The organism is Butyrivibrio sp. AE2032 (assembly GCF_000702965.1).
Genome location: NZ_JNLF01000003.1, coordinates 1,443,700 through 1,501,370 on the forward strand (window position 1 = coordinate 1,443,700; position 57,671 = coordinate 1,501,370).

Sequence of the window (57,671 nt, forward strand, 5' to 3'; positions counted from 1 at the left end):
ACAAGGCAAGAGGTGTATTCTTCGGACTTTCAGGAATCCATACAAGAAAGCACCTGCTCCGCGCAGTAATGGAGGGTGTTTCATATTCACTTTGCGATTGCAACGATATTCTGAACGAGATGGGCATCAAGGTTCAGGAGATGATGGCTTGCGGAGGCGGCGGAAAGAGCAAGATCTGGAGACAGATGCTCTCAGACCTCTATGAGTGCAAGGTTGCAACTATCAACCAGGAACAGGGACCGGCTCTTGGCGTGGCTATCCTTGCTGGTGTTGGAAGCGGAGTATATTCAAGCGTTCAGGAAGCATGCGACAAGCTTATCACAAAGGCTAAGGAGACTTCTCCAGTTGCTGAGGATGCCAAGAAGTACGCTGAGTATCATGCGCTTTACAAAAAGCTCTATGCAGACCTTAAGGGAGACTTCCAGGATCTGGCTAAGCTTTAATTATCGGTACATTAGGGGCGTGGCCCCTGTATATAACAATTAAGATTCAAATGAGTAAGAAAGGGGATTTTTTATGATCAACATTCCAGAAATGAAAATCGGACTGGTAGCTGTAAGCCGTGACTGCTTCCCGGCTTCACTGGCTGTAAACAGAAGAAAGGCGCTTGTAGAAGCTTACAAGAAGAACTTCAACGACAAGGACGTTTATGAGTGTCCTGTATGTATCATCGAGAGCGAGACACAGGCTATGGAAGCTCTTGAGGATATCAAGAAGGCAGGCTGCAACGCTCTTTGCGTATACCTCGGAAACTTTGGACCTGAGATTTCAGAGACACTTATTGCTGAGAAGTTCGACGGACCTGTTATGTTCTGTGCAGCTGCAGAGGAGTCACAGGGCGACCTTATTGATGGCAGAGGAGATGCTTACTGCGGAATGCTCAATGCAAGCTACAACCTCCACCTTCGCGGCGTAAAGGCTTATATTCCTGAGTACCCTGTAGGAACAGCTGATGAGTGCGCTAAGATGATCAACGAGTTCGTGCCTATTGCAAGAGCTATCTATGGTCTTTCAAACCTTAAGGTTATCGCATTCGGACCTCGTCCTATGAACTTCCTTGCATGCAACGCACCTATCCAGCAGATTTACAACATCGGTGCAGAGATCGAAGAGAACTCAGAGCTTGATCTTTTCGAGAGCTTCAACAAGCATGCTGGTGATCCTAGAATCGCTGATGTAGTTAAGGATATGGAGAATGACCTTGGTGCCGGCAACAAGAAGCCTGAGATCCTTGAGAAGCTTGCTCAGTACGAGCTTACACTTCTTGACTGGGTTGAGGCTCATAGGGGCAGCAAGAAGTTTGTCTGCATCGCTGGTAAGTGCTGGCCTGCATTCCAGACACAGTTTGGATTTGTTCCTTGCTACGTTAACTCAAGACTTACAGGACGCGGAATTCCTGTATCCTGCGAGGTAGATATCTACGGCGCAATCAGTGAATTCATCGGAACATGCATCTCTGATGACGCTGTTACACTTCTTGATATCAACAACTCTGTACCTGCTGATATGTACAACGAGTCCATCAAGGGCAAGTTCGACTACAAGCACACAGATACATTCATGGGATTCCACTGCGGAAATACATGCACAAGCAAGCTTGCTAGCTGCGAGATGAAGTTCCAGAGAATCATGGCTCGTAACCTTCCTGAGGAAGTTACACAGGGAACTCTTGAGGGAGACATCAAGCCTGGTGATATCACATTCTACAGACTGCAGAGCACTTCTGACAACCACCTTCGTGCTTATGTTGCACAGGGCGAGGTTCTCAATGTTCCTACAAGATCATTTGGTGGTATCGGTGTATTCGCTATTCCTGAGATGGGAAGATTCTACAGACACGTTCTTATCCAGAACAACTTCCCTCACCACGGAGCAGTTGCTTTCGGTCACTTTGGAAAGGCTCTTTTCGAAGTATTTAAGTATGTTGGCGCAGAGACAATCGGCTACAACCAGCCTGCATCTCTTCCTTATCCAACAGAGAATCCTTTCTGCTGCTGATTGCATGACGGATTGCCACACATGGCAGGATATATTTGAAGATGACAAGGGCCCCTTCGCAAGAAGGGGCTCTTATATTTGGCAGAAATGGTGTGAGTCATTGGGGACGGTTCTATTTGACTCATAATAAAACAGCCCTAGAAACGCTATCCCAATAAAGCTTAAAACTGTAGATTCCACGGTGTTCCTCCCGGGACACCGCCGTTTTTATTATGTTAGTTCACTATGTTTCTTGGAGTTCCGTTCATCCAAGCCTGAATGTTCTTCTTGACTCCGTAGCCGGTTATTGTTACATACCAGTACATTCCAAAGGGCCGAAGCAGGTCAAGGTACTTAAGCATTGGCCTTGGATTCTTGGAACAAAAGCTGATAAGGTTCACCACAGAAGGATGAAGTATGTACTTGGTCACATAGGTCATATTGTAGGGATTGCGCACATAGACATAGCCTTCTTTCAGTCTTTGGGCAAACCAGTCGGCGTAAAAGGCCGGAATGTCAGTGCGGGAGCCGGTCTGAATGATCATTATGGTTCACCGATACCTTACTAAAATAAAATGAAAAACAATTCCGATATCACAACAAATCCACATCTTTGCTGTAAATATAATGTTATAATACCATGACAGGACAATTCACACTAAGGAGAAGCAAATGAAAATAGTTATTGCAGACAGAGACAGCGTCGGAACAGATATGGACTACAGCATCTACGATGAGCTGGGAGAAGTTACATACTACGACGATAAGGTAAATGAAGATAATGCAAAAGAAAGACTGGCAGGAGCAAAGGTTCTTGTCATAAATAAAAGCCAGATCACTGATAAGCTTTTGGATGATGCGCCTGAGCTTGAGCTTATATGTGAGTTTGCAACAGGTTATGACAATGCCAATATTCCTGCCTGCGACAGACATGGCGTTAAGGTTGCCAATGTGGTCAACTACTCGACAGATTCAGTTGCACAGCACACCTTTGCAATGCTTTTTTATCTCATGGAGAATCTTCGCCACTATGATGAGTTTGTTAAGTCTGGTGATTATGCAAACCAGGAGCATTTCTGTTGTCTGGACATTCCTTACGAGGAGCTTGCAGGCAAGACCTATGGAATTGTCGGTATGGGTAATATCGGAAGGAAGGTAGCTCAGATTGCAACAGCCTTTGGAGCACATGTGATCTTCTATGCATCATCAGGCCACAGCGACTGTACAGACTATGAGCAGGTAAGCTTTGATGAACTGCTGACAAGATCAGATATTATTTCTCTTCACTGCCCACTTAGCGACAGGACAAGAGATCTCTTTAACAAAGAGGCTTTTTCGAAAATGAAACAAACAGCCATCCTTATAAATGTAGCAAGAGGAGCAGTGGTGGTAGAAGATGACCTCTATGAAGCCCTTGCAAATGACACCATCAGGGCTGCAGGACTTGATGTACTAAATCCTGAGCCTATGGCTAAAGACTCTAAACTTCTTAAGATCCAGGATAGTGGGCGCCTCATCGTCACACCTCATCTTGCCTGGGCCAGCACAGAGGCAAGAAAAAGATGCCTTGATGAAGTTAAGAAAAACATTCAAGGCTGGATGAACGGAACTCCAAGAAATATCGTTAATTAAGAATTAAAATGTTCACCTTAAAACAGGTCGTATTAACCCGACCGCCAACATTTTAAGTTTAGTGACTCTTAATATTTTTAGCATAAAGGGGTATGTTATAATATACGGTAGGTTCGTGAACGGAAAGACGTTCTGCATATGAGGGGAATAAAATAAAAACAAAAAGCAGACAAAACGATATCATGAACGGGCTTTTCAGGCAGATGGTCGTGGTGAATATTGTCATCAACCTGATCATGCCCTGTAATCAGCTGATCGATACGATCATGACAGGACAGGCTTACGGCGCAGAGGCGTTGCAGGTCTATGCCCTGTTTCTTCCGGTCAGCTCTTTTTTGATTGCAGCAAGCTGCCTGTTTTCCAAGGGAACCCAGATCACATGCTCTCATTTCATGGGAAGGGGCAAGATCAGGGAGGCTGAGCAGGTCCTTTGCACCGCAGCCTGCATGGCCGCAGTTACATCCATAGCTATCGGCGTCTTGGTGTTTGTATTTGCGGGACAATTATCACTTCTTCTTGGAGCAAGCGCTGAAGTCCCCGGTCAGATCCGGGATATGTCGGGATACTTAAGAGGCTACGCCCCCGGTATACCGGAAATCTTTCTTCTTGATGTTCTCATGTGTGTTTTGATGCTAGAGGGCGATGAAAACGTACTAATTTATGCTTCCGTCAGCATGCTCATAACCAATGCCCTGGGAAATGTGGCAAATATCTTCGTCTTTAAGATGGGTATCACGGGAATGGCGCTTGCCACCTCGTTTTCAAACATCGTCGCATTTATTTACATGCTGATCTATTTTCTGAATAAATCTAAAATGTTCCATCTTTCAATTAAGAGCTTCAGGCCTTACTACGTCTTCGAGATAATAAAAAACGGAACCCCAAGCCTTACATATTTTGGAAGCCTTGTTATAAGGTCGGCCATTATGAATGCCCTGGTACTTAGCGGAATGGACAGAGGGGTACTTGTCAGCATTCTGGTAGCCAACAACTTTGCTGTTGTTACGGACGTGCTCATAAGCGGCTGGGGAGAAGCAATTCTTTTGCTGGAAGGCGTCCTCTTCGGTGAAAAAGACGAAAGCGGTGCAAAATCTCTTTTGACCGGTGCTGCAATTTCCGGAGCAGTGGTCATGTGCCTTATAACGGTGCTCACATTCTTTTTCCGGGTACCGATCTCAAGGCTTTTCATCAAGGCAGATGAGGCTGTATATATCACTATGGCCGCAAGAGCCCTGTCGATCACAGCCCTTTGCCTTGTCCCTGACATTCTTCAGTGTATCCTGAAAAAAAATGTACAGGCAATCGGCTGTCCCAGGTATACATCCGTCACCAATATCCTTACAAATGTGGTCTACTGCTGCGGCTTTGCCTGGATCCTTACAAGGATCATGGGATCTGACGGGCTCTTCGTATCATACACGGTTTGCTATACCATGGCCCTTGTTTCGAATTTCGTGTTTATGATGCTTGTTTCTCCGAAAAAATATGATATCAGTAAGGATGATTTTATAACATTTAATATAAACAGCCTTGAAGAGGGCATGGAAGCTTCCGAAAAGGTCTACCGTTATTGCATGGATAAGGGCATGGAAAAAAGAAAAAGCACATATCTTTCTCTTTTCGTCGAGGAGATGGTCAAAAATACCGTAGTGCACGGCTTTGTCCCGGGGCATCGCAATAGCATGATAGTCAAGCTCATCCGCTCGGGAGAGACCACCAAAATTAGCATCAAGGATAACTGCAGGCACTTTGACCCTTCCCGCTACTACGAGAAGGTCTGCGAAGGTACCGCCCCGGATAGCGGGTTTGGTATCAAAATGATAATGAAGCTTTCAAAAAATGTTGTATATACCAGCAGTTTTAATCTAAACAATCTCTTCGTGGAAGTGTAAGGGGAAAAATATGAGACTTACTTCAGCAACATTTTCAAAATAGAGATGGATTAAACAAACGCTGCTAAGCCATTACTTATTATCAGCTTTTCGAAGCGCATCAAGATCAAGCAGGCCAAAATGGTCTGCTTCTTCTATTACATCCATATGTATAAGAACGGATTTTGATGCGGTCATGATAAAGTCAAATAAAAGAGAAAGCGTTGCTGCCAGAACAAGAGCTGATCTGGGTATACCAAACAGATCCATGATGATGCCGACACAGACAAGCGGTCCCCCTGAAATCGGTGGTATTGCCGGTTCTATAAGGACAGCGATGATCCAGACGTTTATGAACCAGAAAGGACTTATGGGAATACCGCTGTATTCTGTAAGATAATATATTATAACGATGAGAGATACCTGTATCGTCAGGCCATACATGAGATTTTTTAATGGTGTGGCAAAATTGTTGTAGCTTTTATCAATGCCCAGCTTGGTTTCATTGACTTCAAGGGATGTACTGAATGCTGACATGGAAGATGCTGTGGTAAGTGCGATGATGAAAGTGGGGTAAATTTTCTTAAAGAGAACAGGCAGGCTTATCTTGTATTTGAAGCTTACCATTAACATCCTGATAAGTGCCAGAGCTGCGTTTATTCCGATGCACACGGCGATGGGCTTCCACAGGGTAAGGATCATCCCGATGCCGTTTTGGACGAACAGTATAGTAAGGCTTGCGTAAATGTATATGGGCAGCAACTTACATACGGCTTCAACAATACTGAGGAATAAAGAACTGCACTGGGAAGCAAAGATCGTTACCTGATCGACTCTGTTTCCGAGGATGATCATAACAGTTCCAGTAATCATGGCTATTATGCATACCTGTAGCATATTCCCTTCAATGAAAGGAGTAATGGGATTTGATGGGATGATGGCGGTGATCAGTGAGTAGATTTCCTGGGGGCCGCCTCCGCTTCCGGACTCTCCATATGTAAATTTATAGAAGGGTATAAGGACAAAGGTGCACACAAAGGATGCAGCTGCAGATTCCAGCATAGTCCGGGACATCATATATTTTCCTTTAGTATTAAGATCAGAGACGCTTCCCATTCCGCATATTCCTGACAGGATTGAGAAGAAGATGAGCAGTCCTGCAAAGACAAAGAGCAGGTTCATGAACACATCTGCAAGAGTCTGAAGTATATACTGAGAGATGAATGATACTATGTCCCCAGGCAGCAGGGGCAAAAGGATCCCTGAGATGATGGCAGCAATGGCAGCCAATATCAGAAGGCTCTCATCTTTCATGGGATTTTTAGGGACCTCAAGAGAAATCTCGTTGAGATCTTTTTTGTAGCTCCAGGATGGAACAAGTCCCAGGTTTTCAAGGTAGAACCTTGTCTGAGGGCTTACGTCATCATTGGAAGGATTGAAAGATTCCCCACTATATAAGACTTTGATAGTGAAGCGGCCAAATCTTTTGACCAAAAGGACAGTTATATCATGCTCATCTTCAAAATGGGTATTCAGGTCAAGGAGAATAGATTCAAGCATAAAGATGGTGCGGTTTTTGCTCTTTACCTTTTTCTCTGCCAGCCATGTTCCGAGAGATTCTGTTATCTCAACTATAGCTTCTTCGTTTAATTTGCGTTCGAACCGTTTTATCTCAGACATGGCTGATCTCCCATAATTTGTTGATATTATTTCTCATCAAGAGCTTTCTTGATCTCTTCTATAACAATCTTCAGAGCTTTTATGCGGGCGTACTTTTTGTCAACTGACTCAAGGACATGCCATGGAGCAAAAGAGGTACTGGTCTTTTCTATCATCTCGTCGATGGCTGTCTCGTAAAGATCCCATTTTTCGCGGTTTCTCCAGTCCTCGTCGGTGATCTTCCACTGCTTTTCGGGAGTGTTTTGTCTGTCCGTGAAGCGCTGGAGCTGGGTATCTTTGTCAATCTGAACCCAGAACTTGATGATAACTGCGCCCCACTCACTTAGCTCTTTTTCAAATTCATTGATCTCGTTGTAGGCTCTCTGCCAGTCGTTTTCGGAGCAGAACCCCTCAAGGCGCTCTACCATAACACGGCCGTACCAGGAGCGGTCAAAGATAGTGATGTGACCAGTCTTAGGAAGCCTTGTCCAAAATCTCCATAGGTAATGCCTTGCTTTTTCGTGGGGCTCAGGGCTTGCGATAGGCTCAACTACATAGTCTCTTGGGTCAAGGGCCTCTGTGATCCGCTTGATGTTTCCGCCCTTTCCTGCTGCATCCCATCCCTCGTAAGCGATGATAACAGGAATCTTTTTGCGGTAAACCTTGTTTCCAAGGTCTTTAAGTTCCTTCTGAAGGCGGTCAAGTTCAGCGTCATATTCCTCATTGGTCATCACCTTGTCATCCAGGGAAATCTCAGAGAGCTTGCCAATCTTCTCCATAGGGAAGGTGTTCTGGAGAATAGGAACATTCATCTTCTGGTTCTTTAGCGCGATATCAATTCCCTGATTGAGGAACTGAAGCACCTGAAGTTCCGCCCACTTCTTGTCGGTGGCATCTATTATGTACCAGGGTGTTCTGGACTGATTTGTATCAGTAAGGTAACGATCGAAGACCTCAAGGCACTTGTCGTAGTGCTTGTTCTGAAGAAGGTCTTCCTTGTCTACGCGCCAGCTGGTGTCTTTGCTGTCCTGGAGAGCTTCAAGTCTCTTTTTCTGTTCTTTTTTTGATATATGGAAAAAGAACTTTATGACAAGGTATCCGTTATCGCAGAGCTGACGCTCAATAACGTTGATAGAGTGAACTCTCTTTTCATAAAGGTCATCGGTAAGTTTCTTGTCGATAACTCCGTCGACGATCTCTTCCATCCAGCAGGTATCGAAGAACCTGAACTTACCAGCTTCAGGGATTTCTTTTATATATCTGTACAGGAAAGGATAACGCTTCTCTTCCTGGCTTGGTTCACGGTCCATGGTTGCGACTTTGAAAAATCTGGGGTCGATGTTGCGGATCACTTTGCCGATAACAGCGCCCTTTCCCGCCGCATTCCAACCTTCGAAAAGGACCATGACAGGAAGACCTGCTTCCTTGATCTTCATCTGGGACGCAGAAAGGTGAGCTCGTTCCTCTTTGAGCTTGGACTTCAGTTCCTCTTCATCCGGTAAATCAGCCTTGATAAAATCCTTAAGCATAAGCGTTCCTCCTTATGAAAAATGCACGTTTTTATAATAATATATTACCACAAAACCATAGATAAATAGCGGGTTTTTTCATTGCCAGGAAGAAGTATTTCCTATATAATAAATGTTAAGTATTTTGTAAAAAATGAGGGGAGAGGTATGAAAAAAAGTATACGAGGGTTCTTTTTGTCTACAGGCGTTTTGCTTGGTCTTATTTTCGCGTTGTTGTTTTTTCCCGGTGCGAGCATCAGGTCACAGGCCGTCGGCCCAGAAGTTGCAGTAGGTGTCGATGTTTCCAAGTATCAGGGAGGAATAAACTGGCAGCAGGTTAAGTCCCAGGGCATCAGATTTGCCATGATAAGGGTTGGTACAACCAAGAAGGGACTTGATGAACAGTTTATCAACAACATCAATGGAGCTAATGCAGCAGGTATCCGTACAGGTATTTACATTTATTCCTATGCTACTACTCCGGAAGCTGCAGCAGCTGAGGCGAATCAGGTTCTTGCCTGGATCGCTCCATACACAGTAACATTCCCAATCGCTATCGATATAGAGGATTCTTGCCAGAAGGGACTTAACGCAGCTCAGCTTCAGGCTATAGCAGATACCTTCTGTGGCATTATCAATGCAAACGGATACGAGCCTATGGTTTATGCCAGCAGGAACTGGTTTATGGGAAGAATGCCCAATATTTCTTCTGCAAAATGGGTGGCTCAGTACAACTCAGCTTGTGATTATCCCGGAGATTATGCTATGTGGCAGTCAAGTTCCCATGCTACATATGCCGGAATTCCTACAAGAGTAGATGTAAACCACCTGTATGTTGATTACTTCTCAAGGATCATTCCTGAGGGCTTCAACAGCTGGGGCGGACATGTTTACTACTACCACAACTACCGTAAACAGTATGGCTGGATCAACTTAAGCGGTCAGAAGTACCATGCTGATGGGAACGGATTTATCCAGACCGGATGGTTCCAGGATGAGAGCGGAATCTATTACCTGAATCCTGAGGCAGGTGGACTTGCAGCTGTGGGCTTTGCAGATATAGATGGAGCACATTATTACTTTGATGAGAATGGTGTGAGAAGAACAGGTCTTTTGAACCTGGGCGGAACTGTTTATTACGCAAATGCAGATGGTGTGTGCCAGAGAGGCTTCTTGCAGCTTGAGGATGGTATCCGCTACTTTGATGATCAGTACGTGATGCGCACAGGACTCACCCAGATCGGAGATAAGCTTTACTACTTTGACGCCAACGGAATCATGCAGACAGGTATGATCGCTCTGGAGACAGGCAAGTACATGTTTGGTGCAGACGGAATAGCTGTCAGCGGATGGTATTCAAATGAGCAGGGACAGAGATTCTACTTTGGACCTGGAAATGCAGCAGTAGTAGGACTTCAGACAATAGAGAAGGCTGCATACCTCTTTGGAGAAGACGGCGTTATGTTTACCGGATGGTCAGGAGATGTGGCAGCAAGATATTACTTCGGACCTGATGGAAAGATGGTTACAGGCTGGAATGCAATTGAAGGAAAGAACTTCTATTTTGCTGAGGATGGCAAGATGGTTGTTGGAATGGCATCTCTTAAGGACGGTGTATACTACCTTGATCCTACAGACGGACATCAGGTTGTTGGCTGGGTACAGCAGCCAGACGGATGGAGATTCTTCGATGGCAACAATGGAAAGATGCTTGTGAAGGTTACGGTTCCTCTGGAAGGTGTTAACTGCACATTTGACAAGAACGGACTTCTTGTAGATCCTGCAGGCTGGACTCCAGGAACTCCCGCTCCGGCACCTGCTCCTGAGGCAGCACCGGCAGCAGATCCTGCAGCAGCTGCACCTGCGACAGGCGGCTGATAACTTCAGAACAAATAAGTGAATTAAAGCCCATGTTGGTTGGCGAATAATAGCTAATCAACATGGGTTTTTTGCCGATATTATGGCGATTTTTACTCTTTTTTGATAGAGTGGTATGTGGTATTATATTGAAGCAGTAAAGGAAACTTAATATAAAGAGGAGTATAACTATATATGAACTTAGAAGAAGCTAAGAAGAAACTTGAACAGTTTGGACAGTTACATGTACTTAAATATTTTGATGAAATTAGCGAGGCTGAGAAGGCTGAGCTTTTACAGCAGATCGATGAGACTGATTTCGCAGTCCTTGAGAACTGCAAGAACCTTGGAAAGAGCGAAGGAAGAGGAGAGTTTAAGCCTCTTGCAGCCCTTCAGGTATCTGAGATAGAGCAGAAAAAAGAGGAGTTTACCAAGATTGGTGTAAAGGCTCTGAAGGAAGGAAAGGTTGCTGCCTGCCTTCTTGCAGGAGGAATGGGCACAAGACTTGGCTCAGATAACCCAAAGGGAATGTATGATATCGGTCTTACAAAGCCTGTTTTCATCTTCCAGAGAATCATCGAAAACCTTCTTGATACAGTTAAGCAGGCTGACGGAGCATATATCCGCCTGTTCATCATGACAAGTGAAAAGAACAATGATGCTACAATTTCTTTCCTTAAGGAGCACAATTTCTTTGGCTATCCAGAGGAGAAGATCACATTCTTCAAGCAGGACATGGCTCCAGCTTCAGACTATGACGGAAAGGTATACATGGAGGGTAAGGGAAGGATCTCTACATCTCCTAACGGAAATGCCGGCTGGTATTCTTCAATGCTTAAGGCAGGTCTTCGTGATCTTATTCTCAAGGAAGGTATCGAGTGGATTGATATCTTTGCAGTAGATAACGTGCTTCAGAGAATCGCTGATCCTTGCTTTGTTGGTGCTACTCTTGATGCAGGCGTAGACTGTGGCGCTAAGGTTGTTAGAAAGAACGCCCCAGATGAGAAGGTTGGTGTAATGTGTCTTGAGGATGGCAGACCTTCAATTGTTGAGTACTACGAGCTTTCACAGGAAATGATGGATGCTAAGGATGAGAATGGTGATCCTGCTTATAACTACGGTGTAATTCTTAACTACCTGTTCAATGAGAAGGCTCTTAACGAGATCGCAAAGAATACACTTCCTCTCCACGTTGTTGAGAAGAAGATTCCATATATTGATGAGAATGCTAACCTTGTAAAGCCTGAGTCTCCAAACGGTTGCAAGTTTGAGCAGCTGGTTCTTGATATGATCCATGAGCTTGATACCTGCCTTCCTTACGAAGTAGTAAGAGAGCATGAGTTTGCTCCTATCAAGAATAAAGAGGGTATTGATTCAGTTGAGTCAGCAAGAGAGCTCTGCAAAATGAACGGAATTGAGCTGTAAAAAGGCTCAGTTAACAAAATGACAGCTTGTTGTAACAAAAGTAAGTTGAAATGACTGGCGAATTTCTTTAGAATTCCAATAAAGAAAACATTACAACCAGTAATGAGAAAAGAGGTAGATATGGCAATTCTTGTAACAGGTGGAGCAGGCTATATTGGCTCCCATACAGTAGTAGAGCTTCAGAATGCAGGACACGATGTTGTAGTTATGGACAATCTGGCAAACTCCAGCAAGAAATGTCTTGAGAGAGTAGAGGCCCTTACAGGCAAAAAGGTTCCTTTTTATGAGGCAGATATCAGAGACAGAGATGCCCTTGAGAAGATTTTCGCTGCAGAGAAGATTGACAGCGTTATCCACTTCGCAGGACTTAAGGCTGTTGGTGAGTCTGTACAGAAACCATGGGAATACTATGATAACAACATCACAGGAACTCTTACATTAGTAGATGTGATGAGAAAGCATGGTTGCAAAAACATTATCTTTTCATCATCAGCAACTGTTTACGGAAACCCTGCACAGATCCCGATTACAGAGGAGTGCCCAAAGGGTCAGTGCACAAATCCTTACGGATGGACTAAGTCCATGCTTGAGCAGATTCTTTCTGATATCCAGAAAGCTGATCCGGAGTGGAATGTAGTTCTTCTTAGATACTTCAATCCTATCGGAGCTCACAAGAGTGGAACAATTGGTGAGAATCCTAATGGAATTCCTAACAACCTTATGCCTTATATCACACAGGTTGCAGTTGGAAAGCTTCCTAAGCTCAATGTATTCGGCAACGACTATGATACACATGATGGAACAGGTGTCCGCGATTACATTCATGTAGTTGACCTTGCGATCGGTCATGTAAAGGCTCTTGCAAAGCTTGCTCCAGGAAGCGGACTTAATATCTACAACCTTGGTACAGGCGTTGGCTACAGCGTGCTTGATATTGTAAAGAACTTCGAAGATGCAACAGGTGTTAAGATTCCTTATGAGATCAAGGAAAGACGTGCCGGAGATATAGCAACCTGCTACTCAAAGGCAGATAAGGCTGAGAGAGAGCTTGGCTGGAAAGCACAGAACGGAATCAAAGAAATGTGCGAAGATTCCTGGAGATGGCAGAGCCAGAACCCTAACGGTTACGATGCTTGATCTGATTAAGTTATAAAGACATTTTGTGGGACAGAGGTAGGTTCTCTGTCCCATTTTTTGAAGGAGAAAAACATGTTTAGACTATGGGTGAAGCTCATACAGGACAACCACCTTTTGAAGGATATGGTGGTCTGTGATGAGACCTTTGACACCAGGACACACAAGGTGATGAATTCCATAGAAAAGGCCTGTTATGAGATGGATCTTCCAAAGCCCATCTGGCTTGATAATACTGTGAAAGACTTCCAGATCCATGCTAAGTGCAGGTTTACGAAGGACGCTTTTATCGAGGATGTCTCTTTTGACTATATGGAGATACAGGTCATCGAGGAAGACGAATATTAATTATTATTAATTTTTATATAAGATTTAAAACACAATTTAGTCACAGTTGAAAACTATACTAAAGCCATAAAAGCGAAAGGAAGGACATTATCATGTACGAAGATGATAAAAATGTTTCAAGTTCTTTTAATGGCGGAAGTTATAGTGGCCAGAGTAATTTATATAATCAGGGCGGATACAACTCCCAGGGGCCACAGACCTCTTATAACAACACAGGTTATACCCCGAGTTATTCCTACAGCCAGTCCAGCTACAATTACAACCAGAACGGACAGCCAACCTATGGTACATATCAGTACAATGCAAATGCTGCCGGAGGAATGGTACCACCGGAAGCTCCTGTAAAAAAGAAGCATACGGTAGCCAAGGTTATCGCAGCCATCTGCATTTTATCTCTTATCGTAGGTGGTGTGGGATTTGCATATACTACAATAACCAGAAGATCAGGCAGTGCTGCTGAGGTGGCAGTTGAGGATAGTAATGCTCAGGCAGAAGCTATTGGGGAAAAGGCTGAGGCAACAGAAACTACAGTTGAAAAGGCAGATTCTGATATAAAGACTACCACTGTGACAGGTGAGACCAAGGCAGTGGTTACAGATGTAACTGCAGTTGTTGAAGAAGTTATGCCTGCCATGGTAATAATCCACAATAATTATACGGCTTCTGCAAATTACTTCGGTTATGTTCAGAAGGAAGAGGCGACAGCTTCAGGAAGTGGAATCATAGTTGGAGAAAATGATACAGAGCTTCTCATAGCTACAAACTACCATGTTGTGGAAGGTGCAGATTCTCTTGAGGTTATCTTTGCTGATGAAAGCACTGTTGAGGCGGCAGTTAAAGGAACAGATTCCACTATGGATCTGGCAGTTATAGCAGTTATGCTTGATGACATTTCAGCTGATACAAAAGATGCCATCAAGATCGCAACACTTGGTGACAGCGATTCTCTTAAACTTGGAGAGCCTGCTATAGCAATTGGTAATGCTCTTGGTTATGGACAGTCTGTTACTACAGGTGTTATCTCTGCCATAAATCGTGAGGTGGAGATGTCGGAAGGCGTGACACAGACCTTTATTCAGACAGATGCAGCCATCAACCCCGGTAACTCGGGTGGAGCTCTTCTTAACCTTCAGGGTGAGGTAATTGGAATTAACTCCAACAAGATCGGTGGCGAAACCATCGAAGGTATGGGATATGCCATTCCTATCTCACTTGCTCAGCCTATCATTGATAAGCTCATGAATGAAAAGACACTTCTCAAGGTGTCAGATGAAGATAGAGGATACATTGGAATTTCAGGGGTAAGCGTAACTTCAGATGTTTCTTCTTACTATGGAATCCCTCAGGGCGTATATGTTGCAGAGGTTTCACAGGGTGGTGGAGCTCAGGCAGCAGGAATCCAGAAGGGCGATGTTATAACAGAGTTTGATGGTATGGAGATCACTTCAATGGATGATCTTCAGACTAGGCTCCAGTACTATGAGGCAGGAACTGATGTAACAGTTAAGGTCATGAGACAGAACGGAAGTGACTACGCAGAGCAGACGTTTAACGTAACTCTTGGAAGTGCATCAACACTATCAAATAGTGGTGATACAAATGCCGGAACAGAGGACTCTAAGGATCAGTATGATGGATCACAGCAGCCTGCAATGCCCGGAAACAAAGGTGGTCAGCCACAGCAGGGACAGGAAGGCAACGGAGGTCACTGATAACAAACAAATATGTTATATTTACCGCGGATAAGCAGTAGCTTATCCGCGGTTTTTTGATTGTGGGGAGATAGTCGGGGATGATATAATCAGATAAACGTATATTTATTCTTTTTACTGATCAAAAAGGAGACTGGTTTATGGAAGAAATGATGATGAAAGTAGGAAGGGCAATGTCTATAAGAATGGGTATTGCCATGAGTTTTTGTCTGTCACTTGTGGGAACTCTCACCTCGGGGCATTTTACCCCCATAGGCTTTGTAATCAGCTTTGTGATCAGTTCTATCATAAGCCTCCTGATTGGATTTATCATCCCCATGGGAAAAGTATCCGAGGGTGCACGTGCCAAGGCTAAACTGGAAAGAGGCAGTATAAAGGCAAGGCTCCTGGAAACCTTTATTTCTGACCTGATCTATACCCCTGTTATAACTCTCGCTATGGTATTCTTTGCATATAAAATGGCCATGAAGCAAAGTGGAGGAGCTGCTCAGCTGAACTTCTGGGGCATGTTTCTTTCATCCCTTGCTATTTGTTTTGTGGCAGGCTTTATCCTTATATTCCTGGTACAGCCTATTTTTATGAAAGGGGTTATGAAAAAATATGGCATGAATGGAATGGGAAATGGTGGAGCTCCCGGCCCCCAAGGACCTAGGAAAGAGTAATGTTTGAGAAAAGAATTGGAGGACTACAAGATGAATGATGTAGTTTTTAAGAGGAATGAACTTCTGGCACAGACAGTGATAAAAGGGCTGGAGTCCAGAAATATGAAGGGGTACTACGCTGCAACAAAGGCTGAGGCCATGCAAAAGGCTATGGAGCTGATCCCTGAAAAGAGTTCTGTGACCATGGGAGGTGCTATGAGCGCCCATGAGATTGGCCTTGTGGAAGTTCTTAAAAATGGAGACTACAACTTTATTGACAGGGATGCTTACGAGGATAAGAGAGCAGCTATGCTGGCAGCCTATGATGCTGATTTCTTTATAGCAAGCACCAACGCCATGACTGATGATGGCATTCTGGTGAATATTGATGGTAATTCCAACAGAGTTTCTGCCATAGCCCAGGGACCAAAGAAGGTTATTTTCATTGTGGGAATGAACAAGGTATGTGGAGATCTGGACAGCGCCATGAAGAGAGCAAGAAATGTGGCAGCTCCAATAAACGCTCAGCGCTTCGGCCTTTCAACACCCTGTGCAAAGACCGGAAAGTGCATGGACTGCAAGTCCCCGGACACCATCTGCTGTCAGTTCCTTATTACAAGATATTCAAGACATGCAGACAGGATTCATGTTATCCTTGTGAATGATAATCTTGGATTCTAAGAAGGCGGATATGGATATTAAAGCAGTTATTTTTGACCTTGACGGAACATTAACAGATACAGAAAAATTTTACCAGACTGCCTGGCCAAAGGCTCTTGCGCACTTTGGCTATGAGATGGAGCCTTGGATGCCCCTGGAGCTTAGATCATTAGGCCGTCCCTTTGCACCACAGCGTTTTAAGGAGTGGTTCGGAGAAGACTTTGATTACAACGAAGTGAGAGAGTACAGAAAAAAGCTTGTGGCTGATATTCTTGCAGAGAATGGGATACCACTTAAGCCAGGAGCAAAAGAGATATTGACCTGGCTTCGTGAACATGGCATCTTGACCTGCATTGCCACAGCAAACGACTACGAGCGCACCAAGGGTTACCTGTTAAAACTGGGCCTCTTCGATCACTTCGACAGAATAATCTGCTCCGACATGGTCAAACTCGGGAAACCTGCCCCCGACATCTATGCCTATGCTTGTAAGCAGCTTGGCCTTGATCCCAAGGAAACCTTCGCAGTAGAAGACTCCCCTAACGGAGTCACCAGTGCCTACCTCGCTGGTTGCAACGTAATCATGGTCCCGGATCTTACAGAGCCTGACGAGGAAGTGCAGAGAAAGCTTTATGCAAGAGTAGATAAGCTATTAGATATTAGAGGATTATTATAAAAAAGGCTGTCACATAAGTGACAGCCTTAAATTCTTTATGCCTTCTTCTCGGCCTCCATGGAAGCCTTGAGTTCTCCGCTCTTGTAGCGCTCAATGATATTGTTGATACGTTCTACAGGATTTAACAGATCACTGATAGAAGCATCGTGGTTAAGTGTGTCGATGAGGTAAGCAATGTACTTACTCATATCACAGCTGATATACCAGTCTCTTGAAAGAAGCTCAGGAGTCTGATAGATAAGGTTTGTAGTGAGAACCTTGTCGATGAGTCCCTGCTTGTGAGCCTCATCAAATACTTCCAAACCACCGGTAAAGAGACCGAAGGTTGAAAATGCGTATATTCTTGCAGCCTTGCGCTCCTTAAGAGCTTTAGCTACATCGATCATGCTCTCGCCGGAAGAGATCATGTCATCAACGATGATAACTGACTTTCCTTCAACGCTGCTACCAAGGAATTCATGGGAAACAATAGGGTTTCTTCCATCAACAACCTGTGTGTAGTCGCGTCTTTTGTAGAACATTCCTACGTCCAGTCCAAGAACTGAAGCAAGGTATATTGCTCGGCTCATTCCGCCTTCATCAGGGGAAATAACCATCATGTGCTCTGAATCGATCTGGAGATCGTCTACGTTACGGAGCAGAGCCTTAATAAACTGATATGTGGTGCGTACAGTCTCAAAACCATTGAGAGGAATTGCGTTCTGTACACGGGCATCGTGAGCATCAAAGGTGATGATGTTGTCAACGCCCATATTAACAAGCTCCTGAAGAGCAATTGCGCAGTCCAAAGACTCGCGGGAACTTCTCTTGTGCTGTCTGGATTCATAGAGGAAAGGCATGATAACAGTTATTCTTCTTGCCTTACCACCAACAGCAGCAATGATTCTCTTAAGATCCTGATAGTGATCATCAGGAGACATGTGATTGATCTGACCGAATAATGAATAGGTCTCTGAATAGTTACATACATCTACCAGAAGGAAGAGGTCATCTCCTCTGACAGAAGTCTTGATTACGCCTTTTGCTTCGCCTGTTCCAAATCTTGGAATCTCAGCATCAAGAATATAAGTGGGGCGCTCGTAGCCTGTAAATGCAAGGCTGCCCTTGTGTTCGTTCTCTCTTTCAGCTCTCCACTTAACGAGATAGTAATCAACCTTCTCTGCAAGAGGCCTTGTGCCCTTTAATGGGATCATGCCCAGGGACCCTACAGGAATGGTCTCCAGATTACGCTTCTCTTCTCTCTTTGACATTATCAAAAATCCTCGCTTTCTTTTTTGGCGATCTTCTTCTTGTTTCGGATGTCCGGTCCGGAAAGTTTAAGCACTCTGAAGTTGCTTGTAATCCGTGAAAAGATACGATCCGAATATGTTTGTTGTAATCCCTCAAGCGAAAAGTTAGTGGTAATTATCGTAGATTTTTTGCGATTATCCCTCTCATTAAGTAGTGAGAACAGCTCTGAAGTAACCAGATTTGTTATTCTCTCTGAACCAAGGTCATCAATGATAAGCAGCTCACAGTTATAGATATCTTCATAGAGAGCTCTTAGTTCTTCCTTGGCTTTATAGTCAAATGTGCTTTCTGCGATCATTTCAAATAATCCAATAGAACTGAAATAAATCACGGAATGGCCCTTTTTAAGCAATTCGTCGGCCACACAGATTGACAGGAAGGATTTACCAGTCCCTACTGTACCATAAATAAATAGATTTTGGTAGTCAGTGTTGAAATTATTTATAAAATCTTCAGCAGCCTTTCTGGCTCCGATGAATCTCTTAAGGTCTTCTCCAGAGTAATACTCATCGGACATTTTTCTGAAATTGTTGGATTTTGTAAGGGCTCTGAGATTGGACTTGTCATAAAGAGTTTCGATTATTTTTTGCTTAAAGCAATGGCACTTTTCGTTGCCTACATAACCGGTATCCTTGCAGTCCTGACAGGTGTAACCCATATCAAGATAGTCAGAGGAGTATCCTGCCTCTGATAAAAGAAGAGCCTTGCGCTTGGCCAGTTCTGTCAGTTGTGCTCTAAGAAGGCTTCGGTCAAGCCTTTCTCCGGATAGGAGTCTTTTTCCAAACTCAACGCTGGCTGAAGCTGTCTCGTCGTCCAGCTCCTTGTAGCCGGTCACGTTGTCGTAGACGCTTTGAAGCCTCTCCTCCAGCTCCTGCCTGTGGAGAGAGCGCCTTTCTTCGTATTCATGCATTATGCTGTCGTACTGAGCGTTTGTAAGAGCCATGGTGTCTCCTTAATGGTTGAGGTAACTTGGCTACTATACAGAGCCAAGCAGAAACATATACAAATGCAGATATCGAGCTTGCTCAGATAGATGCATTTGAAGATGTTTCTATTTGGCGGATATCCGCCAACGAGGAAATGCAACGCATTTTCGAGTCTCGGCTCTGTATAGTAGCCAAAGTATGGCCCTGTACGTGTTTCAGGGAAGGTTAATAACCGCCGCTAAACCAAAGCACAGGGCCGAACTTGTGATTTCCATGCTATCTGATTCCCCAATCAGACAGTAGGTTTAATTGTCCAGAAGCTGCTTCTCAAGTTCAACAAAATCATATGTATTTTGCTGGAACTGACTAAAGCGGTTCTGGGTTCCGTCAGAGCGAATAGATGATCCGCCCAGGCGAAGTTTGGAATCGATGGATGATACGGAAGCCGTTTTTTTCTTCTTTGCGAGATCCGCAGTAAAATTGGCATCTAATCTGGCAATATCCTCCCTGGAATTCACTCCTTCACTATGCCAGGAACGAAGAATACTGTCGCAATATTTGAGACGGTTCTTCTGTGTCGCCATAACAGTACGGTCGCAGGCTTCCATAATAATATCCATCGAGAATCCCAACTCCTTGCGCCACTTGTTAATGAAGGTACATTCCTTCTCAGTGGGGCTGTTTTCCATACCGAGTGCCTTCATGATAGTGATGAGATCACTGTCATGTTTGTAGATCTCTGTGCGAGCCTGTTTTGGCGTTTTGATGCCCTGTTGATTCCAGTTAATGGCCACCTTCTCCATGTATCTGAAATCTTTCTTATGATTATCGACGCAATACTGCATCAGATAGTCCAAGAGGTCGTCTGAGAATGACAGCTCATCCTGAATGTAGTAGATGGTAGTCATCTCACTTGTATTAAGTGGTCTTCCAAAATACTGCTCAGCAACGAACAGTATGTTTGAACCACTGGATTCTTTAAAGGCCTTGAGCTGAGCAGCAGAATAGTTAGGCTTTTCTGGAACTACTGCCATAGGAGTCTTTGGCTGCTCTGGCTGTACAGGAGCAAGCACAGGTCTTGCTACAGAGTCGCTCCTTCTTCTTCCATAATTAAGCTTAGATCTTGCTACGATGTCCTCCATATGAATCCCAGTCAGATTCTGTGAAGCATCATACTCAAGGCTTATAAGTCCTTTTTTCTCCCAATATTTAAGTGAACGTACAACGTCCGATTCTGTATGATTGAATTTATCTGCCAAAGCGGGAACACTGGTAGGTAAATTCGCACTCATCATACGCAGTAAAAAGAGGTAGATCTTAATCTGCGCATCGTTTGCGTCCTGCATGTATTCGTCAATAAAGATGTTGGAAACATAAGTAGAATCCTCCCCACAATTAGAACTGATTGTAACTCGCCCCATCATAAACACTTTCACCTACTTTACTAGATATCCTACTCCGAAATCAAATTGCCTTTCGTTTCGGAACAATTCAGATTATAGCATGGGGATTTTTGAAAAGATATGGGAAAAGTGACGAAGAAATGCAGTAAATATCAAGGGTTTCCAAATTGAATATATTTTGTGGACAATGTGGATAACGTGGATTATTTATAATTATTTTATAAAATAAGTCTGACTACAACGATTTCGTAGTCAGACCTTTATCCACCAAACTTGGTTTACATAATTTAAAAAATGGAGTGGAAATGTGGATAAGTTTTACTTACCCAGGAGCTCATCCCCGATTTTAACTACATCTCCGGCTCCCATGGTTATCAACAAATCTCCTTTAGTGCAATTTTGCAAAAGGAATTTTTCAATTTCACTAAAGTTTTCTGTGGTAGGAAAATAATTACATTCATGTCCCAGTTCCACGATCTTATCCCTAAGTGTTCTTGAGCTGATACCAAGGGTGTCCTTCTCTCTTGCAGCGTAGATGTCAGCAAGGACAACGTGATCTGCCAGTGAAAGGGCCTGGGCAAACTCGTTTAAAAGAGCTTTCGTTCTGGTGTAAGTGTGTGGCTGGAATACACACCAGATCTTGTTATGTGGGTAATTCTGGGCAGCTGTGAGAGTTGCCTTTATCTCAGTGGGATGATGAGCATAGTCATCAATGATGGTGACTCCTCCGATCTCACCCTTGTGCTCAAAACGTCTGCTGGTTCCACCAAACTGGGAAAGGGCAGAAACGATATGAGCTTCTTCTATATTAAGAAGGTTTGCAACTGCAATGGCTGCAAGAGCATTGTAAACGTTGTGTATGCCGGGAACTGCAAGAGTAACCTTTAGCTCTTTTCCCAGAGGAAGGTGAGCTGTAAATGAAGGGTTACCGTTTCCATCATAGGTAATATCTGTCGGATAATAATCGAAATCACTCTTTGAACCATAGGTAATGATCTTGCAAGGAAGCCCCTCGGTGATCTCGGACAGATTTTCAATGTCTCCGCTTATTACAAGAGCGCCGTCTGCAGGAAGAAGCTGAGCAAACTTTCTGAAGGAATGTCTGATATCATCAAGGTCTTTAAAGAAGTCCAGATGGTCCGCATCAATATTGGAGATAACACTGATCTTAGGGAAAAAGCTAAGGAAGCTGTTGGTGTACTCACAGGCCTCGGTGACAAAATACTCGGACTTGCCGACTCTGATATTGCCTCCGATATCCTTGAACACGCCACCTATAGAAAGTGTAGGATCTGTATCTGCCTCTAAAAGAATCTTTGACAGCATTGAAGTTGTTGTTGTCTTACCGTGAGTTCCGCTTATGGCAACAGGAATTTCGTACTCCTTCATGATCTGGCCAAGGAGCTCTGCTCTTGTGAGCATTGGAAGGCCGGCCTCTTTAGCTGCCATGAATTCAGGATTGTCGGGGTGTACAGCTGCAGTATAAACAACTACGTCAATCTTGTCTGCAGATGTGATGTTCTCTGCCTTCTGACCATAGTGGATGGTAATACCCTTTCCCTCAAGAGCCTTTGTTATTGCGGATTCCTTATTGTCTGATCCGGAGATCTTAAAGCCCTCTTCAATAAGGATCTGTGCAAGACCGCTCATAGAAATGCCGCCAATACCTATAAAATACACATGTATTGGGTTTTTAAAATCGATTTTATACATATTAAATGCCTCTTATTTTTTTACTTGAAACTATTTTATTCTAACACTTATAAATCATAAGTCAAAAATCAGAAAATTCTAAAACGTTTAAGTGAATTATATATCATATTTAGCTTTTTTCGTGTTTTTTTCAGTGATACCTTGTGATATACTTAAATGTAAGAAAAAAGGCATATTTGGTGAATCTATTACTACTATTGCAACGAGGTGGAACATGATAAAAAAAGAAATGATCGCCATGCTTTTAGCAGGGGGACAGGGCAGCAGACTTGGTGTCCTCACATCCAAGATGGCTAAGCCCGCAGTTTCTTTCGGGGGAAAGTATAGAATTATCGATTTTCCTTTAAGTAACTGCATTAATTCGGGAGTGGACACTGTGGGCGTTCTTACACAGTATCGTCCGCTGAGACTCAATTCACATATCGGAATTGGTATTCCGTGGGATCTGGACAGAAATTTCGGAGGAGTAACAGTTCTTCCGCCATATGAAAAGAGCGCAAACAGTGAGTGGTACACAGGTACTGCCAATGCGATCTATCAGAATATGGAGTACATGGAGAACTACAATCCTGACTACGTACTTATTCTTTCCGGAGACCATATCTATAAAATGGACTATGAGACGATGCTTGATTTCCACAAATCAAGTAACGCTGATGTCACTATCGCCGTAATGCCTGTTCCAATGGAAGAGGCCAGCAGATTCGGCATAATGATCACCGATGAGAATAAACGAATAGTAGATTTCGAGGAGAAACCCGAACATCCTCGCAGCAATCTGGCTTCAATGGGAATCTATATCTTCTCATGGAAGTCCCTTAAGGATGCTCTTATCAAGAACAAGGATCAGGCAGGTCTTGATTTTGGTAAACATATCATTCCTTACTGCAAGGATCAGGGCCAGTCTCTTTACGCTTATGAATTTGACGGCTACTGGAAGGATGTAGGAACACTTACATCATACTGGGAAGCCAACATGGAGCTTATCGATATCGTTCCTGAGTTCAACCTCTATGAGGAGTACTGGAAGATATACACAGCAAGTGAAGTACAACCGCCACAGTTCCTTGGTGCTGACAGCGCCATTGAAAGGAGTATTGTCGGCGAGGGCTGTGAGATTGACGGAAAGGTCTATAACTCAGTAATCGGACCCGGTGTTAAGATCGGAAAGGACACAGTTGTAAGTCATTCCATCATCATGAATCAGACAGAGATCGGCGAAAACTGCAACATTGAGAAAGCCATCATTGCCGAGAAGGTAAAGATCGGTTCCGGTGTTACACTTGGTGCTTTTGAAGAAAAAGAAAATGAGACCAAGCCCGGCATTTACTGCGAGGGCCTGTGCACTATCGGTGAGAGGTCAGTTATTCCTAACAATGTGAAGATTGGTAAGAATACAATGATTTCAGGTCATACTACCGCTGAAGATTATCCGGATGGAGTCCTTGACAGCGGAAGAACACTAGATAAGGCAGGTGATTGAGCATGAGGGCGATTGGTATTATTTTAGCAGGCGGCAGTAGCAGCAGGATGCAGGAACTCTCTAAGAGAAGAGCGGTTTGCGCAATGCCTGTGGCAGGTTTTTACAGAAGTATCGACTTTGCCCTGAGCAACATGACCAACTCTCACATTCAGACAGTTGCCGTATTCACACAGTATAATGCAGGAAGTCTTAATACTCACTTAAGTTCATCCAAGTGGTGGGACTTCGGACGTAAGCAGGGCGGACTTTATGTTTTCACCCCTGCAGTAAAGGCATCAGGAAATCTGTGGTACAGAGGAACAGCCGATGCCATTGCACAGAATCTTGAATTCCTTCGCAGCTGCCACGAGCCATACGTTATCATCACTTCCGGCGACTGCGTATACAAGATGGATTATGGTAAGCTCCTCGAATATCATATCCAGAAGCAGGCAGATATCACAGTTGTATGCAAGGATATGCCGGCAACTATCGATACTGAAAGGTTCGGAACCATCCGAATGAACGAAGAGAGCAGGATCGAGGAGTTTGAGGAGAAGCCGGTAGTATCAAGATCCAACACCATCTCCTGTGGAATATATGTCATCCGAAGAAGACAGCTCATTGAACTGATCGAGAGAGCGGAAGAGGAAGAGAGATACGACTTCGTTAGAGATATCCTTGTAAGATATAAGGATATGAAGAGGATCTACGGATATAAGATCAAGGAATACTGGAGCAACATAGCCTCTGTGGAGGACTATTACAGAACTAACATGGATTTCTTAAAGCCTGAGATCCGTCAGTATTTCTTCCGTGAATATCCCGGTATATACACCAAGGTTGTAGATCTTCCGCCGGCTAAGTACAACGTGGGGGTAAGCGTTAAGAACAGCCTGATCTCAAGTGGATGTATCGTTAACGGAAGCGTTGAAGACTCAGTTATTTTCAAAGGAGCATTCATCGGAAACAACTGCTACATCAAGAACTCTATTATCCTGAATGATGTTTACATCGGAGATAATTCACATATTGAGAACTGTATAGTAGAGAGCCACGGAACTATACAGGCCAACTCCTTCTATAAGGAAGAAAACGGCATCAAAGTGGTAGTTGAGAACAACGAAAGATATGTCATTTGATGATACGGGGATTCAAAGTTACAAAAATGCATGCTTGCAGGATTTCAAGAGCGTAGCGGAGAAATCCGGGTAGCATCAGTTACTGTAATAATTCAAGAGGGGGTTACATCATGAAGATTACAGATATTCGAGTAAGAAAAGTTGCTAAGCAGGGAAAGATGCGCGCAGTAGTTTCGGTTACCTTTGACAATGAGTTTGTTGTTCATGACATCAAGGTTATCGAAGGCGACAGAGGCTTGTTCATCGCAATGCCAAGCAAGAAGTCAGCAGATGGAGAATACAGGGATATTGCACATCCTATCAACTCCGATATGCGCGGACTTCTTCAGACCCAGATCCTGGAGGCCTATGACAAGGCATCTCTGGAAGAGGGTGACGAGGCAGCGCAGGCGCCAGCAGAGGCTTGACAAGCAACAAAGCAAAGTTAATAATCTAATAAAAACTACAGGGGACTTAGAATTACTAGGCCCCCTGTTTAACTGTGAAGATATGGGGAGTGGTATTGCATGTTGGGGTTTTTGAAAGCTCTTTTAACCGGGAAAAGAAATGAGGAAGAAGGCAGGATGTTTGTAATAGTCGGGCTTGGAAACCCTGAGAAAAAATACTTTGGCACACGTCACAATGTGGGCTTTGCCACCATTGATGCACTGTCTGATAAGTACAATATAGGACTTACAGAGACTAAGTTTAAGGCAGTTTATGGCAAGGGCAGGATTGGCAGCGAGAGAGTGATCCTCGTAAAGCCTCTGACCTATATGAATCTTAGCGGAGAAGCTGTGGCGCCGATCTGTAACTATTTTAAGGTGGACACAAAATCAGATCTTATAGTGATCTCAGATGATGTTGAACTGGACGCTGGAAGGATCAGAGTAAGGCCCAAGGGAAGCGCCGGAGGCCACAATGGACTCAAGAACATAATAGCCCAATTGGGACACGATGAGTTTTCCAGAGTCAGAGTTGGCGTTGGTAAAAAGCCAAAGGAATGGGATATGGTAGATTGGGTCCTGGGCCATTTTGAAGGCGAGGATGCCACGGCCATAAAAGAAGGAATTGAAGATGCCACTGAAGCTGTGCTGGATATTATAGAGAACGGACCAGACAGCGCCATGAACAAGTTTAATGGAAAGAAATAAATGAGAGCGATCACAACACCTTTAAGTGAGCTTGAAGAATTTAATGAGATCAACAAATACCTGGATAAGCCCTTTGCCTGTGCAGAAGTGACCGGCTGCGTGGATTCGCAAAAGCTCCACTTCATAGACAGTCTTGGGGCTGACTTTAAATACAGGATAATTGTCACTTATTCGGATCTTCGGGCAAAAGAAATCTATGAAGACTATAAGTTCTATGACAGGAATGTCACTGTTTATCCTGCCAAGGACCTTATCTTTTATCAGGCGGATGTCCACAGCAATGAGATTGTAAGACAGCGTATCCGCTGTATGAGGAGGCTTCTTGAGGGAAGACCGGTTACTGTTGTTACCACCTTCTCTGCACTTATGGCCCCTCAAATAAAGCCTGAAGTAATAAAGGAGCATATCCTTTCTCTGGATAAACACAGGCCAATTGATGAGATTGAGATTGGGAAAAAGCTGGTGACCATGGGGTATACCAGAAATTATCAGGTTGAAGCTCCGGGAGAGTTTTCAATCAGGGGAGACATTGTGGATGTATTTGATCTCACAGAGGAGAACCCTTTCAGAATTGAGCTTTGGGGAGACGAGATCCAGTCCATCAGAAGCTTTGACATCCTTTCTCAGAGGTCACTGGAAAAACTTGAGTCCATCGACATTTATCCCGCCTCTGAGATCATCCTTGAGGAAGACCAGCTAGAGCGAGGCATGGAGAAGATCGAGGCTGACACCGAGAGGATCGTAAAGGCCCTTAGGGATCAGTTTAAGACCAAGGAAGCTCATCAGCTGAAGGTGCAGACGGAGGAACTTAAGGAACAGCTCTTTGAGCTTAAGTCCGCCGTGAACCTGGAGAGCTACATCCGATATTTTTATGATGAGACCGTAACAATACAGGAGATGTTCCCCAAGGGGAAGAGCTGCATTTTCATTGATGAGCCACAAAGAGTAATCGAACATGCCATGGCTGTGGAGATGGAGTTTAGGGAGAGCATGAGCCACAGAGCCGAGAAGGGTTATGTTCTTCCCGGCCAGATGGAGCTTCTTTACTCCATAGACAACTGTATAGCAAGAATGGGAAACGGCAGAAGAGTCCTTGTGTCGGTCCTTGCCATGCCCAAATCCCAGAACCTGTTCCAGCCGGAAAAGAGCTTTGAGATAAAGGCCAGAAGTATCGCAGCTTATAACAACAGCTTTGATGCACTTGTAAGTGACCTTAAGAACTATGCGAAAAGAGGCTACAGAGTCCTTATACTGTCTGGCTCCAGAACCAGGGCAAAGAGGATTGTTGAGGACCTTAGGGACAATCTGGTCACAGCCTTTTACAGTGAGGATCCGGGAAGAGTTCTAAAGCCTGGCGAGATCATGACTTATTACGGAAGGATACTAAAGGGCTTTGAGTATCCTGACATCAAGTTTGCTGTCATTGCCGAGAGTGATATTTTCACTGAGCATGCCAGAAAGAAGAAAAAGAAAAAGAGCAAATACCAGGGTGAGAAGATCTCAGATTTCGCGGATCTTAAAATAGGAGACTACGTGGTTCATGAGGACCATGGTCTTGGAATCTACCGTGGTATTGAGAAGATAGAAACTGACCATGTGGTAAAGGACTACATTAAGGTTGAGTACGGCGGAGGCGGAAATCTGTACGTTCTTGCTACAGGTCTTTCAGTCATCCAGAAATATGCCTCTGGAGGAGATGGAGAAAATGCCCACAAGCCAAAGCTAAATAAACTTGGAAGCGGAGACTGGAGCCACACCAAGAGCAAGGTAAAGGCTGCAGTTGAAGAGGTTGCCCAGGATCTGGTAGAGCTGTACTCAAAGAGGCAGCAGGCTCATGGGTATGAGTTTAGCTCAGACACAGTGTGGCAGCAGGAGTTTGAGGATGCCTTCCCCTACCAGGAGACAGAAGATCAGCTTACTGCCATTGAGGATACCAAGAAGGATATGGAGTCCTCAGGTATCATGGACAGGCTTATCTGCGGAGACGTGGGATTTGGAAAGACGGAGATAGCTATCCGTGCAGCCTTCAAGGCGGTTCAGGACGGAAAGCAGGTTGCTGTTCTTGTTCCCACCACTATCCTTGCGCAGCAGCATTACAACACCTTCTCAGAGCGTATGAGGAACTTCCCTGTCAGGGTGGATCTGATGTCCAGGTTCAGGACCGCTGCGGAACAGAAAAAGACTGTTACAGACCTGAAGAAAGGCCTGGTTGATATAGTTATAGGAACTCACAGGCTCCTTTCCAAGGACGTAGCCTATAAGGATCTTGGACTTCTCATAGTTGATGAGGAGCAGCGCTTTGGCGTAACCCACAAAGAAAAGATAAAGGTAATGAAGGAGAACGTGGATGTTCTGACCCTTACAGCTACTCCTATTCCCAGGACCCTGCATATGTCGCTGGTTGGCATCAGGGATATGAGTGTACTGGAAGAAGCTCCTAACGACAGGCTTCCTATTCAGACCTATGTCATGGAATATAATGATGAGCTGGTCCGTGAGGCCATTGTCAGGGAGCTCTCAAGAAACGGACAGGTCTATTACGTTTACAACAGAGTAAATACCATAGCTGATACTGCGGCTCAGATCCAGAAGCTTGTGCCTGAGGCGAACGTGGCTTTTGCCCATGGACAGATGAAAGAAGCAGAGCTGGAGCGTATCATGTACGACTTTATCGACGGCACAATAGATGTTCTGGTATCAACAACCATTATCGAGACTGGACTTGATATTCCGAATGTCAACACCATGATAATCCACGACTCAGATAAGATGGGGCTTTCACAGCTTTATCAGCTCAGGGGCCGTGTCGGAAGATCCAACAAGACTGCCTATGCCTTCCTTATGTACAAGAGGGATAAGATGCTCAAGGAGGTGGCTGAAAAGAGACTTGCAGCCATCAAGGAATTTACCGACCTTGGAAGCGGCTTTAAGATCGCCATGAGGGATCTGGAGATAAGAGGAGCCGGAAGCCTTCTTGGAAAGAAACAGAGCGGACACATGCAGGCAGTAGGCTATGATATGTACTGCAAGATGCTTGGAGAGGCGGTTAAGATAAAGAAAGGCGAGGAGCCAATAGACATAAGGGATGACATCAACACCAGCATTGATCTTGATGTGGATGCCTTTATTCCGGCTGAGTACATTCTTAATGAGGAACAGAAGCTTGAGATCTACAAGAGGATAGCAAGCCTTGAGAATCAGGGTGAATGTGAGGATATGAAGGATGAGCTTTTGGACAGGTTCGGAGAGATTCCCGAGCCGGTAGAGAATCTTCTCAGGATATCTCTTTTGCGCACAAAGGCTCATGGTATGTACATACTGGAGATAAATGGAGGTGGCGGAGAGATCGAGATCAAGATAAGTCCAAACGCCAGGATCAATCCGGGAAAGATCCCCGGCTTTATCGCCTCCTACAAGGGAAACATGGCGTTCCATCAGGTGGCAACACCTGTATTTGTCTACAAATATAAGAAGGATTCCAATCCTGCCAAGGCGGGAAAGGCTCTTTTGAAGGATACCGAAGACATAATCGAGAAGATGAATGAACTTCGGGATTAGGAATGCAAAAAGCATCAACCTGTGGTATTGTAGTTACTATGGATTGATGCTTTAATGATTTGCAGTAATGGTGTCAGGAGGATGGACATGATCAACGAACAATATAAGAGTATGTTGGGGGCCAAGTCAGTTATAAGGGAGCTGTCTGAGTACGCCACTGCCAGGGGGAAAGAGATCGGCTATGAGAATGTTTTTGATTTCAGTCTTGGAAACCCAAGCGTGGAGGTTCCGAAAGAGTTTACCGAGGAGATGATACGTCTTTTGCAGACAGAGGATACCATGACTCTCCACGGCTATACTCCCAGTCTTGGAAACCCTTTGTATAAAGAGGCGATTGCAAAATCCCTCAATGAGCGCTTTGGAATGAATTATGGACCGGAGCACATCTTCCCTACAACAGGGGCAGCAGGCGCTATTTCTCATGCTGTTCGTGCAGTGACTACTCCAGGGGATGAGCTCATTGCTTTTGCACCTTACTTTCCTGAGTATGGTCCATATATCACGGGGGCAGGCGTTAAGCTTACAGTAGTTCCTGCAGATACCGAAACCTTCCAGATAAACTTTGATAAGTTCCTGGAGCTGATAAATGAAAAAGTCGCAGCAGTGCTTGTGAACACACCAAACAATCCTTCAGGAGTTGCTTATTCTACCGCAACTTTGGAGAGGCTGTCTTCTATATTAAAAGAGAAGTCAAAAGAATACGGACATACTATCTTCCTTCTTTCGGATGAGCCCTACAGGGAGATCGTATTCAAAGGAGCAGATGCTCCTTACGTTTCAAAATTCTATGATCACACACTTAGCTGCTATTCCTTCTCCAAGTCACTTTCACTTCCGGGAGAGAGAATCGGATATGTGGCTGTAAATCCTGCCTGCGAAGGTGCGGATGTGATCGTTCCAATGTGCGGACAGATCTCACGAGGCACAGGACACAACTGTCCACCGTCAATCATCCAGCAGGCTGTAGCAAAGGTTTGTGGACTTACTGCTGATCTGTCAGTTTATGAGACCAATATGAACATAATCTACGATACATTGGTAGATCTTGGATTTACTGTGGTTAAGCCTGGCGGAACCTTCTATATCATGCCAAAGGCACTTGAAGAGAGCTCCATCGAATTCTGCAAAAAAGCTAAGGACTATGATCTTATATTTGTTCCAACAGATGGCTTTGGTGCTCCCGGGTTTTTCAGAATGGCATATTGCATAGACACTGAAAAGGTGGAGCGTGCAATGGTGCAGCTTAGAAAATTTGTAAGCGAGGTATATAGGTAAAATGGAAACAAAGAATGGAAACAAGTTAACAAGAGCATTTATGCTTCTTGGAGTAACAGTTATTTTCTCACTGCTGACTTTTTTCGTTGACAGACAGCCGGTGGGACTTGAAGGTACTTCTGTTGGATTTGCAAATCTTAACAGCACCTTCGCAGGAAGATTCGGCTATAACGCAGCTATGGGTAAGATATCCGATGTGGCAATGATCTTTGCTTTCCTGGTGGTGGCTTTTTTTGCAGCTATGGGACTTAAGATGCTGATCAAGGAAAAGAGCCTTTCCAAGGTGGATAAGGTTATCATAGGCCTCGGGGTTCTTTATGTGGTGGTAGCAGTTTTGTACGTTGTCTTTAGCAAGGTGCCGATTAACTATAGGCCAGTGATGAAGCCCGGAGAGACTGAGCTTGAGACATCATTCCCATCAACCCATACACTGATAATTGGAACAGTTCTTGGAAGTGGAATATTGGCAGTAAAGAGACTTTTTAAGGATGAAAAGATCACAAAGACTGTAACCATAGTATTTTCAGTTATCATAGTTGTGGGAATTGCAGCAAGGCTCTTTTCCGGAGTGCATTGGGTTACCGACATACTGGCAGGAATACTGTTTTCCATGACACTGGTGTCCTTTTATGCCGCATGGTGCTTGGATTAATTGAAAATAATTTCCCGGGAATGCGTTGACAATGCGTATTATTGAGTGTAAACTCTATTTCGTAATCACTTTATTGATTTAACGAGATGGATAAATCATTAATGATTTTTGAGGAGGAAAACGAAAAATGGCAGAGATCAAGAAGACTGAGGCAGCTGTTAAGCCTGTTGCTACAATTAAGACACCAGCAGCTCCAGAAGTAAAGGCACCTGAAGCTAAGGCTGCTCCTGTAGTTAAGGCTGAGGAGAAGAAGGCTGAAGTTAAGAAGGCAGCTCCTGTAAAGAAAGCAGCAGCTAAGAAGGCACCTGCAAAGAAGGCAGCTCCTGCAAAGAAGGCTGAGCCTAAGAAGGAGACAGCTAAGGAAGCTCCTGTAAAGAAGGCAGCAGCTAAGAAGACTACTACAGCTAAGAAGGCTACAACAGCTAAGAAGGCTCCTGCAAAGAAGGCAGCAGCAACTAAGGCTGAGACAGTTAAGACAAACATCGTTCTTCAGTATGGTGATCTTAACGTAACATATGATACAATCGTTCAGAACTCAAAGAACAACTTTGTTGCAGATATGGGCGGAAATGCTGACGAGATCAAGAAGCTCAGCATTTATGTAAAGCCTGAAGAGAATGCAGCATACTATGTTGTTAACGATAAGGTACAGGGCAGAATCGGGCTGTAAGCACTTGCAGAGGTTTTTCACGATGCCAGTGCGAACGTGTTCCGGCGAGCGCATGCGCGAGAGTGGAACTTCCTTGTGAAAACGTATAGAGAAGAAGGCAGATTTTATCTGCTTTCTTTTTTTTTTATAATTGCGACTGTTGACATTGGGTCTTGCGAGTGATATTTTATGATACAGGAAGATGTTAGCACTCAAATGAGGTGAGTGCTAACACCCGATAATAACACCATTTCCGATGCAATAAACCGGTTAAACAGAGGAAGAGGTACATTTTGGAACTTGATGAGAGAAAGAGAATCATACTTCATGCAATAGTTAAGAACTATCTGGAGACGGGGGAACCTGTAGGAAGCCGTACCATCTCCAAGTATACGGATCTTAACTTGAGCTCAGCCACCATTAGAAATGAAATGGCTGACCTGGAGGAGATGGGACTTATTTTACAGCCCCATACATCAGCCGGTCGAATTCCTTCCGATCAGGGGTATCGTGTCTATGTAGATGAGATGCTCAGGGACAAAGAGAAGGAAGTTGAGAACATGAAGGAAATGCTCCTTGATAAGGAGGAGAAGCTTGAGAACCTTCTTAAGCAGGTAGCTAAGACCTTGGCAATAGATACCAACTATGCCACCATGATCTCCGCTCCTCAGATAAGAAAGAACAAGCTGAAATTCATCCAGATCTCAAAGGTGGATGATGGACACCTTCTGGCAACCATCGTTATAGAAGGAAACGTTATCAAGAACAAGATCATTCCGATGGAAGAAGTACTTGATGACGCTACAATGCTTAAGCTCAACATACTGATGAACACAAGACTTGACGGTCTTGCAGTTGAGGATATAAATCTTGGACTTATTGCTGCTGTAAAGCAGGAAGCAGGAATTCACAGTGAGATCATAGGAAACGTGATCGATGCAGCTGCCGAGTCCATTACCGCGGATGAGGATCTTCAGATCTACACCAGTGGAACTATGAACATCTTCAAGTATCCGGAGCTTACGGATTCCACCAAGGCAAGTGAGCTTATTAGTACCTTTGAGGATACAAAGGACTTGTCCAGTATCGTTGAGGACACACTTTCATCGGATTCAAACGGTGAGGAGACAGGGATCCAGGTTTACATTGGAAATGAGACTCCTGTTCAGGCTATGAAGGACTGCAGCGTTGTTACTGCAACCTATGAACTGGGAGATGGAATGAAGGGAACCGTTGGAATCATCGGTCCCAAGAGAATGGATTACGACAAGGTAATCTCCACATTAAAGAACATGAGACATGCACTTGATGCTTTATATAAAAACGACTAGGAGGCTTTAAGATTTGAGTAGTGACGTAAAGAAGACAGCCACCTCAGCAAAGAGCAAGAACCAGGTCGAGAAGGAAGAGGTTCTCGAGGAAGTTCTGGAGGAGCTTGAGCAGGAGGCTAAAGAGAAAAAGGAAGAAAAAGAGCCTGAAGCTGGAGAAGAGAAAGCTCCCAAGGCCGAAGCTGAAGTTGCTGAGGATAAGGCAGAGGAGGCCAAGGAGAAGGCGTCATCAGAGGAGGGATCAGCTGATGAGAAGAAGAAAGGTCTTTTTAATAAAAAAGAAAAGAAAAATCCTTTGCAGGACAAGGTAGACGAGCTCAACGACAAAGTTCTCAGACAGATGGCTGAATTTGAGAACTTCAGAAAGAGGAATGAGAGCGAGAAGGCTCAGCAGTTTGACAAGGGCCAGGCAAATGTTTTAGAGAAGCTCCTTCCTATAGTTGATAACTTTGAAAGAGGTCTTGCAGCGGTTCCTGAAGAAGAGAAGGACGGAGCCTTTGCAGATGGTATGAACAAGATTTACAAGCAGCTGGTTAAGCAGCTTGAGGACCTTGGAGTAACACCGATAGAAGCTCTTGGAAAAGAGTTTGATCCAAATCTTCACAATGCAGTAATGCAGGTTGAGAGCGATGAATATGAGTCAGGAATTGTGGCTCAGGAGCTTCAAAAAGGATATATGTTCCACGACACAGTGCTCAGACACAGCATGGTTGGTGTCACACCGTAAATAAAAACTGATAATTAAATGGAGGAAAATAAAATGAGTAAGATTATTGGTATCGACCTTGGTACAACTAATAGCTGCGTAGCAGTTATGGAAGGTGGTAAGCCCACCGTTATCGCAAACGCAGAGGGTGCAAGAACAACACCTTCAATCGTTGCTTTCACAAAGAATGGTGAGAGAATCGTTGGTGAGCCTGCTAAGCGTCAGGCTGTAACAAATGCAGACAACACCATTGCATCAATCAAGAGAGATATGGGTACAGACCGTGGCCGTACAATCGACGGCAAGAAGTACTCACCTCAGCAGATCTCAGCTATGATCCTTCAGAAGCTGAAATCTGATGCAGAACAGTATCTCGGCGAAAAAGTTACAGAGGCAGTTATCACAGTTCCTGCTTACTTCAATGATGCTCAGCGTCAGGCTACAAAGGATGCAGGTAAGATCGCAGGCCTTGAGGTAAAGAGAATCATCAACGAGCCTACAGCAGCAGCTCTTGCTTATGGTCTTGATAACGAGAAAGAGCAGAAGATCATGGTTTACGACCTTGGTGGTGGTACATTCGATGTATCTATCATCGACATCGGTGACGGCGTTATCGAAGTTCTTTCAACAAACGGTGATACACACCTTGGTGGTGATGACTTTGACCAGGCAATCATCGACTGGATGGTTCAGGATTTCAAGAACAAGGAAGGCGTTGACCTTTCTGGCGATAAGATGGCTATGCAGAGACTTAAGGAAGCTGCAGAGAAGGCTAAGAAGGAGCTCTCTTCTTCTACAACAACTAACATCAACCTTCCTTTCATCTCAGCTGGTGCAGATGGCCCTAAGCACTTCGATGTAGACCTTACAAGAGCTAAGTTCGAGGAGCTTATCCACGACCTTGTTGAGAAGACAGCTATCCCTGTACAGAACGCTATGAAGGATGCTGGTCTTACAAATGCAGACCTTGGAAAGGTTCTCCTTGTTGGTGGATCAACTCGTGTTCCTTGCGTAGTAGAGAAGGTTAAACAGCTCACTGGCCAGGAGCCTTCAAAGAGCCTTAACCCTGATGAGTGCGTAGCAATCGGCGCTGGAATCCAGGGCGGTAAGCTTGCAGGTGATGAGGGTGCAGGCGATATCCTTCTTCTTGATGTAACACCTCTTTCACTTTCAATCGAGACAATGGGTGGTGTTGCTACAAGACTTATCGAGCGTAACACAACAATTCCTACAAAGAAGAGCCAGGTATTCTCAACTGCAGCTGATAACCAGACAGCCGTTGACATCAACGTTCTTCAGGGTGAGAGACAGTTCGCTAAGGACAACAAGTCACTTGGACAGTTCAGACTTGATGGAATCCCTCCAGCAATGAGAGGTGTTCCTCAGATCGAGGTTACATTCGATATCGATGCTAACGGTATCGTAAACGTATCAGCTAAGGACCTTGGCACAGGCAAGGAGCAGCACATCACTATCACGGCTGGTTCTAACATGTCTGACGAGGATATCGATAAGGCTGTTAAAGAGGCTCAGGAGTATGAGGCTCAGGATAAGAAGCGTAAGGAAGGCATCGATGCTAGAAATGATGCTGACTCATTCGTATTCCAGACAGAGAAGGCTCTCCAGGATGTAGGAGACAAGATCGATGCTTCTCAGAAGCAGGTTGTTGAGGATGACATCAAGGCTCTTAAGGAGACACTTGAGCAGACAAAGGATAAGGAGCTTTCAGACTCTGAGATCGATTCTCTTAAGAGCCAGAAAGAGAAACTTATGAACGATGCTCAGGCACTCTTTGCTAAGATGTATGAGAACGCTCAGGGAGCAGCAGGTGCTGCAGGCGCTGGCCCAGACATGGGACAGGCAGCTGGTCCTGATATGGGTTCAGCTTCTTCATCAAATGATGATAACGTAGTTGACGGAGACTACAGAGAAGTATAAGCTTAGTGATATATGGACTCAAGGTCGACTGATACCATGCTTGCATGAGGTATCAGTCGACTTTGAGGATTTAACAGACATGAGGAAAAAAGGCTGGCGAATGAAATGAGCAAGCCGATTTCCGAATGGATGTAGAATTGCGAAAGCTGCTTAGCAGCGTAGCAATTCGTATATCATAGTTGAAGTGTAAGGAGTACTATGGCAGAACAGAAACGTGACTACTACGAGGTCCTGGGCGTAAGCAAGAACGCCTCAGAAGACGAGATCAAAAAAGCATACAGAGTACTTGCCAAGAAGTATCATCCGGATATGAATCCCGGCGATGCTTCTGCAGCAGACAAGTTTAAAGAAGCGTCTGAGGCATATGCGGTACTTAGCGATCCTGAGAAGAAGCGCCAGTATGACCAGTTTGGACATGCGGCCTTTGAAGGTGGCGGAAATCCCTTCAGCGGCGGTTTTGATTTCAATAGCGCTGACTTTGGTGATATTTTCGGCGATATCTTTGGAGACTTCTTCGGTGGTGGAAGATCCAGAGGAGCTTCAAGAAACGGCCCGTCCAAGGGAGCAAATCTTCGCGCCAGCGTACGTATAACCTTCCTTGAGGCTGTGTTTGGCTGTGAGAAAGAGCTTGAGCTTACCATTAAGGATCCATGTCCTACCTGTCATGGAACAGGAGCTAAGCCCGGAACATCTCCACAGACCTGTACTAAGTGTGGCGGTAAGGGACAGATTGTTTATACTCAGCAGTCCTTCTTTGGCACAGTAAGAAATGTTCAGACCTGTCCTGATTGTGGTGGTACAGGTAAGGTGATCAAGGATAAGTGTCCTGATTGTCACGGAACAGGTTATATTGCCAGCAGGAAGAAAATCAAGGTCACAATCCCTGCAGGTATAGATAACGGCCAGAGTGTAAGGATCAGAGAAAAAGGTGAGCCCGGTGTGAACGGCGGACCAAGAGGAGACCTTCTTGTAGAAGTTGTTGTATCAGATCATCCTATCTTCCAGAGAGATGGATACAACATCTATTCAATGGTGCCAATTTCCTTTGCTATTGCAGCCCTTGGCGGAACTGTTCTTATCGATACAGTGGATGGCAAGGTTGCTTATGATGTGAAGGCCGGAACTCAGACAGATACAAGAGTAAGACTTCGTGGAAAGGGTGTGCCTTCCCTTAGAGATAAGGACCAGAGAGGCGACCACTATGTAACACTGGTTGTTCAGGTCCCTGAAAAGCTTTCAAAGGAAGCTAAGGACCTTCTTAAGAAGTTTGATGAAAAGACCGGAGATTCACTTACAGCAGCAGACAGAATGACTGGAGCTGATAGTGATGGAACAAACGGATCCGGCGGCGGAAAAAAGAAAAAGAAATTCTGGGAGTGATCGCGTGAAGCGGAGACAGGCTCTGTCTCCGTTTCGCGATTTTTTGCGTATGGAGGATACCTATGAAGTGGATGCGTTTTCGTGTGAGAACCAATGAGGAATCAGAGGATATTATTGTAAGTTACCTTGAGGATATAGGCCTGGAGGGAGCACAGATAGAGGATAATGCACCTTTATCGGCAGCTGATAAGGAGCAGATGTTTATTGATGCGCCTGAGCTTGAGCCTGATGAGACCGACTCCGGTATCGAGTCAGGGGCAGCATACCTCAATTTCTTTTTAGAGATTGATGATGAGAATATGCTGACAGTAGAGCTTCCTGACGACAACGGGGAGATGGTTAAAGTGAAGAAAACTCCTGAACAGATGCAGCAGGAGATAAAAGAAAAGCTGGATGAACTTAGAAGCTTTTCTGATATAGGTGACGGAACCATCTCTGTTGATGTAACTGAAGACATAGATTGGATAAATAACTGGAAACAGTACTTCCACAAATTCTTTATTGATGATATACTTGTAATCCCTTCATGGGAAAAAGAAAGCTCTGAAGATAAAGACAAGGCATCCATGATCCTTCATATTGATCCTGGAACAGCCTTTGGAACAGGAATGCATGAGACTACACAGCTTTGCATCCGTATGCTGAAAAAGTATGTTACATCTGATACAGAGCTTTTGGATGTGGGAACAGGATCCGGAGTTCTCTCAATTCTTGCTCTGATGTTTGGAGCAAAGCATGCAGTGGGAACAGACCTTGATAAGTGCGCGGTTCCTGCAGTAAAAGAGAACATGGAAAACAATGGCATTGATCCTTCCAAGTTCGATATGATGATCGGAAATATTATCGACGACAAGCAGGTTCAGGATAAGGTAGGATACGATAAGTACGATATCGTTGTTGCAAATATCCTGGCAAATGTTCTTGTGCCCCTGACACCTGTCATCCTAAACCAGCTGAAAAGCGGCGGAATATATATAACCTCCGGTATCATCAACACCAAGGAGGAAGAAGTAAAGAAGGCACATCTTGATGCTGGTCTTGAGATTCTTGAGATCCATCATCAGGGAGACTGGGTTTCCATTACATCGAGGAAGAATTAAAGGTGTATCATTTTTTTGTTGAAAGCTCCCAGGTTTCACCGGACTGTAAGGTGGTGGAGATAACGGGCAGCGATTTTAATCATATAGCAAATGTCCTTAGGATGAAGGTGGGAGAGCAGTTTTCCGTCAGCATCAGACAGGAAGAGGAGAGCAGAGAGCTCTTTTACGAGATAGAGGAGATTACAGATTCCTCTGTCATCGGCAAGCTGTGCTTTATTGAAGAGGTGGGGAACGAACTTCCCTCAAAGATATTTCTTTTCCAGGGGCTTCCCAAGGTTGATAAAATGGAGCTTATTATTCAGAAGGCTGTTGAACTTGGAGCCTTTAAGATAATCCCCATGTCCACCAAAAGATGCATTGTCAAACTGGATGAGAAGAAGTCCCAGGCCAAGCAGAAGAGATGGCAGGCCATATCAGAGGCTGCAGCCAAGCAGAGCAAAAGAGCTATCATCCCCGAAGTGGCACTACCTGTGACCATGAAGCAGGCAGTGGAAATGTGTAAAAACGAAAACATAGATGTCCGGCTTATTCCCTATGAGATGGCCAAGGACATTTCAGTAACAAAGAATATTATCGATGGTATTAAGCCAGGGCAGAGCATTGCTGTGTTCATTGGCCCGGAAGGCGGTTTTTCAGAAGAGGAGATACAGCTGTGTCTTGATAATGACATAAAGCCCATCACTCTTGGTAAGAGGATCCTTCGGACTGAAACTGCGGGATTCACCGCTATTTCATGGCTTATGTATCATCTTGAAAGCTGAGTAGAAATGAGAGCATATTTAGATAATTCAGCCACAACCAGAGCTTTTGATGAAGTTGCAGCCCTGGTGGCAAAGATAATGACAGAAGAATACGGAAATCCCTCCAGTGTACATCACATGGGGACAGTGTCCGGCAACAGAGTATTCAGTGCCAGGGAGACAATTGCTGAGACCTTGAAGGTAGAGCCTTCAGAGATTCTTTTTACCTCCGGAGGAACTGAGTCTGATAACCTGGCTATAATCGGAACAGCCAGGGCAAATGCATGGAGAGGTAAGCACATAATTACCACATCTGTAGAACATCCTGCTGTTCTTGAGACCTGTATGGCCCTTAAGAAGGAAGGTTTTGAGATAACCATGCTACCTGTTGATGAGGCGGGAAGAGTTCGCTTGGAGGACCTTAAGGCATCTCTTAGACAGGACACCATACTAGTTTCAATGATGCTGGTTAACAACGAGATTGGCGCCATAGAGCCTGTCAGTGAAGTGGGAAAGGCAATAAAGGATTTTAACAAGGATATCGTATTCCACGTGGATGCTGTTCAGGGCTATGGTAAGCTGGTTATCAGACCAAGATCAATGAACATAGACCTGTTATCTGTAAGCGGACATAAGATCCATGGTCCCAAGGGTATTGGATTTTTGTACATTAAAAAGGGCACAAAGATAAATCCTATTTGCTATGGCGGCGGACAGCAAAAGGGCATGAGATCCGGAACCGAAAATGCCCCAGGGATTGCAGGAATGGCCCTTGCAGCAAAGATGTGCTACGAGAACCACGACGAAAAGATACAGAAGATGTATGACCTTAAGCAGTATCTGATGGATGGCCTTAAGGAGAAGATCACCGACATAAAGCTCAACGGACCAGAGTGCCGGGAAGGGGCTCCACATATTGTAAGTGTGTCCATCAAAGGACTTGCAGCTGAGACAATCCTGAATATGTTAAGCAGTAAGGAGATTTATGTTTCTGCAGGAAGTGCGTGTACTTCCAACAACCCACATATTTCTGATACACTTCAGGCAATTGGCCTTGAAAGAGACCTTCTTGAGTCCACGATCCGTATCAGTATGTCAGAGCTTACCACTAAAGAGGAGATTGATTATCTTTTAGAGACACTTGCCTCACAGGTGGAGAACATGAGAAAGTTTTACAGGCATTAAGGAGGCCTAAATATGCAATACCATGCTTTTGTAATTAAGTACGCAGAGATAGGAGTAAAGGGCAAGAACAGATATATCTTTGAGGATGCCCTTGTTAAGCAGATAAAGAGAGTTCTTTCAAAGTGTGACGGAAACTTTTCAATTTCGAAGGTTGCCGGAAGAGTTTATGTTGAGGCTGAAGGCTTTGATTTTGATGAGACAGTTTCTGCACTTCAGAGAGTGTTTGGAATAACAGGAATCTGTCCTGCTGTTTCAGTTGAGAGAGATGGAGAGAACAACCTTCCTGACGTAAACGGTGTATGCCAGGAGGTAATTAAGTTCGTTGATGGAGTTTATCCTGACAAGAACAAGACCTTCAAGGTAAAGGTAAGAAGAGTAGATAAGAGCTATCCATTGGATTCCATGGAACTGGCGGCTGAGATTGGCGCGCAGGTTCTGGATGCTTTCAGTGAGATGAAGGTTGATGTCCACAATCCTGACATACTTATAAACGTTGAGATCAGAGAGAAGATGAATATCTTTTCAGAGATCATACCAGGTCCCGGAGGAATGCCTATCGGAACTGCAGGAAAGGCAATGCTTCTTTTGTCGGGCGGAATTGATTCCCCTGTTGCAGGTTACATGATCGCTAAAAGAGGTGTGGACCTGGAGGCGATTTACTTCAATGCTCCACCATATACCAGCGAGAAGGCTAAGCAGAAGGTTGTAGATCTTGCGGGAGTAATTGCAAAGTACACAGGAAGCATCAAGCTCCATGTGATCAACTTCACTGATATTCAGATGTATATTTATGAGAAGTGTCCTCACGACGAGCTTACTATCATCATGAGAAGATATATGATGAAGATCGCTGATAAGATTGCTGGCGAAACCGGCTGCATGGGACTTGTTACAGGAGAGAGCATAGGACAGGTTGCTTCCCAGACTATGCAGAGCCTTATGTGTACCGGAGAAGTTGTAAGGGATATGCCTGTTTACAGGCCACTTATCGCCTTTGATAAGCAGGATATCGTAGACATTTCCCAGAAAATAGATGCCTATGAGACATCAATCCTTCCTTACGAGGACTGCTGTACAATTTTTGTGGCTAAGCACCCTGTTACAAAACCTAGGCTCGATATTATTGAGAAGCACGAGGAAAATCTTGCTGAAAAGATAGATGAACTGTTTAGGATTGCAATTGAGACTGACGAAGTAATAGAGATCAGAAAGTAAAAAAGCCCACAATAAACTCCCGTTACACTAAGCTAGATAACTCTGGCTAAGTGTCCGGGAGTGTTTCAAACTAAAAATTTATAGAGAACTTTTTAAGGTTCCCTATTATACTGTGTAAGGCTTCAGAACTTCAAGGATCTCTTCTGCGCCGTCCTCAGCATGGATATTAAGATCAATTGGCTTAGAAAGGTCAAGTGAGAAAATACCCATAATAGACTTAGCATCGATAACGTATCTGCCTGAAACGAGGTCAAAGTCATAATCAAACTTCGTAATATCGTTTACAAAAGATTTTACCTTATCGATAGAATTTAAAGAAATCTTAACTGTTTTCATTGGTCAAGTACCTCCTTCTTTTCTTTATAGTAAACGTAAGAATGTCAAAAGTCAATGAGGTTTAGCTAAATATGCTTAAGAATATTCAAGGGCTACGGGTTGCTATGCACAACCTGGGCTGTAAAGTTAATAGTTACGAGATGGATGTCATGGCTCAGAAGCTTGTTGATGCAGGCTGCGTGATCGTGCCATTTCACGATAAAGCTGATGTTTATGTGATAAATACCTGTACTGTCACCAATATAGCTGACAGGAAATCCAGGCAGATGCTCCACAGATCCAAAAAGGAAAATCCGGAGGCTGTTGTTGTGGCAGTTGGCTGCTATGTTGAGACCGGATTTGAGGGAGTAAAGAAGGACGAGTGCATAGATCTTGCCATAGGTAACAACAAGAAATCAGAGATTGCTGAAATACTGGATGAGTTCTTTTTTGCAAGGGGAGATGTGGTGGATAAGACTCTTGGAGGAACTTCAGTAATAGATATCAATCACACCAATGAGTACGAGAATATGAGGCTTACTGAGCTTCCTGAGCACACCAGAGCTTATATAAAGGTCCAGGACGGATGTAACCAGTTCTGCACCTACTGTGTTATTCCCTATGCAAGAGGCAGGGTCAGAAGCCGCGATATGAACGATGTTCTGGAGGAGATAAAAGACCTTTCTGCCAAGGGCTGCAAGGAAGTTGTTATCACCGGAATCCATGTAGGCTCCTATGGTATGGATTTTAAGGAGGGACAACCGGTCAATCTGGTGGATCTGCTTGAAAAAGTGGAGGAGATTCCGGGCATTGAGAGGATCCGTCTTGGAAGTATAGAACCAAGATTTATCACTAAAGAAAATGCAGAGCGTATGGCTGCAATTAAAAAGCTGTGCCCCCACTTCCACTTATCGCTCCAAAGTGGCAGCGATTCAGTATTAAAGAGGATGAACAGACACTATACAGCGAAGGAGTACATGGACAGTGTAGCTCTTTTGCGCAAGGTATTTGACAGGCCCGCTATCACAACTGATGTTATCGTGGGATTCCCTGGAGAGACTAAGGAGGAATTTGAGGAGTGCAGGAAGTTCGTAGAGGAAATTGGCTTTTACGAGATGCATGTCTTTAAATATTCACCGAGAAAGGGCACAGTGGCAGCAGGAATGCCTGATCAGCTCACAGACAGACAGAAGTCAGAGCGAAGTGATGTGCTCATAGATTTGACAGAGAGGGACTCTGTGTGTTATCGTGAAGCCTTCATTGGTCAGGAGCTATCAGTCCTTTGGGAGGACGAAGAGACCATAGATGGCAGGAAATATATGATAGGACACACTGACAGATATGTCAGAGTCGCTGCGCCGGAGGGTAGTAAGGAGTACGAAAACGCAGTGTCAGGGCAGATTACAGTTGTTTGCCCAAAGGGCCTTGTAAAGCCCGATACATTGCTTATTTAACATTGCTGGTGTAAAATTATAGAATAGTAGCATATTTATGAACGATAATGAGGAAATGGTCCTCAAATGAATATGAATGGAGAATAGTTTTATGGCAGATCAGGATTTAGGAAATACCCAATTTTTTAAGGTTGAGGTAGAGCCTGAGACAGGTGTTAAGAAGGTGCTTTCTGTGGTTTATGATGCTCTTCTTGAAAAAGGGTACAATCCGGTTAATCAGATCGTCGGATACATTATGTCAGGCGACCCGACCTACATAACAAGCCATAAGGGCGCAAGAAGCCTTATCATGAAGGTTGAGCGTGATGAGCTTGTAGAGGAGATGCTCACAGAATACATCAAGAGCAACGACTGGGCACAGAGGTAAGTGATAAGAGTTTATCTTTTTATCACGAGGATGATGCATGCGAATCATGGGACTTGATTACGGGTCCAGGACTGTGGGTGTAGCAATAAGCGACGATCTTTTGCTAACAGCACAGGGAAAAGAAATAATCCGTAGAAAAGAAGAGAATAAGCTTAGAAAGACTTTGGCGCGCATTGAAGAACTCATTCAGGAGTATGGGGTGGAAAAGATTGTTCTGGGACTTCCACTAAACATGGATGAGACTGTCTCTGAGCGCTCAAAGCTGTGTCTTGAATTCAAGGAAATGATCGAAAGAAGAACCGGGATTCCGGTGGAGATGATGGATGAGCGCCTTACAACTGTAGAGGCGGATGAGATCATGAATGAAGCCCGTATAAAGGGTAAGGAAAGAAAAGAGTACGTAGACATGATAGCTGCCCAGATCATCCTTCAGGATTATCTGGACAACAAATTAGACAGGTGACAGATTTTGGAAAAGATTATTTTTAGCCCCGATGGGGAAGAACCGGTAGAGTTTTATTGTCTTGAACAGACCATTATTGGAGCAAAGACATATCTGCTGGTGACAGATGAAGAAGATGGAGACGGAGAAGCGCTGATACTGCGCGATGACTCCGATATTAAAGATGAAGAAGCGGTTTATGTGATCGTGGATGATGACCTGGAGCTTGAAGCTGTTGCAGGTGTTTTTCGTAAGCTGCTTTCTGAGGATGGCATAGATCTGGATATTTAACGGGCTACTGGTTAATACCCATTTTTCTGCCTCCGCCAAATAAACATGGAGGAATTATATTGAGCAAACAGAAAACTGAAAATACGTCCAAGCTGCAGATTATACCACTTGGTGGTCTTGAGCAGATTGGAATGAACATCACTGCCTTCAGATATGAGGACAGTATTATTGTAGTGGATTGCGGACTTTCTTTCCCGGAAGACGAAATGCTGGGAATCGATCTGGTAATCCCTGATATCACTTATCTTCAGGACAACATTGATAAGGTAAAGGGATTTGTTATCACTCATGGTCACGAGGACCACATTGGAGCACTGCCTTACGTGCTTCATGAGCTTAACATTCCTGTTTATGCTACCCGTCTTACCATGGGTATCATAGAGCATAAGCTGGAGGAACATAACCTTCTAAAAAAGACAAGAAGGAAGGTTGTTAAGTTTGGACAGTCCATTAATCTTGGCCAGTTCAGGGTTGAGTTTATAAGGACCAACCACTCTATCGTAGATGCTGCAGCTCTGGCTATTTATTCACCTGCCGGAACTGTTGTACATACCGGAGACTTCAAGGTTGACTACACCCCGGTTTATGGAGATCCAATTGATCTTCAGCGCTTTGCTGAGATTGGTAAAAAAGGCGTTCTCGCCCTTATGTGTGACTCCACAAACGCTGAAAGACCCGGATTTACAGCTTCAGAGAAAACCGTTGGAAGGGCTCTTGATTCTCTTTTTGAGGAGCATGAGAATTCCAGGATAATTGTTGCTACCTTTGCGTCCAACGTTGACCGTGTTCAGCAGATCATCAACACTGCCCACAAGTGTGGCAGAAAGGTTGTGGTGGAAGGAAGAAGTATGGTCAGTATCATTGATATTGCCCAGAAGCTGGAGTGCATCCAGATTCCTGAGAACACACTGGTTGATATAGACAGGATCAAGGACTATCCGGATAACAAGACTGTTATCATTACTACCGGAAGCCAGGGCGAAAGTATGGCTGCTCTTTCCAGAATGGCCAATGGCCAGCACAGAAAGATTACTATCGGTGCCGGAGATACTGTTATTTTCTCATCTCACCCGATCCCTGGAAATGAGAAGGCTGTAACCAATATCATCAATGAGCTTCAGATGAAGGGCGCTGACGTTATCTTCCAGGATGTACACGTATCAGGTCATGCCTGCCAGGAGGATATCAAGCTTATCTACACTCTTGTTAAGCCAAGATATTCCGTGCCTGTTCATGGAGAGTACAGACATCTTATTGCCCAGAGCAATATTGCAAAGGAGCTTGGAATTCCTAAGGAGAACATCTTCATCCTTCATTCCGGAGAAGTACTGGAGCTGGATGACAATGGGGCCAAGGTTGCAGGAAAGGTTCCTGTAGGAGCTATCCTTGTAGACGGCCTTGGAGTCGGCGATGTAGGAAATGTGGTCCTCAGAGATAGACAGCATCTGGCAGAAGATGGTATTGTAATTGTTGTGTTTGGAATAGATAAGGCAAATGCCCAGATTATATCAGGGCCAAGTATAGTATCCAGAGGATTCGTTTATGTAAGGGAGTCTGACAAGCTTATTGATGATGCAACAGACCTTGTGTATGACGATGTGACAGAAGCTCTTGAAAAAGGCATAACCGACTGGGGGAAGCTTAAGAATATTGTTAAGGATGCCCTGAGCGATTATATCTGGAAAAAGACAAAGAGAAGACCAATGATCATGCCGATCATCATGGATACTAATTTCTAAAGTCTTCTCAAGGGGAATAATATGAATGCTAAAAAAATAGGACTTGGGATTTTGGATGCTATTGTGAAGATAGTATTCGTCATAATAGTAGTCATGCTCATTTCCAAGTATGCCAAGCTGGCATACAACTATGGATATCATGTTTTTAATCAGACCCCGGTTTCTTCAGGAACCGGAAGGAGTGTTTCCTTTACTGTAGGAAGCGGAGATTCGGTTGACACCATAGCTACCAATCTGGCCAGTGTTGGACTTATTACAGACAAGAACCTCTTTAAACTTCAGGAGAGATTCTCAGAGTACCACGGAAAGGAGAAAGCAGGAACCTACGAGCTCAGTACTGCTATGACTCCTGAGGAGATGATCACCATTATGGCCGGAAGCCAGGATGGCTCAGAGGAAAGCCAGAGCGAAGCAGCAGACTATACGGAATCCGGCTCTGGGGACAATGCTACAGAGGATACCGGCACTGAGGCTGGCAGTGATGGCGAGGGAACAGACGGTGGCTGAACTTGAAAGGATAACAAGCTTTATAAACTCTCTGGATCCGGGAAACAAGCCTTTTCTGGATGAATTGGAGAAGGAAGCCTTAAAGGATGAAGTGCCCATTATCCGTAAGGACACCCAGGCCTTCATCAAATTTCTCATGGCACAAAATAGCCCAAAGAACATCCTGGAAGTCGGATGTGCTGTGGGCTTTTCCGCTCTTTTGATGGCAGCATACACAGATAAGGACACAAAGATCACCACCATCGAAAAGTACGAGAAGAGGATTCCTGTAGCAAAAGAGAATTTTGCAAAATATGACACTGAAGGTAAGATCATGCTCATGGAGGGGGATGCCATGGATATTTTGAAGACCCTTTCACCGGGGTATGATTTTATTTTTATGGATGCTGCCAAGGGGCAGTATATAAATTTCCTTCCTGAGTGCCTGAGGGTGCTTAATAAAGGTGGGCTTCTCCTTTCTGATAACGTGCTTCAGGACGGGGATGTATTTGAATCGAGATTTGCTGTGACCAGAAGAAACAGAACTATCCACAGCAGAATGAGGGAGTACCTGTACGAACTCAAGCACAACGAGCAGCTTAACTCAGTAATACTAACAGTTGGAGACGGAATGGCTCTTTCCGTTAAACTATGAGGAACGAATATGAAAAAACCTGAATTATTGATACCGGCAAGCAGTCTGGAAGTCTTAAAGACAGCAGTCATGTTTGGTGCAGATGCAGTTTATATCGGTGGCGATGCCTTTGGGCTTCGTGCCAAAGCAAAGAACTTCAGCCCTGAAGAGATGAAGGAAGGAATTGCCTTCGCCCATGAGCATGGGGTTAAGGTTCATGTAACAGTGAATATTCTCGCCCACAACTACGATCTTGATGGTGTTGAGAAGTACCTTCATGAGTTAAAAGAGCTGGGACCTGACGCTCTTATTATTGCTGACCCCGGCATTTTCATGAAGGCCAGGAGGATATGCCCTGAGATTGAGATCCATGTCTCAACCCAGGCTAATAATACGAACTATGAGACTTACAATTTCTGGCATGACCTTGGCGCAAAGAGAGTTGTGGCTGCCAGAGAACTGTCTATAAATGAGATAAAAGAGATCAGATCAAAGATTCCGGATGACCTGGATGTGGAATGCTTTATTCACGGTGCTATGTGCATTTCCTATTCCGGAAGGTGTCTTTTGTCCAACTACTTCACCGGAAGAGATGCAAACCATGGTGCTTGCACTCATCCCTGCAGATGGAAATATGCAGTTGTTGAGGAACAAAGACCCGGAGAATATCTGCCGGTTTATGAGAATGAACGCGGAACCTATATCTTCAACTCCAAGGATCTATGCATGATCGAGCATATTCCGGAGCTTGTTGACGCCGGCGTTGACAGCTGCAAGATTGAGGGAAGAATGAAGACTGCTCTCTATGTTGCAACTGTGGCAAGAACTTACAGAAAAGCTATTGATGACTTCTTCGAGTCTGAGGAAAAGTACAGGCAGAACATGCCCTGGTATCTGGATCAGATATCAAGATGTACCTACCGCCAGTTTACAACAGGGTTCTATTTCGGAAAGCCCAGTGAAGAGGCCCAGATTTACGACAATAACACTTATATAAACGAGTATATCTATCTTGGAATAGTCTACGACATTGATGAGAGAGGCTTTGCAAGAATTGAGCAGCGCAATAAATTCAGCGTTGGTGATGAGATAGAGATCATGAAGCCCGACGGAACAGATGTTAAGGCAGCTGTTAAAGCTATGTACAGAGAGGATGGAACCTCAGTTGAGTCCTGTCCTCATTCAAAGGAGATCATTTATCTGGATCTTTCTGAAAAGCCGGATAAGTTCGATATCCTCAGGATTGAATCAAAAGAAGAGGCCGGAGAGTAAAAATTTACTTCAAGTTTCCAATGAATTGATGTACACTTTAAGACAATAATTTACAAAAAGAAAGGGCTTTAGGTAACATGACAGATATTGTTAATGTGGAAGAGATTTTTGGACAGAACGTCTTCACCATCGCTAAGATGAGGGAACGCCTTCCAAAGAATGTTTACAAAGAGGTTGTAAATGTCATTGAGCATGGCGGAGAACTCTCAAAGGGATCTGCTGATGTGGTGGCAAATGCCATGAAGAACTGGGCAATGGAAAACGGTGCGACACACTATACACACTGGTTCCAGCCTCTTACCGGTATTACAGCTGAGAAGCATGATTCCTTTGTGGGAAGTGCAGATTCTGACGGACATATGCTCACTTCTTTCTCTGGAAAAGAACTGATTAAAGGTGAGCCGGATGCTTCCTCCTTCCCTTCAGGTGGTCTGCGTGCAACCTTTGAGGCAAGAGGTTATACAACCTGGGATATCACATCTCCTGCATTCCTTAAGGAGTCCGGAGCAGGCGTTACCCTCTGCATTCCTACAGCCTTTTGTTCATACACAGGAGAAGCTCTTGATAAAAAGACTCCTCTCCTTAGATCCATGGAAGCTGTAAATAAGCAGGCTTTAAGGATCGTTAGATTGTTTGGTAACGACAGGGCCACAAGAGTAAACGTATCTGTAGGCCCAGAGCAGGAATACTTCCTTGTTGACTGGGATAAGTCCATGAAGCGTGAGGACCTTATCTTCACAGGAAGAACTCTTTTTGGTGCTATGCCTCCAAAGGGACAGGAGATGGAGGATCACTACTTCGGTGTAATCCGTGAGAGAGTTGGCGAGTTCATGAAGGACCTTAACACTGAGCTGTGGAAGCTTGGTGTTCCTGATAAGACACAGCACAATGAGGTTGCTCCCGGTCAGCACGAGCTGGCACCTATCTACGAGACTGCCAATATTGCTGTAGATCACAACCAGATCATTATGGAGACCATGAAGAGAGTTGCTGAGCATCACAACATGAGATGCCTGCTTCACGAGAAGCCTTTCGCCGGAGTAAATGGTTCCGGTAAGCATGATAACTGGTCTCTTTGCACAGACGACGGTATTAACCTCCTTGATCCAGGGGATACACCAAATAAGAACGTACAGTTTTTGTTCATTCTTGCCTGCATTTTGAAGGCGGTAGACACACATGCAGATCTGCTTCGCCAGAGCGCTGCTGATGTTGGTAATGACCACAGACTTGGTGCTGATGAGGCTCCACCGGCTATCATTTCCGTATTTCTTGGAGAGCAGCTGGAGGATGTGGTAAGACAGCTTATTGAGACCGGTGTTGCTAAGTCCAGCAAGCGCGGTGGAAAGCTTAAGACCGGTGTATCTACACTTCCTCAGTTCGAGAAGGATGCCACAGACAGAAACCGTACATCACCTTTCGCATTTACAGGTAATAAGTTTGAGTTCAGAATGGTTGGTTCCTCTGACTCAATGGCAAGCTCAAATACTACATTGAATACTATCGTTGCTGAGGCTTTCTGCGAGGCGGCAGATATTCTTGAAAAGGCTGATAACTTTGATGTTGCTGTTCATGACCTTATGAAGGAATACCTTACAAAGCATCAGAGGATCATATTCAATGGCAACGGTTACTCAGAAAACTGGGTAAAAGAGGCAGAAAGACGTGGACTTCCAAATATCAAATCCACCATCGAAGCTGCTGATATGCTCACAACCAAGAAGGCTATAGGTCTTTTTGAGAACTTTGGCGTATATACAAAGACAGAGCTTGAATCAAGAAAAGAGATTATCTTTGAGAACTACGCTAAGACCATAAATATTGAGGCTCTTACCATGATCGATATGGCATCAAAGCAGATCATTCCGGCTGTTATGAAGTATGCCGGCCGTCTTGCAAAGGATGTCAACGAGGTAAAGGCAGCAGGCGCTGACGAGACCGCTCTTTTGGACGGGCTTAAGGAGATCACAACTGAGCTTACAAAGATGAAAAAAGCTTTGGATGATCTTAAGACTGTTGAAACCAAGGCCCGCAAGATCGAAGATGCGAGAAAGCGTGCTTACTTCTATAAGGACAAGGTAAGACCTGTTATGGATGCTCTCAGAGCTCCGGCTGACAAGCTGGAAATGCTGGTGGATAAAAAAGACTGGCCATTCCCAACTTATGCTGATCTTCTATTTGAAGGATAAACCCAGTATTTTAGCCCCTTCGGAGAAATCCGAAGGGGAAATTTAAAAAAATTTTAAAAAAGTACTTGCTTTTTCCAAAAAGTTTACGTATAATACAATCTTGTCGGTGGGCTATCGCCAAGCGGTAAGGCAACGGACTCTGACTCCGTCATTACGTAGGTTCGAATCCTACTAGCCCAGCTAGTTAACCTCTCAGGACAAGCGTTCTGGGAGGTTTTTCTTATCCAAAAAACGGAGGCCCCAATGTATACTTTTAATTCCAGGATCAGATACAGCGAAGTTGATAAGAATGCAGAGCTTACCCTTGAGTCTCTGATAGATTATTTTCAGGACTGCTCCACCTTCCAGACTCAGGATGGTCCGGCCACCATGGAGTACCTGAGAGAAAGGAATATTGCCTGGGTTTTATCCTCCTGGCAGATAGAGGTATTCAGATATCCTAAGCTTTGCGAGCATGTGACCGTTGGAACCATTCCTCATGAGCTTAAAGGCTACTTCGGGATCAGAAATTTCTTCATGGATACAAAGGATGGCGAGAGACTGGCGGTTGCCAATTCAGTTTGGACTTTGTTTGATTTTAAAAAGTCTCTCCCCAGCAGAATAACTCCTGAAATAATTGAAGCTTATCCTGTGGAGCCCCGCCTTGATATGGAGTATGCAGACAGGAAGATAAAGATTCCTGAAGGGGAAGTTATAAGAGGTGAAGAGATCCTGGTAAGGAGCAATAATCTGGACACCAACAACCACGTAAATAACGGACAGTACATCAGGATGGCAATAGACAGCCTCCCTGAGAGGGATGTGATAGTCTCCTCAATGAGAGCAGAGTATAAAAAACAGGCAAAGCTCGGAGATGTGCTGGTACCGGAGATCGTGAGAGTTTCAAAAAATGATAGAATGACTTATACTATAAGTCTAAAGGATACGCAGGATAGCTCGGTTTGTGTTGTTGAGCTTACAGTTTCGCAGTGATGCAGCTGCATTTTTAGAATGAGAGGACGGAATATGTTGAAGTTAGGAGAAAAACAGACACTTAAGGTAGTTAAGAAGGTTGATTTCGGTGTTTATCTTTCTGAGGACACTGGAGCGGAGGAAAAAGTTCTTTTGCCCATAAAACAGGTCCCTGAAGGAACTGATATAGGAAAAGAGATAGAGGTGTTCATCTACAGGGATTCAGATGACAGACTTATCGCCACCACCAGAGAGCCAAAGATCATGCTTGGAGATGTAAGGCTGCTGAAGGTAAAGGACGTTGCAAGAATTGGAGCCTTTATGGACTGGGGCCTTGAAAAGGATGTGCTTCTTCCTTTTAAGGAGCAGACCAGAAAGGTCAAGAGCGGAGAGGAAGTACTCTGCGCCATGTATATTGATAAGTCCAGCAGACTGTGCGTTACGATGAATGTATATGAGTATCTGAAAAACGATAGTCCTTACAAGAAGGATGACAGAGTAATCGGCACAGTTTATGAGATAAGTGACAACTTCGGCGCTTTTGTGGCGGTTGACGATATCTATTCAGGACTTATACCTAAGAAAGAGCTTTATGGCAATGTCAGGATTGGAGACAGTGTTTCTGCCAGAGTTTCTTCGGTAAAAGAGGATGGAAGGCTCAATTTAAGTCTTCGCGAGAAGGCATATCTCCAGATGGATACGGACGCTGAAAAGATCCTTTCAATGATAAAGGAAAATGGTGGAAAGCTTCCTTTCACAGATAAGGCTTCACCGGAGCTTCTTAGAGAGAAGACCGGCATGAGCAAAAATGAATTCAAGAGAGCGGTAGGAAGGCTGTTGAAGGAGGGCAAGATAGAGATAAAGTCTGATTCAATAGTGGAGAAATGATCAATGGATTACAGAAAAGCTAATCGGGTATTTCTTTATGCAGTAATATCTTCATTAGCCCTTACGGTGTTGTACACCCTGTGGGTGAGTATGGTGCCAGGGGATCTGAATATTATACTGAATAATGCCTTAAGTGAGCTGGTGGTTCTTGTGCCGGCTCTGGCAGTGGTTCTTTTTCATGGTGAAAGACTTGGGAATGTGATCATTTTCAAGAAGATAAAGCTTAAGTCTGTTTTACTTACTTTCCTGTATGTGATGCTTTTGTATCCTCTGGTTACTTTTGTAAATTCAGTGAGTATGCTGTTTGTGGATAATACAGTGCTGGAAGTTTCTGATCAGATATTAAGTCTTCCTGTATGGCAGATAGTACTAAGCTTTGGAATTCTGGGACCATTTATTGAGGAGATTGTATTCAGGGGAGTGATCCTTCAGAGCTACCAGAGAACAGGTAGGATCCTGGCATCAATACTTCTGTCGTCGTTCCTGTTTGGTCTCATCCATATGAACTTTAATCAGTTTGCTTACGGCGCTGTAATGGGAGTAATGTTTGCGCTACTGTTTGAGGCAACAGGAAGTGTTCTTGCTTCATTCATCGCCCATGCAGTCTTTAATACCACTGAAGCGCTGCTGATGTATGCCAGTTCGGATGCTATTTCCGAGGCGCAGCAGTATCTGGATTCCATGGAGGTTGGTGATACAACCCTTATAAGCATCGGGATATATTTTGTTTTGGCTATAATCGGAACCTCTCTGGCTATGTGCGTAGTGTATAAGATGTCAGAGATTGAGGGCAGAAAAGAATTTATGGCGAGTATTCTCAAGGGTAGAAAGAAAGGCACAAGGCTTATAACCTTTCCTCTTATCCTGGCAATTGTGCTGGCTATAGCATATATGATCCTGTTGGAAGTACTGTTATCAATTTAAAGCATTCAAAAAGGCTGTCACTTTCGTGACAGCCTTTTGTGTGCGAATGCACATCACGTGATGGCGTTCAGACCCTGATGTCAATGTTTCCGCCAATATCCGGATTTACAGATGTTTCCGGAATGGCTCCGATGGAAGCAGCTAATGCATCCCCGGATTCCTGCATGCTGTCGAGGTTCTTTGAGAGCATAGCAACACCAACATCGTTCAGGACCTTGTTCTGAGATAATGCCATCGATAAAGCAGGAATATCCATAGGCACCTCCTTGTGAAAAAGCGAAAGTCCTCTTTATCTTATCTTCTATATCGGCTTTTTAGTTTAAATGTTTAGATAATATGAAGTGACCTCACATTTGTAGCAACGTGGATTTACCTGTAAACTAATGATTTGACGAAAATCTAAGGTAACAGGAATTACCACATACAAAGGGAGGTCACCATGAATAGAATAATAAAAATCGGTATGGATGTCCATAGTTCAAACTACACACTATGTGCTATGGAGCCAGTAATAGGAGCGGAGGATCGTGTTTTTGCAAATATCCAGGTAACACCGGATTACAAGAATATCCTCATGTTTATAGAGAATCTTAAACACAAGCTGGGAGCTAAAGATACTTATGATATTGAGTGTGGATATGAGGCTGGCTGTTTGGGCTATTCACTATGTAACCAGCTTACATCTGCAGGAGTGAAATGCGTTATTCTTGCTCCAACGACAATGCTTACTCAACAGGGACAGCGTATTAAAACTGACAGCAGAGACGCGCTTATGATTGCTCAATGCTTATCATATGGCGGATACCATGCAGTATATATTCCAACAGAAGATGATGATTCAGTAAAAGAATATCTGAGAATGCGTGATGATCATAAGCAGGCATTAAAGAAAGTAAAACAGCAGATCAACGCTTTTTGCTTGCGCCATGGATATCAATACGAAGGAACAAAATGGACGATAGCTCATATCAAATGGCTTAAAAAACTTGAACTGTCATCAATGTATCAGGAAACCTTGAACGAGTATATGGCATCTTATGACGAACAGACAGCTAAGATAGAAAGGTTTGATGCAAGGATTGAAGAAATAGCATCTCAAGCCAGATATTCAGAGAAAGTTAAAAAGTTGGAATGTTTTCTTGGAATACAGACTCATACAGCGCTTTCGCTAATAGTTGAAACCGGAGACTTTAAAAGATTTGCAAAGGGAAATATTTATGCTGCATATCTTGGATTAGCACCTGGAGAATTCTCCAGTGCAGAAAAAATTAACCGATTAGGAATTACAAAAGCTGGTAACAGTCACCTGAGAAAACTGCTTGTAGAAGCATCAGGAGGCATTTGCAAAGGGGCTATAGGACATAAGTCTAAAGTGCTAAAGCAGAGACAACAGGGAAATAGTGCAGAAACTATCGCATATGCTGATAAGGCTAATACACGGCTGAGGAGTAAATACTATAGGTTGATACGGCATGGTAAAAAGAGAAATGTTGCCGTGGCAGCTATTGCACGTGAACTTGCATGCTTTGTGTGGGGAATGATGACTGATAACATAGGTGTAACAGTGGAATAAAGAATCATTCTTCTGCATGCCTGTCAAGGGTGCTACGCACCGCTTCGCGGCTAAAGCCCTGGACAGACATCCATCCGAATGATATAGGTAGTCAAGCAGAAATCAGCAACAGAGTGCAGATTTCTGCCCGATATAACAAATGAATAAGCTGATAGCATCTGGAAGGAGCCAATAAACATGACGGTTCGAGTTAATTGCGAACCCCCTATGTGCGCACAGGAAACTGTGATCCACGATTTTAGATAGCAAGACTCTCGGCGAACCATTAGCCTGTTGGTAACCAATCCACGAATAACAGAGTGGCTACATGCCGGAGACTGTTAAAATGGCTCTTTCCAGATGCTATCAGACAATAACAAATGTGGCTAGCCAAGGAGAAAAGTTAGAAATGTTTCCCTCTTGACAACGGTCACTTCATAACAGGGGGTAAAATCGAAAAGCTTGGCAAAAATAAGGGTACATTTTTGTGACTTTTTACTAGCGTTTTTTGAAAAATAGACAAAAAACACCTATTCAAGTGTGGATTTTTTTGTACATTTATATTAAAATAAAAAACAGGATTTAAAGACCATTATGCACGACGTGCAAGAAAGAGTGTTAAATGATTTCCAATCAGATTTTGCAGAATACAATCGACGGCTTAAAAAACATCGCACATGTTGACCTTGCTGTACTTGATATTGATGGCAAGGAGGTGGCTTCAACTACTTCGGATATTGGGAATGTTTCAGCCTCGGCCAGAGATTTTGTTGAGTCTCCGGCAGATTCTCAGGAGATACAGGGGTATCAGTATTTTAAAATATATGACGAGCAGCAGCTGGAATACATTCTGATCTGTACCGGCAGCGGAGACAATGTCTACATGCTTGGTAAGATGATAGCATATCAGATCCAGAGTCTTCTAGTGGCATATAAGGAGAGGTTTGACAAGGACAATTTCATCAAGAACCTGCTTCTTGACAACCTTCTTTTGGTGGATATCTATTCAAGAGCCAAGAAGCTCCATATTCAGAGTGATGCCAAGAGAGTAGCAATGATCGTAGAGTGCGCAGGTGGTAGGGACACAAACGTCCTTGAACTTACAAGGACATGCGCTCAGAACGGAACTGACTTCGTAACAGAGGTTGATGAAGATAATGTAATTGTAGTTAAGGATGTCAGCGACATTATGAGGCCAGCTGAGATAGCAAAGGCTGCTGAGGAGATTCTTGTAAACCTGGAAAAAGAAGGGCTTACAGGTGTCAGGGTCGCTTACGGTACTGTAGTGGGCGAGATCAAAGAAGTGAGCCGTTCCTATAAGGAAGCCAAGATGGCCCTTGATGTAGGAAAGATATTCTTTGATGATCGCAAGGTTATCTGCTACAGCGAACTTGGTATCGGAAGACTTATTTATCAGCTTCCTATCCCTCTTTGCAAGATGTTTATCAAGGAAATCTTTGGAGGAAGAAATCCTGACGAGTTCGATGTGGAGACTTTGACCACAATTGATAAGTTCTTCGAAAACAGCCTTAATGTATCAGAGACATCCAGACAGCTGTTCATCCATAGAAATACTCTTGTTTACAGACTGGACAAGCTTCAAAAGAGTACCGGACTTGACCTTAGAGTGTTTGATGACGCAATTACTTTCAAAATCGCACTTATGGTTGTAAGATATATGAAGTACATGGAGAAGTTTAGTTAAGAAGTAAGGGGAGTAGAATGGAAAAAGGATACAGAAAAAGAAGAGTAAACAGGCAGATCCCCAGCGATGAGATCATCACGTTAGAGAACGTGACTAAATCTTATTCGACGGGGGCACCAGCCTTAAACGGAGTCACCCTTCATATAAAGAGGGGTGAATTTGTTTTTATAGTAGGTGACAGCGGTTCAGGTAAGTCTACGCTGATAAAGCTGCTTCTTAGAGAGCTGGTTCCGACAGACGGAGAGATCACTGTACTTGGCTATAACCTAAGGAGGATAAAGCACAGCAAGATTCCTAAGTTCAGGAGAAATCTGGGTATTGTATTCCAGGATTTCAGACTTCTTAAAGACAGGAATGTGTACGAGAATGTTGCTTTTGCTCAGCGTATCGTACAGACCCCAAGCAGGGATATAAAGAGAAATGTTCCTTCAATTCTTGCCACAGTTAATCTGGCAGGAAAGTACAAGAATAAGATCAACCAGCTTTCAGGTGGAGAACAGCAGCGAGTTGCTCTTGCAAGAGCGCTGGTAAATAAGCCGGAAATTCTTTTAGCGGACGAGCCTACTG

General features: G+C 44.1%; 52 protein-coding genes and 1 tRNA gene (2 of these 53 only partly in view). 44 read left to right on the forward strand and 9 right to left on the reverse strand.

What is annotated here, in order from left to right; translation table 11 throughout:
• On the forward strand, positions 1-443 hold the 3' end of the coding sequence (xylB, locus tag BO18_RS08415; protein WP_034445343.1) for a xylulokinase. It extends 1,096 nt beyond the left edge of the window; the window shows 443 of its 1,539 coding nt (coding positions 1,097-1,539); the start codon falls outside the window, past its left edge; it ends in the stop codon at positions 441-443.
• Between the two features lie 73 nt (positions 444-516).
• Positions 517-1,998, forward strand: coding sequence for an L-fucose/L-arabinose isomerase family protein (locus tag BO18_RS08420; protein ID WP_034445345.1), 1,482 nt, complete (start codon positions 517-519; stop codon positions 1,996-1,998).
• 215 nt (positions 1,999-2,213) lie between these two features.
• Here the strand turns inward: BO18_RS08420 and BO18_RS08425 are convergent, their stop codons facing one another.
• Complete coding sequence (locus BO18_RS08425; RefSeq protein ID WP_034445346.1) at positions 2,214-2,522, reverse strand: DUF1848 family protein; 309 nt, start codon at positions 2,520-2,522, stop codon at positions 2,214-2,216.
• Positions 2,523-2,649: 127 nt separating this feature from the next.
• Here BO18_RS08425 and BO18_RS08430 point away from each other — a divergent pair, with 127 nt between their 5' ends.
• Both BO18_RS08430 and BO18_RS08435 read left to right on the forward strand, forming a co-directional pair.
• Complete coding sequence (locus tag BO18_RS08430) at positions 2,650-3,609, forward strand: D-2-hydroxyacid dehydrogenase (RefSeq protein WP_034445348.1); 960 nt, start codon at positions 2,650-2,652, stop codon at positions 3,607-3,609.
• Positions 3,610-3,791: 182 nt separating this feature from the next.
• Positions 3,792-5,501, forward strand: a complete 1,710-nt coding sequence (locus BO18_RS08435) for an MATE family efflux transporter (RefSeq protein ID WP_034445349.1) — start codon at positions 3,792-3,794, stop codon at positions 5,499-5,501.
• A gap of 72 nt (positions 5,502-5,573) precedes the next feature.
• Here BO18_RS08435 and BO18_RS08440 read toward each other — a convergent pair whose 3' ends face one another.
• On the reverse strand, positions 5,574-7,160 hold the full coding sequence (locus BO18_RS08440) for a dicarboxylate/amino acid:cation symporter (RefSeq protein WP_034445351.1): 1,587 nt from the start codon (positions 7,158-7,160) through the stop codon (positions 5,574-5,576).
• Between the two features lie 26 nt (positions 7,161-7,186).
• Positions 7,187-8,668 carry a polyphosphate:AMP phosphotransferase gene (pap, locus tag BO18_RS08445; RefSeq protein ID WP_034445352.1) on the reverse strand — a complete coding sequence of 494 codons (1,482 nt, stop codon included), beginning with the start codon at positions 8,666-8,668 and terminating at the stop codon, positions 7,187-7,189.
• A gap of 147 nt (positions 8,669-8,815) precedes the next feature.
• On the opposite strand from pap, the gene BO18_RS08450 reads away from it, so the two are divergent.
• The 8 genes from BO18_RS08450 to BO18_RS08485 all read left to right on the forward strand — a co-directional run bounded on the left by BO18_RS08450 (position 8,816) and on the right by BO18_RS08485 (position 17,100).
• On the forward strand, positions 8,816-10,525 hold the full coding sequence (locus BO18_RS08450) for a GH25 family lysozyme (protein WP_081860964.1): 1,710 nt from the start codon (positions 8,816-8,818) through the stop codon (positions 10,523-10,525).
• Positions 10,526-10,699: 174 nt separating this feature from the next.
• Entirely contained in the window at positions 10,700-11,929 is a 1,230-nt protein-coding gene (locus BO18_RS08455) for a UTP--glucose-1-phosphate uridylyltransferase (protein WP_034445355.1), read from the forward strand.
• A 120-nt stretch (positions 11,930-12,049) separates the two neighbouring features.
• Positions 12,050-13,066: a UDP-glucose 4-epimerase GalE gene (gene galE / locus BO18_RS08460; RefSeq protein WP_034445357.1), complete on the forward strand. Its 1,017-nt coding sequence runs from the start codon at positions 12,050-12,052 to the stop codon at positions 13,064-13,066.
• 72 nt (positions 13,067-13,138) lie between these two features.
• The gene (locus BO18_RS08465) at positions 13,139-13,411 is read left to right on the forward strand and encodes a hypothetical protein (protein ID WP_034445359.1); all 273 of its coding nucleotides are present in this window, start codon (positions 13,139-13,141) and stop codon (positions 13,409-13,411) included.
• Between the two features lie 92 nt (positions 13,412-13,503).
• The gene (locus tag BO18_RS08470) at positions 13,504-15,123 is read left to right on the forward strand and encodes a S1C family serine protease (protein WP_051688585.1); all 1,620 of its coding nucleotides are present in this window, start codon (positions 13,504-13,506) and stop codon (positions 15,121-15,123) included.
• 140 nt (positions 15,124-15,263) lie between these two features.
• Positions 15,264-15,785, forward strand: a complete 522-nt coding sequence (locus BO18_RS08475) for a hypothetical protein (RefSeq protein WP_051688586.1) — start codon at positions 15,264-15,266, stop codon at positions 15,783-15,785.
• Positions 15,786-15,815: 30 nt separating this feature from the next.
• Positions 15,816-16,445: a lactate utilization protein gene (locus BO18_RS08480; RefSeq protein ID WP_034445360.1), complete on the forward strand. Its 630-nt coding sequence runs from the start codon at positions 15,816-15,818 to the stop codon at positions 16,443-16,445.
• Between the two features lie 10 nt (positions 16,446-16,455).
• Positions 16,456-17,100, forward strand: a complete 645-nt coding sequence (locus BO18_RS08485) for an HAD family hydrolase (RefSeq protein WP_034447179.1) — start codon at positions 16,456-16,458, stop codon at positions 17,098-17,100.
• A gap of 35 nt (positions 17,101-17,135) precedes the next feature.
• Here BO18_RS08485 and BO18_RS08490 read toward each other — a convergent pair whose 3' ends face one another.
• From BO18_RS08490 to murC, 4 genes are all read right to left on the reverse strand, one after another.
• The gene (locus tag BO18_RS08490) at positions 17,136-18,350 is read right to left on the reverse strand and encodes a ribose-phosphate pyrophosphokinase (RefSeq protein ID WP_034445362.1); all 1,215 of its coding nucleotides are present in this window, start codon (positions 18,348-18,350) and stop codon (positions 17,136-17,138) included.
• 2 nt (positions 18,351-18,352) lie between these two features.
• On the reverse strand, positions 18,353-19,333 hold the full coding sequence (locus BO18_RS08495) for an ATP-binding protein (RefSeq protein WP_034445363.1): 981 nt from the start codon (positions 19,331-19,333) through the stop codon (positions 18,353-18,355).
• Between the two features lie 288 nt (positions 19,334-19,621).
• Positions 19,622-20,740, reverse strand: a complete 1,119-nt coding sequence (locus BO18_RS08500) for a DnaD domain protein (RefSeq protein ID WP_051688587.1) — start codon at positions 20,738-20,740, stop codon at positions 19,622-19,624.
• Between the two features lie 297 nt (positions 20,741-21,037).
• Complete coding sequence (gene murC / locus BO18_RS08505) at positions 21,038-22,432, reverse strand: UDP-N-acetylmuramate--L-alanine ligase (protein ID WP_034445365.1); 1,395 nt, start codon at positions 22,430-22,432, stop codon at positions 21,038-21,040.
• A 214-nt stretch (positions 22,433-22,646) separates the two neighbouring features.
• On the opposite strand from murC, the gene BO18_RS08510 reads away from it, so the two are divergent.
• From BO18_RS08510 to thiI, 16 genes are all read left to right on the forward strand, one after another.
• Positions 22,647-23,915: a glucose-1-phosphate adenylyltransferase gene (locus tag BO18_RS08510; protein WP_034445366.1), complete on the forward strand. Its 1,269-nt coding sequence runs from the start codon at positions 22,647-22,649 to the stop codon at positions 23,913-23,915.
• A 2-nt stretch (positions 23,916-23,917) separates the two neighbouring features.
• Positions 23,918-25,036: a glucose-1-phosphate adenylyltransferase subunit GlgD gene (glgD, locus tag BO18_RS08515; RefSeq protein WP_034445368.1), complete on the forward strand. Its 1,119-nt coding sequence runs from the start codon at positions 23,918-23,920 to the stop codon at positions 25,034-25,036.
• A 110-nt stretch (positions 25,037-25,146) separates the two neighbouring features.
• Positions 25,147-25,443 (forward strand): septation regulator SpoVG, encoded by a 297-nt coding sequence (spoVG, locus tag BO18_RS08520; protein WP_034445369.1) that lies wholly within the window; start codon positions 25,147-25,149, stop codon positions 25,441-25,443.
• 99 nt (positions 25,444-25,542) lie between these two features.
• Entirely contained in the window at positions 25,543-26,169 is a 627-nt protein-coding gene (gene pth / locus BO18_RS08525) for an aminoacyl-tRNA hydrolase (protein ID WP_242856535.1), read from the forward strand.
• Positions 26,170-29,727 (forward strand): transcription-repair coupling factor, encoded by a 3,558-nt coding sequence (mfd, locus tag BO18_RS08530; protein ID WP_034445371.1) that lies wholly within the window; start codon positions 26,170-26,172, stop codon positions 29,725-29,727.
• An 87-nt stretch (positions 29,728-29,814) separates the two neighbouring features.
• Positions 29,815-31,002 carry a pyridoxal phosphate-dependent aminotransferase gene (locus tag BO18_RS08535; RefSeq protein ID WP_034445373.1) on the forward strand — a complete coding sequence of 396 codons (1,188 nt, stop codon included), beginning with the start codon at positions 29,815-29,817 and terminating at the stop codon, positions 31,000-31,002.
• Between the two features lies 1 nt (position 31,003).
• Positions 31,004-31,654: a phosphatase PAP2 family protein gene (locus tag BO18_RS08540; RefSeq protein WP_034445376.1), complete on the forward strand. Its 651-nt coding sequence runs from the start codon at positions 31,004-31,006 to the stop codon at positions 31,652-31,654.
• Positions 31,655-31,781: 127 nt separating this feature from the next.
• The gene (locus BO18_RS08545; RefSeq protein WP_034445378.1) at positions 31,782-32,324 is read left to right on the forward strand and encodes a DUF6465 family protein; all 543 of its coding nucleotides are present in this window, start codon (positions 31,782-31,784) and stop codon (positions 32,322-32,324) included.
• A gap of 272 nt (positions 32,325-32,596) precedes the next feature.
• Positions 32,597-33,634, forward strand: a complete 1,038-nt coding sequence (gene hrcA, locus BO18_RS08550) for a heat-inducible transcriptional repressor HrcA (protein ID WP_034445380.1) — start codon at positions 32,597-32,599, stop codon at positions 33,632-33,634.
• A 13-nt stretch (positions 33,635-33,647) separates the two neighbouring features.
• Positions 33,648-34,358 carry a nucleotide exchange factor GrpE gene (gene grpE, locus BO18_RS08555; protein ID WP_051688588.1) on the forward strand — a complete coding sequence of 237 codons (711 nt, stop codon included), beginning with the start codon at positions 33,648-33,650 and terminating at the stop codon, positions 34,356-34,358.
• A gap of 33 nt (positions 34,359-34,391) precedes the next feature.
• Positions 34,392-36,275 carry a molecular chaperone DnaK gene (gene dnaK / locus BO18_RS08560; RefSeq protein WP_034445382.1) on the forward strand — a complete coding sequence of 628 codons (1,884 nt, stop codon included), beginning with the start codon at positions 34,392-34,394 and terminating at the stop codon, positions 36,273-36,275.
• Positions 36,276-36,473: 198 nt separating this feature from the next.
• Positions 36,474-37,655, forward strand: coding sequence for a molecular chaperone DnaJ (gene dnaJ / locus BO18_RS08565; protein WP_034445384.1), 1,182 nt, complete (start codon positions 36,474-36,476; stop codon positions 37,653-37,655).
• A 62-nt stretch (positions 37,656-37,717) separates the two neighbouring features.
• Complete coding sequence (prmA, locus tag BO18_RS08570; protein WP_034445386.1) at positions 37,718-38,755, forward strand: 50S ribosomal protein L11 methyltransferase; 1,038 nt, start codon at positions 37,718-37,720, stop codon at positions 38,753-38,755.
• A gap of 2 nt (positions 38,756-38,757) precedes the next feature.
• Positions 38,758-39,516, forward strand: a complete 759-nt coding sequence (locus BO18_RS08575) for an RsmE family RNA methyltransferase (RefSeq protein WP_034445388.1) — start codon at positions 38,758-38,760, stop codon at positions 39,514-39,516.
• A gap of 6 nt (positions 39,517-39,522) precedes the next feature.
• A complete protein-coding gene (locus BO18_RS08580) occupies positions 39,523-40,680 on the forward strand; it encodes a cysteine desulfurase family protein (protein ID WP_034445390.1) in 1,158 nt (385 codons plus the stop codon).
• 12 nt (positions 40,681-40,692) lie between these two features.
• A complete protein-coding gene (gene thiI / locus BO18_RS08585; protein WP_034445392.1) occupies positions 40,693-41,895 on the forward strand; it encodes a tRNA uracil 4-sulfurtransferase ThiI in 1,203 nt (400 codons plus the stop codon).
• A gap of 105 nt (positions 41,896-42,000) precedes the next feature.
• Here the strand turns inward: thiI and BO18_RS08590 are convergent, their stop codons facing one another.
• Positions 42,001-42,231, reverse strand: a complete 231-nt coding sequence (locus BO18_RS08590) for an HPr family phosphocarrier protein (RefSeq protein ID WP_034445394.1) — start codon at positions 42,229-42,231, stop codon at positions 42,001-42,003.
• A 71-nt stretch (positions 42,232-42,302) separates the two neighbouring features.
• Between BO18_RS08590 and mtaB the strand changes: the two genes are divergently transcribed.
• The 13 genes from mtaB to BO18_RS08655 all read left to right on the forward strand — a co-directional run bounded on the left by mtaB (position 42,303) and on the right by BO18_RS08655 (position 53,847).
• On the forward strand, positions 42,303-43,664 hold the full coding sequence (gene mtaB / locus BO18_RS08595; protein ID WP_034445396.1) for a tRNA (N(6)-L-threonylcarbamoyladenosine(37)-C(2))-methylthiotransferase MtaB: 1,362 nt from the start codon (positions 42,303-42,305) through the stop codon (positions 43,662-43,664).
• A gap of 91 nt (positions 43,665-43,755) precedes the next feature.
• Positions 43,756-44,031, forward strand: coding sequence for an IreB family regulatory phosphoprotein (locus BO18_RS08600; RefSeq protein WP_034445398.1), 276 nt, complete (start codon positions 43,756-43,758; stop codon positions 44,029-44,031).
• 37 nt (positions 44,032-44,068) lie between these two features.
• Entirely contained in the window at positions 44,069-44,494 is a 426-nt protein-coding gene (ruvX, locus tag BO18_RS08605; protein ID WP_034445401.1) for a Holliday junction resolvase RuvX, read from the forward strand.
• Positions 44,495-44,500: 6 nt separating this feature from the next.
• Positions 44,501-44,764, forward strand: coding sequence for a DUF1292 domain-containing protein (locus BO18_RS08610; protein WP_034445403.1), 264 nt, complete (start codon positions 44,501-44,503; stop codon positions 44,762-44,764).
• Between the two features lie 59 nt (positions 44,765-44,823).
• The gene (locus BO18_RS08615) at positions 44,824-46,503 is read left to right on the forward strand and encodes a ribonuclease J (protein WP_034445405.1); all 1,680 of its coding nucleotides are present in this window, start codon (positions 44,824-44,826) and stop codon (positions 46,501-46,503) included.
• Between the two features lie 21 nt (positions 46,504-46,524).
• Complete coding sequence (locus BO18_RS32560; protein ID WP_051688590.1) at positions 46,525-47,010, forward strand: endolytic transglycosylase MltG; 486 nt, start codon at positions 46,525-46,527, stop codon at positions 47,008-47,010.
• Positions 47,003-47,644 carry an O-methyltransferase gene (locus BO18_RS08625; protein WP_185752379.1) on the forward strand — a complete coding sequence of 214 codons (642 nt, stop codon included), beginning with the start codon at positions 47,003-47,005 and terminating at the stop codon, positions 47,642-47,644. The genes BO18_RS32560 and BO18_RS08625 overlap by 8 nt, the downstream gene beginning before the upstream one ends.
• A gap of 9 nt (positions 47,645-47,653) precedes the next feature.
• Complete coding sequence (locus BO18_RS08630) at positions 47,654-48,895, forward strand: peptidase U32 family protein (protein WP_034445408.1); 1,242 nt, start codon at positions 47,654-47,656, stop codon at positions 48,893-48,895.
• A gap of 77 nt (positions 48,896-48,972) precedes the next feature.
• The gene (locus BO18_RS08635) at positions 48,973-51,084 is read left to right on the forward strand and encodes a glutamine synthetase III family protein (protein WP_034445410.1); all 2,112 of its coding nucleotides are present in this window, start codon (positions 48,973-48,975) and stop codon (positions 51,082-51,084) included.
• Positions 51,085-51,191: 107 nt separating this feature from the next.
• Positions 51,192-51,264: transfer RNA gene (locus BO18_RS08640), tRNA-Gln, on the forward strand.
• Between the two features lie 63 nt (positions 51,265-51,327).
• The gene (locus BO18_RS08645; RefSeq protein WP_034445412.1) at positions 51,328-52,056 is read left to right on the forward strand and encodes an acyl-[acyl-carrier-protein] thioesterase; all 729 of its coding nucleotides are present in this window, start codon (positions 51,328-51,330) and stop codon (positions 52,054-52,056) included.
• A 33-nt stretch (positions 52,057-52,089) separates the two neighbouring features.
• Positions 52,090-52,923: a CvfB family protein gene (locus BO18_RS08650; RefSeq protein ID WP_081860965.1), complete on the forward strand. Its 834-nt coding sequence runs from the start codon at positions 52,090-52,092 to the stop codon at positions 52,921-52,923.
• 3 nt (positions 52,924-52,926) lie between these two features.
• On the forward strand, positions 52,927-53,847 hold the full coding sequence (locus BO18_RS08655) for a CPBP family intramembrane glutamic endopeptidase (protein WP_034445416.1): 921 nt from the start codon (positions 52,927-52,929) through the stop codon (positions 53,845-53,847).
• Positions 53,848-53,914: 67 nt separating this feature from the next.
• Here the strand turns inward: BO18_RS08655 and BO18_RS08660 are convergent, their stop codons facing one another.
• Positions 53,915-54,103 carry a YjfB family protein gene (locus BO18_RS08660; RefSeq protein ID WP_034445418.1) on the reverse strand — a complete coding sequence of 63 codons (189 nt, stop codon included), beginning with the start codon at positions 54,101-54,103 and terminating at the stop codon, positions 53,915-53,917.
• 183 nt (positions 54,104-54,286) lie between these two features.
• On the opposite strand from BO18_RS08660, the gene BO18_RS08665 reads away from it, so the two are divergent.
• From BO18_RS08665 to ftsE, 3 genes are all read left to right on the forward strand, one after another.
• Positions 54,287-55,420, forward strand: a complete 1,134-nt coding sequence (locus tag BO18_RS08665) for an IS110 family transposase (protein WP_034445420.1) — start codon at positions 54,287-54,289, stop codon at positions 55,418-55,420.
• Positions 55,421-56,021: 601 nt separating this feature from the next.
• Positions 56,022-57,104 (forward strand): PucR family transcriptional regulator, encoded by a 1,083-nt coding sequence (locus tag BO18_RS08670; protein ID WP_034445422.1) that lies wholly within the window; start codon positions 56,022-56,024, stop codon positions 57,102-57,104.
• A 71-nt stretch (positions 57,105-57,175) separates the two neighbouring features.
• On the forward strand, positions 57,176-57,671 hold the 5' portion of the coding sequence (ftsE, locus tag BO18_RS08675; RefSeq protein WP_034447185.1) for a cell division ATP-binding protein FtsE. 191 nt of this gene lie beyond the right edge of the window; only the first 496 of its 687 coding nucleotides appear in the window; it begins with the start codon at positions 57,176-57,178; its stop codon lies off the right edge, out of view.

Coding starts and splice junctions, on each gene's coding strand:
- BO18_RS08420 (WP_034445345.1), top strand. CDS start 517: ATGATCAACATTCCAGAAATGAAAATCGGACTGGTAGCTGTAAGCCGT.
- BO18_RS08425 (WP_034445346.1), bottom strand. CDS start 2,522: ATGATCATTCAGACCGGCTCCCGCACTGACATTCCGGCCTTTTACGCC.
- BO18_RS08430 (WP_034445348.1), top strand. CDS start 2,650: ATGAAAATAGTTATTGCAGACAGAGACAGCGTCGGAACAGATATGGAC.
- BO18_RS08435 (WP_034445349.1), top strand. CDS start 3,792: ATGAACGGGCTTTTCAGGCAGATGGTCGTGGTGAATATTGTCATCAAC.
- BO18_RS08440 (WP_034445351.1), bottom strand. CDS start 7,160: ATGTCTGAGATAAAACGGTTCGAACGCAAATTAAACGAAGAAGCTATA.
- pap (WP_034445352.1), bottom strand. CDS start 8,668: ATGCTTAAGGATTTTATCAAGGCTGATTTACCGGATGAAGAGGAACTG.
- BO18_RS08450 (WP_081860964.1), top strand. CDS start 8,816: ATGAAAAAAAGTATACGAGGGTTCTTTTTGTCTACAGGCGTTTTGCTT.
- BO18_RS08455 (WP_034445355.1), top strand. CDS start 10,700: ATGAACTTAGAAGAAGCTAAGAAGAAACTTGAACAGTTTGGACAGTTA.
- galE (WP_034445357.1), top strand. CDS start 12,050: ATGGCAATTCTTGTAACAGGTGGAGCAGGCTATATTGGCTCCCATACA.
- BO18_RS08465 (WP_034445359.1), top strand. CDS start 13,139: ATGTTTAGACTATGGGTGAAGCTCATACAGGACAACCACCTTTTGAAG.
- BO18_RS08470 (WP_051688585.1), top strand. CDS start 13,504: ATGTACGAAGATGATAAAAATGTTTCAAGTTCTTTTAATGGCGGAAGT.
- BO18_RS08475 (WP_051688586.1), top strand. CDS start 15,264: ATGGAAGAAATGATGATGAAAGTAGGAAGGGCAATGTCTATAAGAATG.
- BO18_RS08480 (WP_034445360.1), top strand. CDS start 15,816: ATGAATGATGTAGTTTTTAAGAGGAATGAACTTCTGGCACAGACAGTG.
- BO18_RS08485 (WP_034447179.1), top strand. CDS start 16,456: ATGGATATTAAAGCAGTTATTTTTGACCTTGACGGAACATTAACAGAT.
- BO18_RS08490 (WP_034445362.1), bottom strand. CDS start 18,350: ATGTCAAAGAGAGAAGAGAAGCGTAATCTGGAGACCATTCCTGTAGGG.
- BO18_RS08495 (WP_034445363.1), bottom strand. CDS start 19,333: ATGGCTCTTACAAACGCTCAGTACGACAGCATAATGCATGAATACGAA.
- BO18_RS08500 (WP_051688587.1), bottom strand. CDS start 20,740: ATGATGGGGCGAGTTACAATCAGTTCTAATTGTGGGGAGGATTCTACT.
- murC (WP_034445365.1), bottom strand. CDS start 22,432: ATGTATAAAATCGATTTTAAAAACCCAATACATGTGTATTTTATAGGT.
- BO18_RS08510 (WP_034445366.1), top strand. CDS start 22,647: ATGATAAAAAAAGAAATGATCGCCATGCTTTTAGCAGGGGGACAGGGC.
- glgD (WP_034445368.1), top strand. CDS start 23,918: ATGAGGGCGATTGGTATTATTTTAGCAGGCGGCAGTAGCAGCAGGATG.
- spoVG (WP_034445369.1), top strand. CDS start 25,147: ATGAAGATTACAGATATTCGAGTAAGAAAAGTTGCTAAGCAGGGAAAG.
- pth (WP_242856535.1), top strand. CDS start 25,543: ATGTTGGGGTTTTTGAAAGCTCTTTTAACCGGGAAAAGAAATGAGGAA.
- mfd (WP_034445371.1), top strand. CDS start 26,170: ATGAGAGCGATCACAACACCTTTAAGTGAGCTTGAAGAATTTAATGAG.
- BO18_RS08535 (WP_034445373.1), top strand. CDS start 29,815: ATGATCAACGAACAATATAAGAGTATGTTGGGGGCCAAGTCAGTTATA.
- BO18_RS08540 (WP_034445376.1), top strand. CDS start 31,004: ATGGAAACAAAGAATGGAAACAAGTTAACAAGAGCATTTATGCTTCTT.
- BO18_RS08545 (WP_034445378.1), top strand. CDS start 31,782: ATGGCAGAGATCAAGAAGACTGAGGCAGCTGTTAAGCCTGTTGCTACA.
- dnaK (WP_034445382.1), top strand. CDS start 34,392: ATGAGTAAGATTATTGGTATCGACCTTGGTACAACTAATAGCTGCGTA.
- dnaJ (WP_034445384.1), top strand. CDS start 36,474: ATGGCAGAACAGAAACGTGACTACTACGAGGTCCTGGGCGTAAGCAAG.
- prmA (WP_034445386.1), top strand. CDS start 37,718: ATGAAGTGGATGCGTTTTCGTGTGAGAACCAATGAGGAATCAGAGGAT.
- BO18_RS08580 (WP_034445390.1), top strand. CDS start 39,523: ATGAGAGCATATTTAGATAATTCAGCCACAACCAGAGCTTTTGATGAA.
- thiI (WP_034445392.1), top strand. CDS start 40,693: ATGCAATACCATGCTTTTGTAATTAAGTACGCAGAGATAGGAGTAAAG.
- BO18_RS08590 (WP_034445394.1), bottom strand. CDS start 42,231: ATGAAAACAGTTAAGATTTCTTTAAATTCTATCGATAAGGTAAAATCT.
- mtaB (WP_034445396.1), top strand. CDS start 42,303: ATGCTTAAGAATATTCAAGGGCTACGGGTTGCTATGCACAACCTGGGC.
- BO18_RS08600 (WP_034445398.1), top strand. CDS start 43,756: ATGGCAGATCAGGATTTAGGAAATACCCAATTTTTTAAGGTTGAGGTA.
- ruvX (WP_034445401.1), top strand. CDS start 44,069: ATGCGAATCATGGGACTTGATTACGGGTCCAGGACTGTGGGTGTAGCA.
- BO18_RS32560 (WP_051688590.1), top strand. CDS start 46,525: ATGAATGCTAAAAAAATAGGACTTGGGATTTTGGATGCTATTGTGAAG.
- BO18_RS08630 (WP_034445408.1), top strand. CDS start 47,654: ATGAAAAAACCTGAATTATTGATACCGGCAAGCAGTCTGGAAGTCTTA.
- BO18_RS08635 (WP_034445410.1), top strand. CDS start 48,973: ATGACAGATATTGTTAATGTGGAAGAGATTTTTGGACAGAACGTCTTC.
- BO18_RS08645 (WP_034445412.1), top strand. CDS start 51,328: ATGTATACTTTTAATTCCAGGATCAGATACAGCGAAGTTGATAAGAAT.
- BO18_RS08650 (WP_081860965.1), top strand. CDS start 52,090: ATGTTGAAGTTAGGAGAAAAACAGACACTTAAGGTAGTTAAGAAGGTT.
- BO18_RS08655 (WP_034445416.1), top strand. CDS start 52,927: ATGGATTACAGAAAAGCTAATCGGGTATTTCTTTATGCAGTAATATCT.
- BO18_RS08660 (WP_034445418.1), bottom strand. CDS start 54,103: ATGGATATTCCTGCTTTATCGATGGCATTATCTCAGAACAAGGTCCTG.
- BO18_RS08665 (WP_034445420.1), top strand. CDS start 54,287: ATGAATAGAATAATAAAAATCGGTATGGATGTCCATAGTTCAAACTAC.
- BO18_RS08670 (WP_034445422.1), top strand. CDS start 56,022: ATGATTTCCAATCAGATTTTGCAGAATACAATCGACGGCTTAAAAAAC.